Annotated in this window: 46 protein-coding genes; 23 read left to right on the forward strand and 23 right to left on the reverse strand. The window is 71.9% G+C overall.

The features are described from left to right. The coding region (locus ACFTZL_RS02300; protein ID WP_382577184.1) for an FtsX-like permease family protein at positions 1-491 on the reverse strand (491 nt) is incomplete at its 3' end. Between the two features lie 3 nt (positions 492-494). After that, positions 495-1,280, reverse strand: coding sequence for an ABC transporter ATP-binding protein (locus tag ACFTZL_RS02305; protein ID WP_382577280.1), 786 nt, complete (start codon positions 1,278-1,280; stop codon positions 495-497). Positions 1,281-1,437: 157 nt separating this feature from the next. Between ACFTZL_RS02305 and ACFTZL_RS02310 the strand changes: the two genes are divergently transcribed. Beyond that, positions 1,438-2,232, forward strand: a complete 795-nt coding sequence (locus tag ACFTZL_RS02310; protein WP_382577186.1) for an SDR family NAD(P)-dependent oxidoreductase — start codon at positions 1,438-1,440, stop codon at positions 2,230-2,232. On the opposite strand, the gene ACFTZL_RS02315 is transcribed toward ACFTZL_RS02310, so the two are convergent. The 6 genes from ACFTZL_RS02315 to rhaI all read right to left on the reverse strand — a co-directional run bounded on the left by ACFTZL_RS02315 (position 2,208) and on the right by rhaI (position 9,951). Continuing rightward, complete coding sequence (locus ACFTZL_RS02315) at positions 2,208-2,888, reverse strand: lactate utilization protein C (protein WP_382577188.1); 681 nt, start codon at positions 2,886-2,888, stop codon at positions 2,208-2,210. The two genes, ACFTZL_RS02310 and ACFTZL_RS02315, sit on opposite strands and share 25 nt — an antisense overlap. Further along, positions 2,885-4,372 carry a LutB/LldF family L-lactate oxidation iron-sulfur protein gene (locus tag ACFTZL_RS02320; RefSeq protein ID WP_382577190.1) on the reverse strand — a complete coding sequence of 496 codons (1,488 nt, stop codon included), beginning with the start codon at positions 4,370-4,372 and terminating at the stop codon, positions 2,885-2,887. Before ACFTZL_RS02320 ends, ACFTZL_RS02315 begins: the two co-directional genes overlap by 4 nt. After that, complete coding sequence (locus ACFTZL_RS02325) at positions 4,369-5,124, reverse strand: (Fe-S)-binding protein (RefSeq protein ID WP_382577192.1); 756 nt, start codon at positions 5,122-5,124, stop codon at positions 4,369-4,371. Before ACFTZL_RS02325 ends, ACFTZL_RS02320 begins: the two co-directional genes overlap by 4 nt. Positions 5,125-5,194: 70 nt before the next feature. After that, positions 5,195-6,643: a rhamnulokinase family protein gene (locus ACFTZL_RS02330; RefSeq protein ID WP_382577194.1), complete on the reverse strand. Its 1,449-nt coding sequence runs from the start codon at positions 6,641-6,643 to the stop codon at positions 5,195-5,197. Then, complete coding sequence (locus ACFTZL_RS02335) at positions 6,640-8,679, reverse strand: bifunctional aldolase/short-chain dehydrogenase (protein WP_382577197.1); 2,040 nt, start codon at positions 8,677-8,679, stop codon at positions 6,640-6,642. The genes ACFTZL_RS02330 and ACFTZL_RS02335 overlap by 4 nt, the downstream gene beginning before the upstream one ends. Positions 8,680-8,790: 111 nt before the next feature. Then, entirely contained in the window at positions 8,791-9,951 is a 1,161-nt protein-coding gene (rhaI, locus tag ACFTZL_RS02340; protein ID WP_382577200.1) for an L-rhamnose isomerase, read from the reverse strand. A 261-nt stretch (positions 9,952-10,212) separates the two neighbouring features. Here rhaI and ACFTZL_RS02345 point away from each other — a divergent pair, with 261 nt between their 5' ends. The 11 genes from ACFTZL_RS02345 to ACFTZL_RS02395 all read left to right on the forward strand — a co-directional run bounded on the left by ACFTZL_RS02345 (position 10,213) and on the right by ACFTZL_RS02395 (position 21,737). Then, the gene (locus tag ACFTZL_RS02345; RefSeq protein ID WP_382577203.1) at positions 10,213-11,730 is read left to right on the forward strand and encodes a sugar ABC transporter ATP-binding protein; all 1,518 of its coding nucleotides are present in this window, start codon (positions 10,213-10,215) and stop codon (positions 11,728-11,730) included. After that, positions 11,727-12,767 carry an ABC transporter permease gene (locus ACFTZL_RS02350; protein ID WP_382577205.1) on the forward strand — a complete coding sequence of 347 codons (1,041 nt, stop codon included), beginning with the start codon at positions 11,727-11,729 and terminating at the stop codon, positions 12,765-12,767. Before ACFTZL_RS02345 ends, ACFTZL_RS02350 begins: the two co-directional genes overlap by 4 nt. After that, positions 12,760-13,773 (forward strand): ABC transporter permease, encoded by a 1,014-nt coding sequence (locus ACFTZL_RS02355; protein ID WP_382577207.1) that lies wholly within the window; start codon positions 12,760-12,762, stop codon positions 13,771-13,773. Before ACFTZL_RS02350 ends, ACFTZL_RS02355 begins: the two co-directional genes overlap by 8 nt. 12 nt (positions 13,774-13,785) lie before the next feature. Further along, positions 13,786-14,868, forward strand: a complete 1,083-nt coding sequence (gene rhaS, locus ACFTZL_RS02360; protein ID WP_382577209.1) for a rhamnose ABC transporter substrate-binding protein — start codon at positions 13,786-13,788, stop codon at positions 14,866-14,868. 17 nt (positions 14,869-14,885) lie between these two features. Beyond that, positions 14,886-15,206, forward strand: coding sequence for an L-rhamnose mutarotase (locus ACFTZL_RS02365; protein ID WP_382577211.1), 321 nt, complete (start codon positions 14,886-14,888; stop codon positions 15,204-15,206). Positions 15,207-15,222: 16 nt separating this feature from the next. Then, entirely contained in the window at positions 15,223-16,647 is a 1,425-nt protein-coding gene (locus ACFTZL_RS02370; RefSeq protein WP_382577214.1) for a BNR repeat-containing protein, read from the forward strand. A gap of 87 nt (positions 16,648-16,734) precedes the next feature. After that, positions 16,735-17,760: a LacI family DNA-binding transcriptional regulator gene (locus ACFTZL_RS02375; RefSeq protein WP_382577216.1), complete on the forward strand. Its 1,026-nt coding sequence runs from the start codon at positions 16,735-16,737 to the stop codon at positions 17,758-17,760. Positions 17,761-17,879: 119 nt separating this feature from the next. After that, a complete protein-coding gene (locus ACFTZL_RS02380) occupies positions 17,880-19,181 on the forward strand; it encodes an alpha/beta fold hydrolase (protein WP_382577219.1) in 1,302 nt (433 codons plus the stop codon). A 28-nt stretch (positions 19,182-19,209) separates the two neighbouring features. Next, complete coding sequence (locus tag ACFTZL_RS02385) at positions 19,210-19,944, forward strand: PIG-L deacetylase family protein (protein ID WP_382577221.1); 735 nt, start codon at positions 19,210-19,212, stop codon at positions 19,942-19,944. Positions 19,945-19,981: 37 nt separating this feature from the next. Next, positions 19,982-20,875: an RNA polymerase sigma factor SigJ gene (gene sigJ / locus ACFTZL_RS02390; RefSeq protein WP_382577223.1), complete on the forward strand. Its 894-nt coding sequence runs from the start codon at positions 19,982-19,984 to the stop codon at positions 20,873-20,875. 19 nt (positions 20,876-20,894) lie between these two features. Continuing rightward, positions 20,895-21,737: a pentapeptide repeat-containing protein gene (locus ACFTZL_RS02395; protein ID WP_382577226.1), complete on the forward strand. Its 843-nt coding sequence runs from the start codon at positions 20,895-20,897 to the stop codon at positions 21,735-21,737. On the opposite strand, the gene ACFTZL_RS02400 is transcribed toward ACFTZL_RS02395, so the two are convergent. After that, positions 21,699-23,195, reverse strand: a complete 1,497-nt coding sequence (locus ACFTZL_RS02400) for a cytochrome P450 (RefSeq protein ID WP_382577229.1) — start codon at positions 23,193-23,195, stop codon at positions 21,699-21,701. The two genes, ACFTZL_RS02395 and ACFTZL_RS02400, sit on opposite strands and share 39 nt — an antisense overlap. Positions 23,196-23,303: 108 nt before the next feature. On the opposite strand from ACFTZL_RS02400, the gene ACFTZL_RS02405 reads away from it, so the two are divergent. Together ACFTZL_RS02405 and ACFTZL_RS02410 are read left to right on the forward strand one after the other, a co-directional pair. Beyond that, a complete protein-coding gene (locus tag ACFTZL_RS02405; protein ID WP_382577231.1) occupies positions 23,304-23,912 on the forward strand; it encodes a TetR/AcrR family transcriptional regulator in 609 nt (202 codons plus the stop codon). 85 nt (positions 23,913-23,997) lie between these two features. Then, entirely contained in the window at positions 23,998-24,726 is a 729-nt protein-coding gene (locus ACFTZL_RS02410) for a DUF2470 domain-containing protein (protein ID WP_382577234.1), read from the forward strand. On the opposite strand, the gene ACFTZL_RS02415 is transcribed toward ACFTZL_RS02410, so the two are convergent. The 5 genes from ACFTZL_RS02415 to ACFTZL_RS02435 form a co-directional block, all read right to left on the reverse strand. Next, the gene (locus ACFTZL_RS02415; RefSeq protein WP_382577235.1) at positions 24,694-25,929 is read right to left on the reverse strand and encodes a lactonase family protein; all 1,236 of its coding nucleotides are present in this window, start codon (positions 25,927-25,929) and stop codon (positions 24,694-24,696) included. The genes ACFTZL_RS02410 and ACFTZL_RS02415 overlap by 33 nt on opposite strands. 69 nt (positions 25,930-25,998) lie before the next feature. Beyond that, complete coding sequence (locus ACFTZL_RS02420) at positions 25,999-27,141, reverse strand: hypothetical protein (RefSeq protein ID WP_382577238.1); 1,143 nt, start codon at positions 27,139-27,141, stop codon at positions 25,999-26,001. A 46-nt stretch (positions 27,142-27,187) separates the two neighbouring features. Further along, complete coding sequence (locus ACFTZL_RS02425) at positions 27,188-28,447, reverse strand: FUSC family protein (protein WP_382577240.1); 1,260 nt, start codon at positions 28,445-28,447, stop codon at positions 27,188-27,190. A gap of 87 nt (positions 28,448-28,534) precedes the next feature. Beyond that, the gene (locus ACFTZL_RS02430) at positions 28,535-29,029 is read right to left on the reverse strand and encodes an FBP domain-containing protein (RefSeq protein ID WP_382577242.1); all 495 of its coding nucleotides are present in this window, start codon (positions 29,027-29,029) and stop codon (positions 28,535-28,537) included. Positions 29,030-29,139: 110 nt separating this feature from the next. Continuing rightward, positions 29,140-29,790, reverse strand: coding sequence for a PAS domain S-box protein (locus ACFTZL_RS02435; protein WP_382577283.1), 651 nt, complete (start codon positions 29,788-29,790; stop codon positions 29,140-29,142). 146 nt (positions 29,791-29,936) lie between these two features. Here ACFTZL_RS02435 and ACFTZL_RS02440 point away from each other — a divergent pair, with 146 nt between their 5' ends. The 4 genes from ACFTZL_RS02440 (at position 29,937) to ACFTZL_RS02455 (ending at position 35,845) form a co-directional block, all read left to right on the forward strand. Next, positions 29,937-33,119 (forward strand): cytochrome P450, encoded by a 3,183-nt coding sequence (locus ACFTZL_RS02440; RefSeq protein ID WP_382577243.1) that lies wholly within the window; start codon positions 29,937-29,939, stop codon positions 33,117-33,119. A 30-nt stretch (positions 33,120-33,149) separates the two neighbouring features. Further along, complete coding sequence (locus ACFTZL_RS02445; RefSeq protein WP_382577246.1) at positions 33,150-34,118, forward strand: phosphotransferase family protein; 969 nt, start codon at positions 33,150-33,152, stop codon at positions 34,116-34,118. A 92-nt stretch (positions 34,119-34,210) separates the two neighbouring features. Beyond that, a complete protein-coding gene (locus tag ACFTZL_RS02450) occupies positions 34,211-35,500 on the forward strand; it encodes an ROK family protein (protein WP_382577248.1) in 1,290 nt (429 codons plus the stop codon). 60 nt (positions 35,501-35,560) lie between these two features. Further along, positions 35,561-35,845, forward strand: a complete 285-nt coding sequence (locus ACFTZL_RS02455) for a hypothetical protein (RefSeq protein WP_382577249.1) — start codon at positions 35,561-35,563, stop codon at positions 35,843-35,845. A gap of 110 nt (positions 35,846-35,955) precedes the next feature. Here the strand turns inward: ACFTZL_RS02455 and ACFTZL_RS02460 are convergent, their stop codons facing one another. The 4 genes from ACFTZL_RS02460 to ACFTZL_RS02475 form a co-directional block, all read right to left on the reverse strand. Next, on the reverse strand, positions 35,956-36,984 hold the full coding sequence (locus ACFTZL_RS02460; RefSeq protein WP_382577251.1) for an SDR family oxidoreductase: 1,029 nt from the start codon (positions 36,982-36,984) through the stop codon (positions 35,956-35,958). A 226-nt stretch (positions 36,985-37,210) separates the two neighbouring features. After that, positions 37,211-38,386 (reverse strand): aromatic acid exporter family protein, encoded by a 1,176-nt coding sequence (locus tag ACFTZL_RS02465; protein WP_382577252.1) that lies wholly within the window; start codon positions 38,384-38,386, stop codon positions 37,211-37,213. Positions 38,387-38,536: 150 nt separating this feature from the next. Further along, positions 38,537-39,202, reverse strand: a complete 666-nt coding sequence (locus ACFTZL_RS02470; protein ID WP_382577254.1) for an HAD family hydrolase — start codon at positions 39,200-39,202, stop codon at positions 38,537-38,539. Positions 39,203-39,242: 40 nt separating this feature from the next. Further along, positions 39,243-40,283 carry a PHP domain-containing protein gene (locus ACFTZL_RS02475; protein ID WP_382577257.1) on the reverse strand — a complete coding sequence of 347 codons (1,041 nt, stop codon included), beginning with the start codon at positions 40,281-40,283 and terminating at the stop codon, positions 39,243-39,245. 93 nt (positions 40,284-40,376) lie between these two features. Here ACFTZL_RS02475 and ACFTZL_RS02480 point away from each other — a divergent pair, with 93 nt between their 5' ends. Further along, positions 40,377-40,613 (forward strand): hypothetical protein, encoded by a 237-nt coding sequence (locus ACFTZL_RS02480; protein ID WP_193481290.1) that lies wholly within the window; start codon positions 40,377-40,379, stop codon positions 40,611-40,613. Here ACFTZL_RS02480 and ACFTZL_RS02485 read toward each other — a convergent pair. From ACFTZL_RS02485 to ACFTZL_RS02500, 4 genes are all read right to left on the reverse strand, one after another. Next, positions 40,610-41,155 (reverse strand): VanZ family protein, encoded by a 546-nt coding sequence (locus ACFTZL_RS02485; RefSeq protein ID WP_382577260.1) that lies wholly within the window; start codon positions 41,153-41,155, stop codon positions 40,610-40,612. The two genes, ACFTZL_RS02480 and ACFTZL_RS02485, sit on opposite strands and share 4 nt — an antisense overlap. A 144-nt stretch (positions 41,156-41,299) precedes the next feature. Continuing rightward, positions 41,300-41,962, reverse strand: coding sequence for a DUF4230 domain-containing protein (locus tag ACFTZL_RS02490; protein ID WP_382577262.1), 663 nt, complete (start codon positions 41,960-41,962; stop codon positions 41,300-41,302). 159 nt (positions 41,963-42,121) lie between these two features. Further along, positions 42,122-42,502 carry an anti-sigma factor antagonist gene (locus ACFTZL_RS02495; RefSeq protein WP_382577264.1) on the reverse strand — a complete coding sequence of 127 codons (381 nt, stop codon included), beginning with the start codon at positions 42,500-42,502 and terminating at the stop codon, positions 42,122-42,124. A 206-nt stretch (positions 42,503-42,708) separates the two neighbouring features. After that, entirely contained in the window at positions 42,709-43,146 is a 438-nt protein-coding gene (locus ACFTZL_RS02500) for a MarR family winged helix-turn-helix transcriptional regulator (RefSeq protein WP_382577267.1), read from the reverse strand. 103 nt (positions 43,147-43,249) lie between these two features. Between ACFTZL_RS02500 and ACFTZL_RS02505 the strand changes: the two genes are divergently transcribed. Further along, positions 43,250-44,704 carry an aldehyde dehydrogenase family protein gene (locus ACFTZL_RS02505; RefSeq protein WP_382577270.1) on the forward strand — a complete coding sequence of 485 codons (1,455 nt, stop codon included), beginning with the start codon at positions 43,250-43,252 and terminating at the stop codon, positions 44,702-44,704. 23 nt (positions 44,705-44,727) lie between these two features. After that, on the forward strand, positions 44,728-45,834 hold the full coding sequence (locus ACFTZL_RS02510) for an NAD(P)-dependent alcohol dehydrogenase (protein WP_382577272.1): 1,107 nt from the start codon (positions 44,728-44,730) through the stop codon (positions 45,832-45,834). Positions 45,835-45,879: 45 nt separating this feature from the next. On the opposite strand, the gene ACFTZL_RS02515 is transcribed toward ACFTZL_RS02510, so the two are convergent. Continuing rightward, a complete protein-coding gene (locus tag ACFTZL_RS02515; RefSeq protein WP_382577274.1) occupies positions 45,880-46,830 on the reverse strand; it encodes an NADP-dependent oxidoreductase in 951 nt (316 codons plus the stop codon). A gap of 71 nt (positions 46,831-46,901) precedes the next feature. Between ACFTZL_RS02515 and ACFTZL_RS02520 the strand changes: the two genes are divergently transcribed. Next, positions 46,902-47,846, forward strand: coding sequence for a GlxA family transcriptional regulator (locus ACFTZL_RS02520; protein ID WP_382577276.1), 945 nt, complete (start codon positions 46,902-46,904; stop codon positions 47,844-47,846). Positions 47,847-48,106: 260 nt separating this feature from the next. Continuing rightward, positions 48,107-49,834 carry an ATP-binding protein gene (locus ACFTZL_RS02525; RefSeq protein ID WP_382577278.1) on the forward strand — a complete coding sequence of 576 codons (1,728 nt, stop codon included), beginning with the start codon at positions 48,107-48,109 and terminating at the stop codon, positions 49,832-49,834.

Below are 49,834 nucleotides of genomic sequence, written 5' to 3' on the forward strand. Positions count from 1 at the left end.
GCCGCGAGCAGCGTGACGCCGATACCGGACGCCGACGCCACCGGACCGAAGGAGTACTCGACGGACCGGGCGACCTGACCGCTGTCCTGGAACACCTCCAGCAGCGCCCGGCCGCCGAGCAGCGCCGGGCCGATCGCCAGCCCCGCGCCCACCAGGGCCACGGCCAGCGCCTCACCCACGACCATCCGCTTGAGCTGCGCCGGAGTCGCCCCCGAGCAGCGCAACAGCTCCATCTCGGCGGCCCGCTGACGCACGTTCACCGTCAGCGTCGAGGCGATCGCGAAGAACACCAGCAGGCTGCCGTAGCCACCGACCACGCCCGCCGCGGTGGACAGGGTCTCCTTGCTCACCGGGTCCACGCCCGGCTGCCCGGCCGTGTCGTGCATCGAGTTGAACGTCATGACGATCGCCGCGCCGAGGAACGCGGACAGCAGGGTCGCCAGGAACCGCCCGGGCCGCTGCCGTATCGACCGCATCGCGAGGACGAACACGGCTCACACCCCCACCCGCACGTCGTCGCCCAGGTGCGCCAGCCGCTCGGCGACCGCGTCGGCCGTCGGCGCGTCCATCCGGCCCGCGAGCCGGCCGTCCGCCAGGAACAGCACGGTGTCGGCGTACGAGGCGGCGACCGGGTCGTGCGTCACCATCACCACCGTCCGGCCGTGCACCCGCACCGCCTGCCGGAGCAGTCGCAGCACGTCCCGCGCGCTGCGCGTGTCCAGTGCGCCCGTCGGCTCGTCCGCGAAGATCACCCGCGGTTCGGTGACGAGCGCCCGGGCGATCGCGACCCGCTGGCGCTGACCGCCCGACAACTGATCGGGCCGGTGTCCGAGCCGGTCACCCAGTCCCACCGCGGTCAGCACCTCGCGGACCCGCTGCCGGTTCACCCGCCGCCCGGCCAGCTTCAGTGGCAGCACCGTGTTCTGAGCGACGGTCAGCGTCTCCAGCAGGTTGTACTGCTGGAACACGAACCCGATCCGGCCGCGCCGGAACCTCGTCAGTTCGGCCTCGCCGCCGCCCGTCAGTTCCGTGCCGTCGACCTGCACGATCCCGCTGTCGGGCCGGTCGAGCCCGGCCGCGCACTGCAGCAGTGTCGACTTGCCGGAACCGGACGGCCCCATCACCGCGGTGAACGTGCCACGCCCCAGACCGAGCGTCACACCGTCCAGGGCGGTCACGGCGCTGTCGGCGCTCCCGTACGTCTTGGTGACCTTGACCAGCCGCAGCGCCTCGGCCGCGGGTCCCGGGTCCTGGTCCTTTCGTGGGCCGTTGCGCACCATCGTCGTCCCCCCTTCGTCCGACACGCCCTGTGTCTCGTCCTCGACGCTACGGAGAAGGTGACGTGACCACACTGGCCGCAGAACCCGTATCGGGGGGTGTACTCAGCGACACCCCGGGGGTACCCGATCACACCAGCACCGAAAGGGTTGACCCGGCATGCAGATCGATCTGAAGGGCCGCACCGCTCTGGTGACCGGCTCCACGCAGGGCATCGGCGCCGCGATCGCCTCGGGTCTGGCCCGGGCGGGCGCCAGGGTGGGTGTCAACGGCCGTTCGCCCGGACGGGTGCGGGAGGCCGTGGACCGGATGCGGGGCGAGGTCCCCGGCGCCGACCTGGTGCCCGTGGCCGCCGACGTGACGAAAGAAGAGGGCGCGCGGCAGGCGGTGGACGCCCTGGGGCAGGTGGACATCCTCGTCAACAACCTCGGTGTCTTCGAGTCCGCAGACCCCCTGGAGATCAGCGACGACGAGTGGCGGCGCTACTTCGAGGTGAACGTCCTGGCGGCCGTACGCCTCACCCGTCTCGTCCTGCCCGGCATGACCGAACGCGGCTGGGGCCGGGTGCAGTACATCGCCAGCGACTCGGCGGTCGTCGTCCCCGCCGAGATGATCCACTACGGCATGTCGAAGACCGCCCTGCTCGCGGTGAGCCGGGGCTTCGCCAAGCAGGCGGCCGGCACGGGCGTCACGGTGAACTCCGTCATCGCGGGGCCGACCCACACCGGCGGCGTCGAGGACTTCGTCTACCAGCTCGTCGACCGCGACCTGCCCTGGGACGAGGCCCAGCGCGCGTTCATGCGGCAGCACCGGCCGCAGTCCCTGCTCCAGCGGCTGATCGAGCCGGAGGAGATCGCGAACATGGTCGTCTACCTGGGCTCCGACCAGGCCTCGGCGACCACGGGCGGCGCCCTGCGCGTCGACGGCGGCTACGTCGACTCGATCCTGCCCTGAGCCCCGGGCCGGTCCTCGCTCACCAGGATCACCTCCAGCGTGCGCGGACCGTGCACCCCCTCGACCCGGTCCAGCTCGATGTCACTGGTCGCCGACGGCCCGGAGATCCAGGTCAACGGCCGTACCGGGTCGAGCCGTTCGAGGCCCTGCGGCACCGACGACACGACCTGCCCGGGCACGCGCACGACGCAGATGTGGTGGTCCGGGACGAGGGTGATCCGGCGCCGTCCCTGGTCGGGCGAGCCGTCCAGCACGATCGTGCCGGTCTCCGCGATCGCGACCGCACAGGCCGTCACGACACTGTCCACCCGGTCGAGTTCGCCCGGAGTGCTCTCCGCCCGGTCCGGCACCCGCGTCACCCCGGTCCGCTCCAGCCACGCGGAGTCCAGCCCGGGCGGCACCAGCAGCGAAGCCGACCCGCGCTTGTCGAGCAGCCCCGCGATCAGCGCGGCCAGCCCCTCGGCGTCCGTGCGGTGCACGACGGCCCGGTAGTCCGCCAGGTTCTCGGCCAGCAGCTCGACGGTCTGCTCGGTACTCCGGTCCCCGTGCTCACGCACATAGTCACGCGGAACCGCCTGCTCGTACGGACTGTCGTCCCCAGGCACGTCCGCCAGCGCGCGCCGCACCCGGCCCAGGATGCGCTCCCTGCTGTTCACTTGGCCTCGTCCTTCCCGCCGCGCGTGCGCTGCCACCAGTCCCGGAACGGTTCGGCGGGCACCGGCGGCAGATCCCGGGTCCCGCTCCAGGCCCGGCCGGGCCCCGGCAGCGTACGGGGATGGAAACGGCGGGTCCGGGAGGCGGCGCGCTGGCCGGTGCGCAGCGCGCCCGGGTGCGTGAACGCCCAGCGGGCCGCCCGCATCGCCGCACGCTCGGCGGCATGCCCCTTCGCCGGACGCAGCACCACCTTGTTGCCCTCCCGGGTGACCTCACCGCCCTCCACGACCCGTTCCCGCAGATGCACCAGCACCTCGGGAATGTCGATGGCGACCGGGCACACCTCGTAGCACGCCCCGCACAGCGAGGACGCGTACGGCAGCGAGGCGTCGATCTCGCTGGCCGTGCCCCGCAGTTGAGGGCTGAGGATCGCGCCGATCGGACCCGGGTACACGGAGCCGTATGCGTGGCCGCCGGCCCGCTCGTACACCGGGCAGACGTTGAGACACGCCGAGCAGCGGATACAGCGCAGCGCTTGCCGGCCGACCTCGTCGGCGAGGGTGTCGGTGCGGCCGTTGTCCAGCAGCACCAGATGGAACGTGCTCGGCCCGTCCGCCGTCCCGGAGTCCGTCGTGCCGGTCCACATCGAGGTGTACGGGTTCATGCGCTCGGCCGTGGAGGAGCGGGGGAGGGTCTGCAGGAACACCTCCAGGTCCCGCCACGTGGGCACGATCTTCTCGATGCCGACGACCGAGATGAGTGTCTCGGGCAGGGTCAGGCACATCCGGCCGTTGCCCTCCGACTCCACGACCACCAGGGTGCCCGTCTCGGCGACCATGAAGTTGGCGCCGGAGATGCCGACCTTGGCGCGCAGGAACTTCTCCCGCAGATGCAGCCGGGCCGCCTCGGCGAGTTCGGCGGGCGTGTCGGTGAGGCCCTCGGGGGCCGGGCGGCCCCACTCGCTCATCTCGGAGCGGAAGATGTCCCGGATCTCGCCCCGGTTGCGGTGGATGGCCGGGACGAGGATGTGCGAGGGCCGGTCCTTGCCCAACTGCACGATCAGCTCGGCGAGATCGGTCTCGTAGGCGTGGATGCCCTCGGCCTCCAGCGCCTCGTTGAGCCCGATCTCCTGCGTGGCCATCGACTTGACCTTGACGACCTCCGACTCGCCGGTCATCTTCACGAGCTGGGTCACGATCTCGTTGGCCTCGTCCGCGTCGGCGGCCCAGTGGACGATGCCGCCCGCCGCCGTGACCGACTCCTCCAACTGCTCGAGGTACCGGTCGAGATGGCGCAGCGTGTGGTCCTTGATGCGCTTGCCCGCCTCGCGCAGCTCGGCCCAGTCGGACACCTCTGCGACGGCCTTCGCCCGCTTGGCGCGGATGGTGTGCGTGGCGTGCCGCAGATTGCCGCGCAGGGTCTCGTTGCCCACGGCCTCCCGCGCGGCCTCCGGAAACGCCGGCATGCCGAGATACGTCCCGCTCATACGGCCGGTTCCTCCTCCGTGCTCGCCAGGATCTCCGCCAGGTGCACCGGCCGCATGCCGGTCCGCAGCCGGGTCATCGTCCCGCCGATGTGCATCAGACAGGAGTTGTCGGCCGCGCACAGCACCTCGGCGCCCGTCGACTCGGCGTTGCGCACCTTGTCGGTGCCCATCGCCGCCGAGACATCGGAGTTCTTCAGGGCGAAGGTGCCGCCGAACCCGCAGCACTCGTCGGCCCCCGGCAGCTCGGCGAGCTCCAGCCCCCGCACGGCCTGGAGCAGCCGCCGCGGCCGGTCGCCGAGCCCGAGTCCGCGCAGCCCGTGACAGGTCGGGTGGTACGTCACCCTGTGCGGGTAGTACGCCCCGACGTCCGTCACGCCCAGCACGTCCACCAGGAACTCCGTGAGCTCGTACGTCTTCGGCACCACCGGCGCCAGCGTGGCCGCGAGGGTGTCCCCACGCCCCTCGGCCCGGGCCCGCTCGCCCATCCGCGGATACAGCTCCCGCACCATCGCCCCGCACGACCCGGACGGCGTCACGATCGCCTCGTACTCACCGAAGACATCGGAGAAATGCCGGGCGAGCGGCTCGGCCTCGTGACGGTATCCGGTGTTGTAGTGCGCCTGTCCGCAGCAGGTCTGCGCCATCGGGAAGTCGACGTCGACGCCCAGTCTGGTCAGCAGTTTCACCACGGCGCGCCCGGTGTCCGGATACAGCGTGTCGTTGACGCAGGTCAGGAACAGGGCGACACGCATCGCGGCTCCTTGTGGTCGATCATCGGATGAGTGAAGCGTAGTGCGGGGACAAGACCCGGGGGAGACCCCGTCAGTCCCCGGCGAGCCGGTCCTGCGCGGCGCGCCACCGCTCGGTCCCGCCGCGCGGCTCGTACCTGGTGAGCGGCTGCGTACGGACGAGCAGCCGCCGCATCCCCGCCAGGTCACCGACCAGACCGTGCGCCCGCGCCTGCACCAGCACATTGCCCAGTGCGGCGGCCTCCGTCGGCCCGGCGACCACCGGCAGCCCGCAGGCGTCGGCGGTGAGCTGGCACAGCAGCGCGTTGCGCGTACCCCCGCCCACGACATGCACCACGTCGACCGGATGCCCGGCCAACCGCTGGGCATCCCGCACGGCCTTGCGGTGCGCGAGGGCGAGGGAGTCGAGGATGCAGCGCGTCACCTCGGCCGGCGACTCGGGCACGGGCTGCCCCGAGGCCCGGCACGCCTCGGCGATCCGCTCGGGCATCCGCCCCGGCGCGAGAAAGGCCGCGTCACCGGCATCGACGACCGACCGCAGCGCCGGCACCTTGGAGGCCTCCAGCAGCAGCGCGCCCAGATCCGTCTCACCCCAGGCCCGCTCGCACTCCTGGAGCAGCCACAGCCCCATGATGTTGCGCAGATACCGGACCGTGCCGTCCAGGCCCAGCTCGTTGGTGAAGTTGGCCGCCCGGCTCTCCTCGGTCAGCACCGGCGAGGCCAGCTCCAGACCGGCCAGCGACCAGGTGCCGGTGCAGATGTACGCGAACCGCTCGCCCGACGCCGGTACGGCGGCGACCGCCGACGCGGTGTCGTGGGACCCGACGGCCGTCACCGGCACGGGACCGGTCAGCCCGGTCTCCTCCAGCACCTCCGGCCGCAGCACACCCGCCGGATCCCCGGGCCGCCGCAGCGGCGCGAACAGCCCGAGGTCGATGCCCAGCCGCTCCGCGACGTCGTACGCCCAGTCCCGCGTGCGCGGATCGATCAGCTGGGTCGTCGAGGCGTTGGTCAGCTCCGTGCCCTGCTCACCGGTCAGCCAGTACGTCAGCAGATCCGGCATCAGCAACAGCCGCCGGGCCCGGTCGAGCTGGGCCGTGGACCGGGCGGCGGTCAGTTGATACAGGGTGTTGAAGGGCGCGTACTGCAGACCCGTCGCCGCGTACAGCTCCTCGGCGGGCACGGTCGCCCACACCTTCTCGGCGACGCCCTCGGTACGGCTGTCGCGGTAGTGCACCGGGTTCCCGAGCAGCGCCCCGTCGGCGTCCAGCAGTCCGTAGTCCACGGCCCAGCTGTCGATCCCGACGGAGTCGACCCGCCCGGCGGCCTTCAGTCCGTCCAGCACACCCGCGTAGAGCCCGAGCACGTCCCAGCGCAGCCCCTCCGGCACGCGCACCGGCCGGTTCGGGAAGCGGTGGGCCTCGCTCAGCTCCAGCGAGTCCGAGCCGACACGGCCGACCATGACGCGCCCGCTGGACGCGCCGAGGTCGACCGCGGCGTACGACTTCACACCCGCGCTCATCGCAGGAAGGCGGCCGCGACGCCGGCGTCGACCGGGATGTGCAGCCCGGTGGTGTGGGTCAGGTCCCCGCCGGTCAGGGCGAAGACGGCGTTGGCCACATGCTCGGGCAGCACCTCGCGCTTGAGGATGGTCCGCTGCGCGTAGAACTCACCGAGCTTCTCCTCCTCGACCCCGTACACGGCGGCCCGCTTCGCCCCCCACCCCCCGGCGAAGATCCCGGAGCCGCGCACGACACCGTCCGGGTTGATCCCGTTGACCCGGACCCCGTGCTCGCCCAGCTCGGCGGCGAGCAGCCGCACCTGGTGGGCCTGGTCGGCCTTGGTGGCCGAATAGGCGATGTTGTTGGGTCCCGCGAACACGGCGTTCTTCGAGGCGATGTAGACGATGTCGCCCCCGAGCCCCTGCGCGATCATCACCCGCGCCGCTTCCCGCGACACCAGGAAGGACCCGCGCGCCATGATGTCGTGCTGCAGATCCCAGTCCTTGGCGGAGGTCTCCAGCAGCGGCTTGGAGATCGAGATCCCCGCGTTGTTGACGACGAGGTCGACTCCGCCGAAGGCCAGCACGGCCGCCCGGAACGCCTCGGCGATCTGCTCCTCGGACGTGACGTCCACCGTCACCGCTACGGCCTTGTCGGACCCGCCCAGCTCCTCGGCGACGGCCCGGGCGTTCTCGCCGTTGAGGTCCGCGACGACCACACACGCGCCCTCGGCCACGAGCCGCTGCGCGATGGCCTTCCCGATCCCACTGCCGGCACCGGTGACGAGCGCGACCCGCGTGGCCAGGGCCTTGGGCTTCGGCATCCGCTGAAGCTTGGCCTCCTCCAGCGCCCAGTACTCGATACGGAACTTCTCCGACTCCTCGATGGGCGCGTACGTGGAGACAGCCTCCGCCCCGCGCATCACATTGATGGCGTTGACGTAGAACTCCCCGGCCACCCGGGCGGTCTGCTTGTCCTTGCCGAAGCTGAACATGCCCACGCCCGGGACCAGCACGATCGCGGGGTCGGCGCCGCGCATGGCGGGGGAGTCGGGCAGGGCGTGCCGCTGGTAGTAGGCGGCGTACTCCTCGCGGTACTCGGCGTGCAGCTCCTTGAGCCGGGCGACGGCCTCGTCGAGCGGAGCGGCCGGCGGCAGGTCGAGGACGAGCGGCCGGACCTTGGTCCGCAGGAAGTGGTCCGGGCAGGAGGTGCCCAGCGCGGCCAGCCGCGGATGCTCGGCGCTCGCGAGGAAGTCGAGAACGACCTCGGAGTCGTTGAAGTGCCCGACCTGGGGCCGGTCCTGGGAGGCGAGGGCGCGGACATGCGGCGCGAGCGCGGCGGCCCGCTCCCGGCGCTCACCGGCACTCAGCGCGGCATACCCCTCGATCACCGGCCCGAAGGGCTCGTCCTTCCCCCGCTCGGCGAGGAACGTCTCGGCGGTCCGGATGATGTGCAGCGAGTTCCGCTCGCACTCCTCGGAGGTGTCGCCCCAGGCGGTGATCCCGTGCCCGCCGAGCACACACCCGATGGCCCCCGGATTGGCCTCCTTCACGGCGGCGATGTCCAGCCCGAGCTGGAACCCGGGCCGCCGCCAGGGCACCCACACCACACTGTCCCCGAAACACTCGGCGGTCAGCTTCTCCCCGTCGGCGGCACAGGCGAGCGCGATCCCGGAATCCGGATGCAGATGATCGACATGAGCGGCCTCGACCAGCCCGTGCATGGCGGTGTCGATGGAAGGAGCCGCCCCGCCCTTCCCATGCAGGCAATAGTCGAACGCGGCGACCATCTCGTCCTCGCGCTCCACCCCCGGATACACATCGACCAGCGCCCGCATCCGATCCAGCCGCAACACGGCCAGCCCCGCCTCGGTCAACGTCCCGAGATCCCCACCGGACCCCTTGACCCACATCAACTCCACATCACCCCCGGTGACGGGATCGGTCTCCCTGCCCTTGGCGGAGGCATTGCCCCCGGCGTAGTTGGTGTTCCGGGGATCGGCCCCGAGCCGGTGCGACCGAGCGAGCAGAGCGGCGGCCTCAGGATGGAGTGCCATGAATGCCAGTTCCTTTCAAGAAGGGAGAGTGGAGGTTCCTAGGGGCGCGGGGAACTGCGCGACCAGCCACATACGGCCCGCACCCCGCAGACAACAGATCTCGGCAGACGCTTACGCACCCCACCCCGCCTGCTGCCCACCCACCCGCTCAGCAACGATCTTCTCCCCCCACCCCGAACGCCGGTACGCCGAAACAGGGTCGGGATCCAACCCCAGTTCCTCCCGCACCTCCCGCAGCAACGGCCGCACATCCGTGTTGTATGCATCCATCACCACGGCATTGGCCTCAAGAACATCCCCGGCCGCCTGCGCCGCACCCAGCGCATCCCCGTCAACGAGCAACGCCTTCGCCGTAGCCTCCTGCACATTCATCACCGACCGGATGATCGCCGGAATCTTCGCCTCGATGTTGTGACACTGATCGAGCATGAAAGCGACCTCAGGCGCGAACCCCCCACCCCGAATCACCTCATACATGATCCGGAACAACTGGAACGGATCCGCCGCCCCCACCATCAGGTCGTCATCCGCGTAGAACCGCGAGTTGAAGTCGAACCCCCCGAGCTTCCCCTCACGCAACAGCGTCGCCACGATGAACTCGATATTGGTCCCCGGCGCGTGATGCCCCGTGTCGACCACGACCTGCGCCTTCGGCCCGAGCTTCAGACAGTGGGCGTACGCCGTCCCCCAGTCCGGAACATCCGTCGCGTAGAACGCCGGCTCGAAGAACTTGTACTCCAGCAGCATCCGCTGCCCCTCGCCCAGCCGCTCGTAGACCTCCGCGAGCCCCTCGGCCAGCCGTTCCTGCCGCCCCCGGATGTCGTCCTGCCCGGGATAGTTCGTCCCGTCGGCGAACCAGAGCTTCAGATCCGTCGACCCCGTCGCATCCATGATGTCGACGCACTCCAGCAGATGATCCACGGCCTTGCGCCGCACCGCCGCGTCCGGATGGCAGATGCTCCCGAGCTTGTAGTCGTCGTCCTGGAAGGTGTTGGAGTTGATCGCGCCGAGCCGCACACCACGCCGCTCCGCGTGCTTCGCCAGCGCCGCGTAGTCGTCGACCTTGTCCCACGGAATGTGCAGGGCGACCGTCGGGGCGGCCCCCGTGAACTCGTGCACCTTCCCGGCGTCGTCCAGCTTCTCGTACGGATCACGTGGCACGCCCGCCTGCGCGAACACCTTGAACCGGGTGCCCGAGTTCCCGTACGCCCACGACGGCGTCTCGACGGCCTGGGTCTTGAGAGCGGTCTTCGCCGCGGCGAGCTCGGTCACGTCAGGGCTCCTGTGGCATCGGGTCGTAACGACCACTGAATGAAACGATTCAGGACGCGAAGCTATGGGCCCCCCGAAGGGGTGTCAACCCCTCCGGCTCACACGGTTTCCCGTGACCGGTGCGTGACCTTCTGTCCTCGAAATATTTTCGACCGGTACCCATTGACGTGACATGCGCGGCCCGCCTAACGTCCCGGCAATCCAGTTGAAACCTTTCACGACGCCGAGAGGGCCTCCCGCCGGCGTCGTCGAGGAGCCCTCATGACCCACCCGTCCACCACGGGTCCGGCCCCGGTTCTGGCACTGAGGGACGTGTCCAAGTCCTTCGGCGCGGTCCGCGCACTGCGGGATGTCTCCCTGGAGCTGTTCCCCGGGGAGGTGCACGCCCTCGCCGGCGAGAACGGTGCCGGCAAGTCCACCCTCATCAAGGCGCTCGCCGGAGTGCATCGGCCGGACGCCGGCCAGGTGCTGCTCGACGGTGAGCCCGTCGTCTTCAACGGCCCCGGCGACGCCCGCGACGCCGGCATCGCCGTGATCTACCAGGAGCCCACGCTCTTCCCCGACCTGTCGATCGCCGAGAACATCTACATGGGCCGCCGGCCCAAGCGCGCCCTCGGCCGGATCGACCACAAGGCCACGCACAACGCGACCGCCGCCCTCATGGAGCGCCTCGGTGTCGAACTCGACCCCGACCGGCCCGCCCGCGGCCTGTCCATCGCCGACCAGCAGATCGTCGAGATCGCCAAGGCCCTCTCCTTCGACGCCCGCGTCCTGATCATGGACGAGCCGACCGCCGCCCTCACCGGCAGCGAGGTCGCCCGCCTCTTCGGCGTCGTACGCACCCTGCGCGACCAGGGCGCCGCCGTGCTGTTCATCTCCCACCGGCTGGAGGAGATCTTCGAGATCTCCCGGCGGGTCACCACCCTGCGCGACGGCGCCTGGATCGCCAGCGAGCCCCTGGACGGCATGACCGAGGACGACCTCGTGCGCCGCATGGTCGGCCGCGACCTCGACGAGCTGTACCCCAAGCAGGACGTGACACCGGGCGAAGTCGCCCTGAGCGTGCGCCGCCTGACCCGCGAGGGCGTGTTCACCGACGTCTCCTTCGAGGTGCGGCACGGCGAGATCGTCGGCCTCGCCGGGCTCGTCGGCGCGGGCCGTACGGAGGTCGCCCGGGCCGTGTTCGGCATCGACCGCTGGGACGCGGGCGAGGTCTCCGTCCAGGGCAAGGCCCTCGTCAACGGCGCCCCCTCCACGGCGATGTCCGCCGGACTCGCCCTGGTCCCCGAGGACCGGCGCGCCCAGGGCCTGGTGATGGACATGTCCATCGAGCGGAACATCGGCCTCACCGGGCTCCGTACGACCGTCAGGGCCGGGTTCATGGACCGCGCCGCCGAGCGCAGCCGCTCCCTCGACTGGGCCGTCAAGCTCCAGGTGAAGTACGCCCGGATCGCCGACACCGTCAACACCCTGTCCGGCGGCAACCAGCAGAAGGTCGTGCTCGCCAAGTGGCTGGCCACCGGGCCCAAGGTGCTGATCGTCGACGAGCCGACCCGGGGCATCGACGTCGGCACCAAGGCCGAGGTGCACCGGCTGCTGTCCCAGCTCGCCGCCGACGGTGTGGCCGTCCTGATGATCTCCTCCGACCTGCCCGAGATCCTCGGCATGGCCGACCGCGTGCTGGTGATGCACGAGGGCCGCCTCACCGCCGAGATCCCGCGCTCCGACGCCACCGAGGAAACCGTGATGGCCGCAGCCACCGGGAGGGCCGCCGCATGACGGTCGTCACTCCCCGAGAGGCCCCCGTGGCCGACGTGCCCAAGTCGAGCGGCACGCGGCTGGTCGACCGGGTCTTCAAGATGCGCGAACTCGCCATCCTGGTCGTGTTCCTGGTGATGATCGCCGTCACCCAGGCCGGCAACAGCGAGTTCCTGTCCGAGCAGGGCATCAAGGACCTGCTGCTGAACGCGACGATCCTCGTGCTGGTCGCCACGGGCCAGTCCCTGGTGGTCATCACGAGGAACGTCGACCTGTCCGTCGGATCCACGCTCGGTATCAGCGCGTTCGCCGCCGGAACGTATCTCCAGGGCGGGGGCAACCCGGTCGTCGCGATCGCGCTGGCCGTCCTGCTCGGCATCGGCTTCGGACTGCTCAACGGGCTGCTGGTCAGCCTGGGCCAGGTGCCCGCGCTCGTCGTCACCCTCGGCACGCTCTACATCATCCGCGGCATCGACTCCATCTGGGTCGGCTCCCGCCAGATCACCGCGGCCGATCTGCCCGGCGGGTTCGTCGACTTCGGCTCCGGCGGCATCTGGGCGGTGCCGTACCTGGCGCTGATCGCCCTGGCGGTACTGGTGGCGACGGCGTACTACCTCAAGCACTACGGCAGCGGCCGCGAGCTGTACGCCCTCGGCTCCAACCCGGAGGCCGCCCGGCTCGCCGGCATCCCCGTCCGCAAGCGCATCCTCGCCGCCTACACCTTCTGCGGCGCCCTCGCCGGACTCGCCGGCGCGATGTACCTCGCCCGGTTCGGCAACGTCGACTCCGGCACCGGCAACGGCTATGAACTGACCGTCGTCAGCGCGGTCGTCGTCGGCGGCGTCGTCTTCACCGGCGGCTCCGGCAGCGTCTACGGCGCGGCCCTCGGTGCGCTGCTGCTGACCTCCATCAACAGTGTGCTGCCCGCCCTCGGCGTCAGCTCGGTCTGGGTGCTCGCCATCAACGGCATCCTGCTCATCCTCGCGATCGCGGTCGACCGGGTCGTCGCGCTGCGCGTGGCCTCCGCCCTGAAGAAGAGGAACGCCCGCCATGGCTGACATCTCCCTGAGCCGAGCGGTCCGCTGGGACACGGTGGTCGGCGCCCTGCTCATCGTGGTCCTGCTGTTCTCCTTCGGGTTCGTCGACGGATTCGGCAACGCGCTCAACCTGTCCTTCCTGATCGGCAACACCCTTCCGATCGCGCTGATCGCCCTGCCGATGACCCTTCTGGTGGTGTCCGGGGAGATCGACCTGTCGGTCGCCTCCACGGCGGGCCTGTCGGGTGCCGTGATGGGTGCCCTGTGGAACCAGGGCATGGCCATCGAGACGATCATCCCGATCTGCCTGCTCCTCGGTGTGGTGTGCGGGCTGATCAACGGTCTGCTGGTGACCAGGCTCGGCCTGCCGTCCCTCGCCGTCACCATCGGCACGCTCGCCGCCTACCGGGGTATCGCGCAGATCGTGCTCGGGTCCGACGCGGTGACCGACTTCCCCACGCAGTACCTGGACTTCGCGGCCGGGCGCCTCGGCGACACGTTCATCCCGTACGCCTTCCTGCCGTTCCTGGTCCTGCTCGCCATCGCTGTGGTCGCGCTGCACGCGACCCCGTTCGGGCGGTCGTTGTTCGCGATCGGGGCGAGTGAGGAGGCCGCGCGGTTCGCCGGTATCCGCGTCAAGCGGCAGAAGCTGCTCCTGTTCACGCTGACCGGGTTGATGGCCTCCCTGACCGGCATCTTCTGGGCTCTTCACTACGCCAGCGCCCGCTACGACAACGCGACCGGGCTCGAACTGTCGGTCGTGGCCGCGGTGCTGCTCGGCGGGATCGACTTCGACGGCGGCAAGGGCACGTTGGGCGGTGCGATCGCCGGGGTGTTCCTGCTCGGGGCGCTGCAGAACGTGATGAGCCTCCAGGACGTGTCCGCTCAGTCGCAGATCGTCGTCACCGGCGTGCTGCTCGTCCTCTCCGTGCTCGGCCCCCGGGTCGCACGTCAGATCTCCGTAGCGAGGGCGGGCCGCAGAGCCGCCGCCTCGACTCCGACCTCATCACCCAGCCCTTCCTCGTAAAGGACCATCGACATGCGCAAGTCCACCGTCCGCCGCAGCTGTGCGGCGCTCGCCACCGCCACCTCGCTCGCCCTGGCCCTCACCGCCTGTGGCGGGACGACCAAGAAGGACGTGGCGAACGAAGGGGCATCCGCCGCCACCGCCGGCAAGGCCGATCCGAACGCCGCCACCAAGAAGGGCCTGACCGTCGGCTTCCTGCCCAAGCAGGTCAACAACCCGTACTTCACCTCCGCCGACAAGGGCGGCGAGAAGGCGCTGAAGGAACTCGGCTCCAGCTACAAGGAGGTCGGTCCGTCCAGCGCCACCGACACCTCCGGGCAGGTCAGTTACGTCAACACGCTCACCCAGCAGCAGGTCGACGCGATGGCTGTCTCCGCGCAGGACCCGGGCGCCCTGTGCACCGCGCTCAAGCAGGCCATGAAGAACGGCATCAAGGTCGTCACCTACGACTCCGACACCACGGCCGACTGCCGCAACGCCTTCGTCTCGCAGGCGTCCGCCGAGGACCTGGGCCGCACCGAGGTGCAGCTGCTCGCCAAGCAGCTCGACTACAAGGGCGAGATAGCGATCCTGTCCGCCGCGCAGACCGCGACGAACCAGAACACCTGGATCGACTTCATGAAGGACGAGCTGAAGAAGCCCGAGTACAAGAACATGAAGCTGGTGAAGACCGCGTACGGCAACGACGACGCCCAGCAGTCCTTCCAGCAGACCCAGGGCCTGCTCCAGGAGTACCCGAACCTGAAGGGGATCATCTCCCCGACCACCGTCGGCATCAAGGCCGCCGCCCAGTACCTGTCGGGCTCCAAGTACAAGGGCAAGGTCAAGCTGACCGGTCTCGGCACCCCGAACGACATGCGCAAGTACGTCAAGAACGGCACCGTCGAGGCGTTCGAGCTGTGGGACCCGGCCAAGCTCGGCGAGCTGGCCGCCCGTACCGCCGTCGCCCTGTCCTCCGGGCAGATCACCGGCAAGGAGGGCGAGACCTTCAAGGCCGGCTCCATGGGCGAGTACACCATCGGCAAGGACGGCGTGATCAGCCTCGGCAAGCCGACCGTGTTCGACGCCAAGAACATCGACCAGTTCAACTTCTAGTCCCTGGAGGGTTGTTGATGCAGCGCGTGTGCTTCCTGCTGAAGGTCAGGGCGGACCGCCTCGACGAGTACCGCGAGCGGCACGCCACCGTGTGGCCCGAGATGCGCCGGGCGCTCTCGGACACCGGCTGGCACAACTACTCGCTCTTCCTGCGCGAGGACGGACTGCTCGTCGGCTACCTGGAGACCGAGGACTTCGCAGCCGCCCTGGCCGGGATGGAAGCCACCGACGTCAACGCCCGCTGGCAGGCGGAGATGGCGCCGTTCTTCGAGTCGCTGGACGGCGCCCGGCCCGACGAGGCCATGAAACCGCTCACGGAAGTGTTCCACCTCGTATGACGATGGAGTCCATGAGATGCACAGACGTACGCTGCTGGCCGCCGCCCTCGCCGGAGCCGTGGTGAGCCCCGCCCTCGCCTCCGGCACCGCCCGGGCCGCCGGCCCCGGCCCCTCGGTCACCCGGACCGGCACCACCACGCTCGACGGCCAGGCCGTCTTCTTCGTGTCCTACGACGGACTGGTCAACAACAACGCGTTCCAGAAGAACGGCCTGCTGACCTACAAGGGCTACCAGTACGCCGTCTGGTACACCGCCGACCGCAACGCCGTCGTCGGCCGCCGCGCCCTCGGTTCGAGCACCTGGTCGACCGTGAAGGTCGGGCACACCCTGCGGTACAACGACTCCCACAACGTCATCTCCATGGGCGTCTCCAAGGTCGACGGCCGGCTGCACCTCAACATGGACTCCCACAGCGACGGTTTCACCTACGTCAAGTCGGTCGCCGGGCTCCTGGACAATCCCGGTGGACTGAGCTGGACCGCCGCCCGTTTCGGGGCGCCGCAGTCCACCCTCGAAGGGCTGGCGCTGACCTCGCAGTTCACCTACCCGCAGTTCGTCTCCACGCCCGACGGCAAGCTCCAGCTCAGCTACCGCGTCGCCGTCTCCGGCAACGGCCGCAACGCGCTCGCCGAGTACGACGGCACGAAGTGGACCGACCTCGGCGAGTGGTCGAGCTCGACGGGCACATACACCAGCGAGCACGGCTCCTCGACCGCCCGGAACATGTACCTGCACGGCATCGACTACGACCGGAACGGGCGGCTGCACTCCTTCTTCACCTGGCGCGAGCAGAACGGCGCCGTGATGTGCGACGGCGGCGGCATCAGCAACCACGACACCGGCTACGTCTACTCCGACGACCGGGGCCGTACCTGGCGCAACAACGCCGGCGGCGTCGTCGGCACCACCGGCGGCTCCGACAAGGTGTCCGTGAACGACACCGGTCTGGTCGTCGACCCGCTGAACCCGGACCACTCCCTGATGAACCAGGAGAGCCAGTTCACCGACTCCGCGGGCCGGCCGCACGCGATCATCTCCTACGTCCCCGGCCGCTTCGGGCAGTGCACCACGAACTACGTCGCGAACCGGACCGCCGACGGCCGCGCCTTCCACGTCCGCAGGAACGCCTCCGGCACCTGGCAGAAGACCGAGATCCCGGTCCCGCTGAACTCCAGCCAGCGCACCAAGCTGCTCCTGGACAAGTACGACAACGCGTACGCGGTCTTCCCCTTCGGCCGGATCGCCGGTGCCTCCGCGGCCTCCGGATACACCGACTGGAAGATCCTGTTCGACGGCAGTGGCCTCAACGCCTTCGGCGAGGTCGTCATCGACGAGACACGCGTCGGGCAGGACGGGGTGCTGTCCTTCATGTACCAGGAGAAATCCAGCGGTACGACGCCCTCGGCGCTGCACGTCGTCGACTTCCGTCTGCCCGCCTGACCGGACCCGGTCGCCGGGGCGGCATGCCGGTAATGTGAAGCCGCTCCGGCCGCCGTCCCCTCGTCTCCCCCTGGAGGTCCCTGTCCGATGTCCCAGTCGGTGGGTATCAAGGACGTCGCCCGTGTCGCCGGAGTCTCCGTCGGCACGGTGTCGAACGTGATCAACCGCCCGGACACGGTCGCGACCGAGACCCGGGCCCGCGTGCAGTCCGCGATAGACCGGCTCGGCTACGTCCGCAGCGAGTCCGCGCGGCAGCTTCGCGCGGGCCGCAGCCGGATCATGGGGCTGCTCGTCCTCGACATGGGCAACCCCTTCTTCGTCGACGTGGCGCGCGGCGCCGAGCGTGCCGCCCGCCAGGCCGGACTCGGCGTGATGGTCTGCAACAGCGCCCAGAACCCGGGCGAGGAGGCCGACTACCTGTCGCTCTTCGCCGAGCAGCGCGTACGCGGCGTGCTGCTCACCCCCGCCGACGCGACGGGGCGCAACATCGAGGCCTTCCGCCGGCACGGCATCCCGTTCGTCCTGGTCGACCGCGTCGCCGAGGGCACCACGGAGTGCTCGGTCTCCGTCGACGACGTCGCGGGCGGCGCCCTGGCGGTACGCCACCTCGTCGACGCCGGGCACCGCTCGATCGCGTATGTCAGCGGCCCGCCCGGCCTCAACCAGGTCCGCGACCGGCGTACGGGCGCCCTGGAAGCGCTCGCCGAGGCCGGGCTCGGCCCCGACGCGCTGCGCGAGCTGCCCACCGAACGGCTGGACGTCGCCGCGGGCCGGGACGCCGGCGCCCGGCTGCTCGGCCTCGCCGACCGGCCGACCGCCGTGTTCTGCGCCAACGACCTGCTCGCACTCGGCGTTCTGCAGGCCATGTACGCGGCGGGCGTGGGCGTCCCCGACGACCTCGCCATCGTCGGCTACGACGACATCGAGTTCGCGGCCGCGGCGGCCGTCCCGCTCACCTCGGTACGGCAGCCCGCCGTCACCATGGGCGCCATGGCGGCCGATCTGCTTCTGGAGGAGACGGAGGCGGAGGGCGCGGTGAAGCCGCACGAGCACCGACGGGTCGTCCTCCAGCCGGAGCTGGTGGTCCGCCGCTCCAGTCTGTCCGCCCGCTAGGGCGCCCCAGGCCTGAACGGCCGTTCAGCAAGGTTTCATGATCCGAAGGGCCCACTCGCGGACGTTCCCTGTGATGAACTGGGACGCGGTCCGAAAATCCGCCCGTCCCGGGAGCCCTGTTGACCGTCAGCTACCGCCAGCCCGGAGTCGTCCTCACCGACCGCCGCTTCTCCGTCCCCCTCGACCACGACCGTCCCGAGGGCGACACGATCGAGCTGTACGCCCGCGAGGTCGTCGCGAGCGACAAGGCCCACCAGGACCTGCCCTGGCTGCTCTATCTGCAGGGCGGTCCCGGCTTCGGCGCGGACCGCTCCGTCGGCAGGCCCGGCTGGCTGGGCAGGGCCCTGAAGGAGTTCCGCGTCCTGCTCCTCGACCAGCGCGGCACCGGCCACTCCACGCCCGCGAACCGGCAGACGCTCCCGTTGCGCGGCGGCCCCGCCGAGCAGGCCGACTACCTCACCCGCTTCCGCGCCGACTCGATCGTCCGCGACTGCGAGGCCATCCGCCCGCTGGTCACGGGCGGCGCGCCCTGGACCGTCCTCGGTCAGAGCTTCGGCGGCTTCTGCGTGACCAGCTACCTGTCCCTCGCCCCCGAGGGGCTGGCCACCGCCGTGCTCACCGGCGGGCTGCCCGCCCTGGACGCCCACGCCGACGACGTCTACCGGGCCGCCTTCCCGCGCATCGAACGCAAGGTCGCCGCCCACTACGCCCGCTACCCGCAGGACGCCGAGCGCGCCCGCCGGATCGCCGACCACCTGCTGACACACGACGTGGTCCTGCCGAACGGCTACCGGCTCACCGTCGAGGCTTTCCAGTCCCTCGGCATCCTCCTCGGCACCGGCGACGGCACCCACCGCCTCCACTACCTCCTGGAGGACGCCTTCGTCCGCACCCCGCAGGGCTCCACACTGTCCGACGCCTTCCAGGAGCAGGTGCAGGGCATGCTGTCCTACGCCCGTCACCCGCTGTACGCCCTCGTCCACGAGGCGATCTACGGCCAGGACGGCCGGCCCACCGCCTGGTCGGCCGAGCGGGTCCGCGCCGAGTTCCCGCAGTTCGACGCCGCCAAGGCACTCGCGGGTGACGAGCCGCTGCTGTTCACCGGCGAGTCGATCCACCCCTGGATGTTCGACTGCGACCCGGCCCTGCGCCCCCTGCGCGACACCGCCGACCTGCTCGCCGCCCGCACCGATTGGACACCCCTGTACGACGCGGCCCGCCTGGCCGCCAACAAGGTGCCGGTCGTCGCGGCCGTCTACCACGACGACATGTACGTCGACACGGCCCACTCCCTGCGGACCGCCCGCACGATCCGCGGCCTGCGCACCTGGATCACGGACGAGTTCGAGCACGACGGAGTACGCACCGGCGGCACCCGCGTCCTGGACCGGCTGCTGGCCATGGCGCGTGACGAGGCCTGAGGCCGGTGGCCCGGACTAGTCTGCGGACATGACGACCACTCAACTCCAGCCCATGCCCGACGACTGGCGGCGTGCCCTCGCGGTCGTGGCCCACCCGGACGACCTCGAGTACGGCTGCTCGGCGGCGATCGCGGCCTGGACCGACGGGGGCCGCGAGGTCGCCTATGTGCTGGCGACCCGGGGCGAGGCGGGCATCGACACGCTGGAGCCGGGCAAGTGCGGCCCGCTACGGGAGCGCGAGCAGCGGGCGAGCGCGGAGGTCGTCGGCGTCTCGGCCGTGGAGTTCCTCGACCACAAGGACGGCGTCATCGAGTACGGCACCGCCCTGCGCCGTGACATCGCCGCCGCGATCCGCCGGCACCGGCCCGAGCTGGTCATCACGCTCAACCACCGGGACACCTGGGGCGGCGTCGCCTGGAACACCCCGGACCATGTCGCCGTCGGCCGCGCCACGCTCGACGCGGCCGGCGACGCCGGCAACCGGTGGATCTTCACGGAACTCGTCGAGCAGGGACTCGAGCCGTGGGACGGGGTGCGCTGGGTCGCCGTCGCCGGTTCCAGCACACCCACACACGCCGTCGACGCGACGTCCGGCCTGGAACGGGCGGTGCTCTCGCTGCTCGAACACCGCAGCTACATCGAGGCGCTGACCGACCAGGACCCGGAGACGTACGTCCGCGGCTTCCTGACCAAGCACGCCGAGGCCACGGGCGAGCGGTTCGGGGGCAGGCCCGCGGTGGCGTTCGAACTGTTCAGCAGATGACTCGACGGACGACGGACGAGGGACGACGGGGGAGACCATGACGGGCAGCGAGGAACTGGCCGACCGGTTCGAGGAGAACCGCGGGCACCTCAGAGCGGTCGCCTACCGCATGCTGGGTTCGCTGACCGAGGCGGAGGACGCCGTCCAGGAAGCCTGGCTGCGGCTGAGCCGCACCGACCCGGCCGACATCCAGAACCTCGGCGGCTGGCTCACCACGGTGACCGGCCGCATCTGCCTCGATCTCCTGCGCTCGCGCACCGCACGCCGCGAGGAGCCGATGGCCGACGTCTTCGTCCCTGACCCGGTGCTCAGGCCTCTGTCACAGGTCGACCCGGCGGAGGAGGTGCTCCAGGCCGACTCGGTCGGCCTGGCCCTGCTGGTCGTCCTGGAGAACCTGGAGCCCGCCGAGCGGCTCGCGTTCGTGCTGCACGACATGTTCGCCGTGCCGTTCGACGACATCGCGCCGATCGTGGAGCGCAGCCCGGCCGCGACCCGGCAGCTCGCGAGCCGTGCCCGGCGCCGGGTGCGCGGCGCCACGCCCTCGGCCGAGCCCGACCTCGGCCGGCAGAAGGAGGTGCTCGACGCCTTCCTGGCCGCCTCGCGCGGCGGCGACTTCGAGGCGCTGCTCGCGCTGCTGCACCCGGACGTGGTGCTGCGGGCCGACTCGGGCGCCCTCGTACGGGGTGCGGCCGCGTCCAAGGTCGTCCAGGGCGCGAAGACGGTGGCGGAGCAGGCGCTCATGTTCGCCCGGTACGCGACGTCCGCGCGGCTGATGCTGGTCAACGGCTCGGTCGGCCTCGTCCACGCGCCCGAGGGACGCGTGCAGTCGGTGATGGGAGCCACGATCGCCGACGGCCGGATCACCGGCATGTACATCCTGGCCGACCCGGAGCGGCTGGAGCGGCTGGAGGCACCCGGACTCACGGGCTGACCGGCGTTCCTCGTTTCGTATGCTGAACGTCATGCGAGATCACAAAGCCGCGCGAGCGGAACTGCGCGGCGACTGCGAGCGGTGTTTCGGGCTGTGCTGTGTCGCCCTGCCCTTCGCGCGATCGGCCGACTTCGCGGTCGACAAGGACGCCGGTACGCCCTGCCGCAACCTCCAGGACGACCACCGCTGCGGCATCCACGCCAGACTGCGGCAGAAAGGATTCACCGGCTGCACCGTCTACGACTGCTTCGGTGCCGGACAGCAGGTCTCGCAGATCACCTTCGGCGGGCAGGACTGGAGGTCCGGGCCTCCGGAGAACGCCCGCCGCATGTTCGACGTGTTCCCGGTCGTCCGGCAGTTGCACGAGCTGCTGTGGTACCTGACCGAGGCGCTCGCCCTGCCCGCGGCCCGGCCGGTCCACGCCGAACTGCGCAAGGCCCTGAAGAAGACCGAGGAGCTCACCGACGGGACCCCCGAGGAGCTCGCCGACCTGGATGTGGCGGCGCACCGCCAGGAGATCAACGTCCTGCTGCTGAGGACGAGCGAACTGGCCAGGGCCGGCACCCAGGGCCGTAAGAAGAACCGCCGGGGCGCGGACCTCATGGGCGCCCGCCTGAAGGGCGCCGACCTGCGCGGTGCCAACCTGCGCGGCGCCTACCTCATCGCCGCCGACCTCACCGGCGCGGACCTGCGGGGCGCGGACCTGATCGGCGCCGACCTGCGCGACGCGGATCTCACCGACGCCGACCTGACCGGGGCCTTCTTCCTCACCCAGCCGCAGCTCAACGCGGCCCGGGGGAGCGCCGGGACCCGGTTGCCGGAGTCAGTCGCCCGCCCCGGGCACTGGACAGCGCAGGTCTGAGGCGGGCTCCCGCACCGGGGTCCGTCGCTCCGGGTGCAGCCGCAGGTCCTCCGGCATCAGCGTCAGCCGTTCCGTGACGCGCAGCCGGTAGGCCGGGTCGGACCGCAGCTCGTAGCGGCGCAGCAGCAGACCGAGGACCAACGTCGCCTCGTGCAGCGCGAACTGGCGTCCGATGCACGCCCGCGCCCCGGTCCCGAACGGCTTGAAGGTGTGCGGGGCGCGGGACCGCACGGCCTGCGCGTCGAAGCGGTCCGGGTCGAACCGCTCGGCGTCCGCGCCCCACACCTCGGGGTCCCGGTGCAGCATCGGCGTCAGCACCAGCGCCCACGCCCCGGGCCGCATGGGGTGCTCCCCGGCCAGCACGGTGTCCTCCCGTGCCTCCCGGGCGAAGGCGGGCGCGGTGGGCCACAGCCGCAGCGACTCGTCCAGCACCCGCCGGAGGTAGCGCAGCCTGGCCACTTGCTCGTAGGCCGGCTCCGCCGTGTCGCCCCAGACCCGGTCCACCTCGGCGCGGGCCCGGGCCGCGACCTCGGGGTGCCGGGAGAGGTAGTGCAGGGCGAAGGAGAGCGCGCCCGATGTCGTCTCGTGGCCCGCGACGAGGAAGGTGATCACCTGACGGCGGACGTTCTCCGGCGAGAGCCGCTCCCCGGTCTCCGGGTGGGCCGTCTCCAGCATCCTGTCCAGCAGGTCGCCCTCGCCGCCGCCGGTCGCGCGCCGGGCCCGGACCAGCTCGTCGACCGTGCGGTTGAGGTGGGCGATGTCGGCCGCGTTGCGGCGGCTCGCGCTCCGCAGCAGCAGCGGGGCCAGTGGGAAGGGCACGGTGTTGAGCCGCTGCGCATACGTCAGCGTCCCGACCATCGCGGTCACGAAGGGATGCGGCCGGGAGCGCTCGAACGACCCGAAGTCGTGCCCGAAGCCGGTCCGGGCGATCGTCTCCAGCGTCAGCTTGGTCATGTCACCTGGCACGTCCACCGACCGGCCCGTCGCCGCGGCCCGGTCCCAGTGGTCCGTCAGCCGCCGCGCGACATCCAGCATCATCGGGTGGTAGCCGGCCATGGCCTCGCGGCTGAACCCCGGGGCCAGCACGTCGTGCGCCAACTGCCAGTTCGGCTCGTGGTTGTACGCCGTGAACAGGCCGTCCCCGGCTACCGGCCGCAGATTGGCGATGCCGAGCCCCACGTGCTTGGCGAACCGCGACTCGTCCGCGAGATCGGCCGCGTGCCGGGCGCCCCACACGAACACGAACTCCTTGCCGAAGGCCTTCCGCCGGAAGACCGGACCCAGCCGGCGGGCGTACCGCAGCGAGTCCTGCAGGGGAGTGCGCCGGTTCACGCCCACCACGTCACCGAGCAGCGGGATCCGGCGCGGCGGATGCGGAATGCGGTCCAGCTCGGGCCAGCCCAGCTCGGCACTCCGGAACCCCTTGGGCCCTGAAGCCCGTATCGGCGCCTCCGACATGACGCGATCTCCCTCGATCCGGCGGCGGGTTCGCACGTGTTGTACGTGAGTTCAATAGCGCGGTCAGTCTGGTCCCGTTGTTGAACCGGCGTCAAGTAAAGTGCTGGCATGGCCGCGAACCAGGGCGGGCGCACACGCCGTCGGCTCAGCACCGAGGAGCGCCGGGAGCAGCTCCTGTCGGTCGGTGCGCGGCTCTTCTCGGAGAGCCCCTACGACGACGTGTGGATCGAGCAGGTCGCCGAGATCGCCGGGGTGTCGCGAGGGCTGCTGTACCACTACTTCCCGACCAAGCGTGACTTCTTCGCGGCGGTCGTGGAGCGCGAGAGCGAGCGGATGCTGCGCATGACGGCGGCGGTTCCGGGCGTCCCGGTGCGTGAGCAACTCGCGGCCGGTCTCGACACGTTCCTGGAGTACGTCCGGGCCCACGCGCACGGCTACCGCGCCTTCCATCGCGCCGACGCGGCCGGGGACCAGGCGGTGCGGCGGGTCTACCAGCGCGCCCTGGCCGCGCAGGAGCGGCAGATCCTCGCGGCGCTCGCCGCGGACCCCGAGTTCGGCCCGGCCTTCGAGGAGCGGCCGGAGGTGCGGCTCGCCGTGCGCGGCTGGCTGGCGTTCACCACGGCCGTCTGCCTGGAGTGGCTGCGCGACGCGGAGTTGGGCCGGGAGCAGGTGCGCGAGCTGTGCGCACGCGCCCTGCTGGGTGTGCTCACTCCCTGAAAGGCCTCGTAAAGATCACGTGACGCGGTTGGCTCACACCCCGATCTTCGGTAGGTTAGGCAAGGCTTACCTAAGGAGGTCTGGGATGGGTGACGACAGCCAAAGCTGGACGGCGGCCCCTGCCGCGGCGGAGCGGGCGCGCTCGGTGCTCGCCGCCGCTTGGTCATGCTCGGTGACCGCGGAGGGCACGCGGGAGGAGCTGGTCGGCGCGCACACGGTGACCGAGGACGGCAGGGTGCTCGTGAACGTGCCGGAGGACAGCGCCCTGCTCGCGGCCGCGATCTGCGCGCCCCGCGGCGAGCCGTCCGCGGTGCTGGAGTTCGCCGATGTCGCGCCCGTCCCCGTGCGCAACCGGATCCGCGCCCGGCTGTGGCTCGCGGGCTGGTTCGCCATGGAGGAGGGGCAACTGGCCTTCCGGCCCACGCGTGTGGTGCTGCGGCAGCCGTCCGGTGCCGTGGTCGTGGACCTCGACGAGTTCGCCGCCGCCGTGCCCGACCCGCTCACCACGGCCGAGGCCCGGCTGCTAACGCACCTCGCCGACTGCCACGCCGACGCGGTCGAGCGGCTCACCCGGCTCCTGGAGCGCGACAGCCTGCACGGCGCGGTCCGCGTCCGGCCACTCGCCGTGGACCGGCACGGACTGACGCTGCGCATCGAACGGGCCCGCGCCCACGGCGACGTACGCCTGGCGTTCCACGCGCCCGCCGACGACGTCGCGCAGCTCACCGAGCGCATGCACGTCCTGCTCACCCAGGCGAGCGCCGCGTCCTGCCCCAGGGCCCTACAGCGGCAGCGCACAGACGGCGACCGGTGAGGGAAACGGTTCACCGGCGCGCCGCAGCGTGCCGCTCTTCCCGTCCACGTGGAAGACGGTGACGGTGCCGGACTTCTGGTTCGCCGCGAACAGCAGCGTGCCCTCCGGTGAGAAGGCGATCTGGCGGGGGAAGTCCCCGTCCACCGGCACGGTGTCCAGCAGTCTGAGCCGGGCACCGTCCGCCTCGATCGCATAGCGCGTAAGGCTGTTGGCGCCGCGGTTGGCGAGATATGCGAACCGGCCGTTCGCCGTCACCAGGATCTGCGCCGGATAGTTCGTGCCCGGACCCGTGCCCGTGGACTGCGCCGCACCGACGGTCACACGGCCGGAGTCCGGATCGTACGAGCAGACGGCCACGGTGTTGTCGACCTCGTCGGCGAGGTAGGCGTACCGGCCGCCGGGGTGGAACGTGAGGTGACGCGGTCCCGCGCCCGGCCGGGTCCGCGCCTGCGACACCTCGGTGAGCGTGCCGGCCTTCTCGTCGAGCCGGTACGTGTAGACGGTGTCCGTACCGAGGTCGACGGCGAGCACGTACCGCCTGTCGGGGCTGGTGAAGATCTGGTGGGCATGCGGCCCGTCCTGGCCCGGACCGGGCGGCGGAGTGGAGTGCCGGACGAGGTCGGTGCGCTCGCCGAGGGCTCCCGAGGAGTCGATCGGATGCACGGCCACGCTGCCCGAGCCGTAGTTCGCGCTGAGCAGCCAGCGCCCGCCCGGATGCACCGACAGATGGCAAGGGGCCGCGCCCCCGGTGCTCCGGCTGCCCAGGACCTTCCGGTCGGCCAGCCGGACGGCGGTCACGGCGCCGTCCTCGCGTTCGTTCACCGCGTACAGCGTGCGGCGGTCCGGGTGGATCGCGAGATATGACGGGTCGCCGACGCCGGAGAGTGTGCCGGTACCGGTGATCCGGCCCGTCGCCGCGTCGTAGGTGGCCAGGCCGATGCCCTTGCCGCCGCCCTCGACTGAGGTGTAGGTGCCGAGGTAGAGGGGGCGGGGCCCGGACGGCCGCCGGGCCTCTCGGGACGGGCTCGACTCGGGGGCCGACGGGGTCGTCGAGGCCGTGGGCGCGGACGCGTTGTCACAGGCCGGGAGCGCCGCCGCGGCGGATCCTCCTGCCAGCGCGCCGACGAACCGGCGCCTGCTCCAGCCACCACTGCCCATGTCGCCCCTCAGGTCGTCACTCGTCCCCGTCGCGACAGCCACCATGGCGTGGATCACCCACCGGGTGCAACAACAGCACCACGCGTCGCGCCAGACGCAACACGCCTCGGCCGCCTACCAGCCCCCGTCCTCGACCGGCCGGCCCGGCGCGTCCTTGAGCTGCCGCACCTGCCCGGGCGCGGGCTCCTGCCAGGGCTCGTGGTCGTCCCCGAGCCAGTCGCCGGCCGGCTTGACGGCCCGGAGCGTGTCCGTGGGGGCGAGGTCCTCCGCGTCCTGGTCGTAGTAGTCGAACCAGGGCAGGCCCGCCCGGGTGTACGCGGCCCGGTCCACCGGAGAGGGCGGCGGCGCCTCGCCGGTGATACGGCGCCACTCCGGCGGCGTCACGAGGTGCACGAAGACCCGCCCCGCCGGCCGCCGCGCCCAGTCCGACAGCGGCCGGTCGTCCTGGAAGACCTCCTGCCGCATGGATCCGCCGACCCCGAGCCCCATCGCCGCGGGCGCACGGGAGGGAGCCGAGGGAGCGGCTCCGGCGGCGGGCGCGGGGGTCGCGCCGAACGCGGGAGGCGCCGGGACGGATCCGGGCGCGGCCGGTGCCGGGGGAGCACCGGTCGCGGACGGTGCCGCCATCGGCATCGCGGCACCGTAACCGCCCGGCACGGCCGCACCGTAACCGCCCGACGGGGCCGTCCCCCGGGTTCGCTCCGCCCTCAGGCGCTCCTCCGCACGCCAGCGCGCCAGCTCCCGGTCGGTCAGCGGGAAGGACTGGAGCTGTACGCCGCCCCAGACCTCCTCGCCCGTGACCTGGCCCTCGACCGTGGCGCCCAGACCGAGCGGGACGGCCACGAACTGACGGACCGTGCCCGTGCCGGAGTTGATGCCGTCCAGCCACGGCTGCCGGGGGAGCACCACATAGTTCTGCGGGCCGCGTGCCGGGCGGTCGCTCCAGGGCCGGCCCGAGACCGCGCACACCTTGCCGACGCCGACCTGCAGCGCGGCCGGCTCCGACGTCCCCGCGAAGCTCAGCCACATCGCCTCGCGCAGATACACCGGCAGCATCACACCGCCGCGCGCCCGCCACGCCTCGGGCACCCGGTCCCCGTAGTCCGCGACCCGCCGCACCGGGAACTCGCCCAGACCGGGCGGCAGTGGATGAGTGCCCGTCTCGGGCAGCCGCAGGGTGCGGATGAACCGCACGGTCACACCGCCCGGCAGCCGCAGCGTGTTCCCGTCGATCCGTACCGCCGTCGTGTCGGCCATCGGCCCGCTCCCTCGCATCAGGTGCCGGCCCCCTGCCGGCGTCCCCTCAGCGAGAACGCCCGTCGAACCCGGCGCGGTTCCGCCACAGCTCTTCCGTGACGCCCAGCCGCTCACGCAGCCGCGTCAGCCGGGGCATCCGCGCGCGCTGCTCGCGCGAGACGCGGTCCAGTTCCTCGAACAGGCGCCGGGAGCGGTGCTCGGTGTCGAGCTCGTCGAGGATGCGGTTGACCTCCGTCAGGACGGCGCCCGGAAGCTGCCAGTGCCCGGGGTCGCGCTCGGCCTCCTCGCGCAGCAGCAGGGCCAGCTTGTCGCGGGTGCCCGCCGCGGTGCGCAGTTCCGCGGCGAGACGTTCCTCGGCCGACTCGGCGCTCGCGCTGAGGTGGGTGGTGACCAGCACCGCGAAGCTCACCACGGCGTCGGCGATCTCGGACAGCAACTGCTCCAGGGCCGCCCCCGTCTCGGCCTCGAACAGCGGCTTGGGTTCGCGCTCCTTCGCGAGGTCGGTGAGGGAGCGCGCGAGCACGCGCAGGACGACGGTGCAGATCTCCAGCGTGTCCAGGCCGGTGCGCATCACCACCCGGTGCAGCACGCTGTCCTGCACGCGCGGGTTGAGCCGCAGACTGTCCTCGGCCTGTCTGAGGGCGGCATCCACGTCGACGATGTCGTGGTCCAGGCGCCGCGCCTCGTGGAGCTGCTCCGCCGCGCGTTTCACGGGCGTGCCGCTTGCGGCCTCCTCGCCCATGCGCAGCATGAGCTGCCGCAGCCGGCGCGCCAGACCCTCGATCGACTCGCCCGCCTCCTCCACCCACACCGGCGGCGCCAGCAGCAGATTGCAGGCGAGCCCGACCGACGCGCCGATCAGTGTCTCCACCACCCGGGCCCAGGCGGTGTTCCCGACGGTGGTGACCCCGAGGACCAGCATCGCGCTGATCGCCACCTCGGGGACGTACTCCTCCACCTTGACCAGCCGCCCCACGGCCAGCGCGGCCAGGAGGAGCAGTGCCAGGCTCCACCAGGTCAGGCCCACCAGCAGGCTGAACGCGATGGCGACGAGGACTCCCGTGACCACGGCGTTCACCCTGCGGAAGCCGTTGGTGAGCGTGGTATACAGCGTCACCTGGGTGACCAGCAGCGCGGTCAGGGGAGCGGTGAGAGGTGCGGCCGTCGGCTCGGGGCTCAGCCGGAGCGCGATGACGTACGCGATCGTCGCCGCGGTCGCGGACCGGAACGTCTGGACGACCACGGGATCCCGGCGCTTGTGCATGATCCGAGTGGCGTGCGCCGTCCACTCACGTACCTCTCGCATCCTCGGGCTGTTCCCCTTCCCCTGGCGCATCGAACGCATCCATGAAGGACGTTAGCGCCGAGGGAAAACAGGGGCGACCGTGGACGCTCAGGCGTACACCTTGTCGAGGAAGGCGGCCAGCCCGTCCGTGGTCCGGTCGATCTGCTCCGCCAGGGTGAGGCTCTCCTCCAGGCGGGAGCCGCTCTCCGGCACCTTCTTCCCGCGTACGTAGAGGGAACAGGCGAGGTCGGTGCACATGTACACACCGACGGAGTTCCCCTCACGCCCGGCCGCCCCGGCCTTCCGCGCGGTCATCAGCGAGACCCCGCCCCGCGGGTGCGTCGTCAGGCACAGCGAACACATGCTGCGCTGCAGAGGCCCCCGCTGTGCGGGCTGGAACCGCATCGTCACCCCGATGAGCCGGCCTTCCCGCTCGGTCACGAGATAGCTCCGATCGGGCGCCCCCGGATCCCGCCACCCGAGAAAGTCGAGATCGTCCCAGGGCCGTTCCCCGAGATCCCGGGGGACGGCCAGACGCTTGGCCTCTCCCTTCGAGCAGTTGATGAACGAGGTGCGGATGTCCTGCTCGGTGAGCGGCTTCATGGGAGGGCTCCTGCTTCTCTTCGGCCAAACCTAGGGGTCCTAGGTTTTGGGGGCCAGGTCAGGTTAGACAGCCGCGACGAACGGGGCGAGTGGATTTCCGGAAGGCCGTCTCACCCCGGCTCCGCCGCCGAGACCTCCGGCGGCCACACCCCAGGGGCCAGTACCCCCAGCGCGTAGGCGCGGGCCACCAGTTCCGTGCGGTTGGCGGCGTGCCAGCGGGAGGACAGGCGGCGGAGGTGGTACGTCACGCCGTCGGTGGTGAGGCCGGTTTCGCGGGCGGCCCGGGCCGTGGTGGCGCCCGCGGCCAAAAGGGCCAGGATGCGGGCCTCCGCCGGGGTGACCCGTTCGGCGGGCGGGGTGCTTCGGGCCTCGTGCTCGCCGTCCACCCGCAGCATCACCAGCAGGGCGGGCGTCTCCTCCACCGTGTCGCTCACCGGGTCCGCCGTCAGCTCCCCGTACCGCTCCGCTCCGCCGGGCGCCCGCCAGCGCACGGACACCTGGTACCGCGAGCGGTGCCGCAGCCGCAGCGCCTCCGCGATCCGCTCCACCTGCGTCGCCTCCCGCGGGCTGAACAGCTCCAGCACATCACGGCCGCGCAGCCGCCCCGGCGTCGTACCGCACTCCGCGGCCATCGCCGGGTTGGCGAGCAGCACCGCGCCGTACACGTCGCACACCGCGACCGGCATCGCGACCCGGTCGAAGAGGAGCAGGGCGCGGTTGCGCCACGTCACGGCCTCCTGCCGGGCCAGGTCCACGAGCATCTCCTGCCACGCCGGGCCGCTCTCGCGCAAGAGCGACGCATCTGCTTGCACTACACAATCATGTAGGGGTGCGGCGTTGCCCGCCGGGCCCCGTGGATCACGCTGGATCGCAGTACTTCCGTACCGCGAAAGGCAGTTGCCGCGTCATGCCCCCCACCGGACAGACCTCCCGCACCGCAGACACCCCCGCCGACATCCCCGTCGCCGACATCACCGCCACCGGACCCGGCCCCGCGCCCATCCAGCAGGCCATGGACCTGATGCGCGAGCACGGGCCCGCTTTCGTCCGGCGGCTGTACGGGCGGGACACCCTGTTCGTGGGCGACCTGGACATGGTCGCCGACCTCGCGGACGAGCGGCGGTTCGCCAAGCACATCGGGCCCGGTCTGGAGAACGTCCGCGAATTCGCCGCCGACGGCCTGTTCACCGCCTACAACGACGAGCCCAACTGGGCCAAGGCGCACGACATCCTCATGCCCGCCTTCGCGCTCGGCTCGATGCGGACGTACCACCCCGTGATGCTGCGGGTCGCCCAGCGGCTCATCGCGTCCTGGGACCGCGACGCCGGTGCCGGCAAGCCCGTCGACGTGCCCGGCGACATGACCCGCATGACGCTCGACACCATCGGACTCGCCGGCTTCGGCTACGACTTCGGCTCCTTCGAGCGGGCCGAGCCGCACCCCTTCGTCGAGTCGATGGTCCGCTGCCTGGAATGGAGCATGACCCGCCTCGCCCGCGTCCCCGGCCAGGACTACTCGGCGCAGGACGCGGCCTTCCGCGACGACTCCGCCTACCTCGCCCAGGTCGTCGACGAGGTCATCGCCGCCCGCACCGGCACCGACCAGAGCCAGGCCGACGACCTCCTCGGCCTGATGCTCACCGCCGAGCACCCGGCCGACGGCACCACGCTCGACACGGCCAACATCCGCAATCAGGTCATCACCTTCCTCATCGCCGGGCACGAGACCACCTCCGGCGCCATGTCCTTCGCGCTGTACTACCTCGCCAAGCACCCGACCGCGCTCCAGATGGTGCAGCGCGAGGTCGACGAGCTGTGGGGCGACGCGGCGGACGTCGAGCCGGCGTACGACGAGATCGGCCGGCTGACCTACACCCGCCAGGTCCTCAACGAGGCGCTCCGGCTCTGGCCCACGGCCGCCGTGTTCGCCCGGCAGGCCCGCGAGGACACGCTGCTCGGCGGCCGGATCCCGATGCGCGCCGGAGACTCCGCCCTGGTGCTCACGCCGATGCTGCACCGGCAGCCCGTCTGGGGCGACAACCCCGAGCTGTTCGACCCCTCGCGCTTCACGGCCGAGTCGGAGGCGGAGCGCCCGGTGCACGCCTTCAAGCCGTTCGGCACCGGTGAGCGCGCCTGCATCGGACGCCAGTTCGCGCTGCACGAGGCGACCATGCTGCTGGCCATGCTCGTGCACCGCTACCGGCTGGGCGACCACGCCGACTACCGGCTCGACATCAAGGAGACCCTCACCCTCAAGCCCGAGGGCTTCACCCTCGCGCTCACCCCGCGCACCTCCGCCGACCGCGTCCACACGCCGCTGCCCGGCGCCGCCCCGCTCCAGGACACGGACTCGGCCGAACCGCAGGACCTGCCCGCGCGGGTCCGCCCCGGCACCGCCGCCCTCTTCCTGCACGGCAGCAACTACGGCACCTGCCGCGACTTCGCCGCCCAGCTCGCCGACGAGGCCGCCGCCGTCGGCTGCGAGACCCAGGTGGCCTCCCTGGACGCCTACGCCGGCGGTCTGCCCACCGACCGGCCCGTCGTCATCGCGGCCGCCTCCTACAACGGCCGCCCCACCGACGACGCCACCGCCTTCGCCGCCCGGCTGGAGGAGACCCACGACCTGTCCGGGGTGACGTACGCGGTCCTCGGTGTCGGCGACCGCAACTGGGCCGCCACCTACCAGCACGTCCCCACCCGGATCGACGAGCGGCTCGCGGAGTCCGGCGCCACCCGGCTGCTCGACCGCGCCGCCGCCGACGCCTCCGGCGACCTCACCGGAACCGTCCGGGAGTTCACGGCGGCCCTGCGCACCGCCCTCCTGCGGCAGTACGGCGACCCGGACGCCACGACCCCGGACCCCGAGCCCACGGCCGCCTACGAGGTCCGTACCCTGACCGGCGGCCCGCTGGACGCCCTCGCCGAACGGCACGAACTCGTCCCCATGCGGGTCACCGAGGCCTACGACCTCACCGCGCCCGGCTACCCGCGCCGCAAGCGGTTCCTCCGCGTCGCCCTGCCGGAGGGCGTCACCTACCGCACGGCCGACCACCTCACCGTGCTGCCCGCCAACGACCCGGACCTCGTCACCCGCACCGCCACCGCGCTCGGCCTCGACCTCGACACGGTCCTGGACATCCGCGCCACCCGCCCGCGCCGCGACGGCATCGCCGTCGACCGGCCCGTGACGGTACGGCAGCTCCTCACCCACCACGTGGAGCTGCAGGAGCGCCCGAGCGCCGGGCAGCTCGCCGCGCTCGCCGCCGCCAACCCGTGCCCGCCGGAGCGCATGGCCCTGGCCGCCCTCACCGACGACCCGCGCACCCTGGTGGAGATCCTCGAGGACCACCCGGCCCTGCGGGGCGCCCTGGACTGGCCGCGGCTCCTCGACCTCCTCACCCCGCTGCGCCCCCGCCACTACTCCGTCTCCTCCTCGCCCGCCGTCGACCCCGGCCACGTGGACCTGATGGTGTCGCTGCTGCAGGCGCCCGCCCGCTCCGGCAAGGGCGTCTACCGGGGCACCGGATCCGGCCACCTCAACGCGGTGGAGCCCGGCGACACGGTCTACGCGCGCGTGCAGCCGTGCCGGGAGGCCTTCCGTATCGACGCCACCGGCGGAGCCGCCCCCGTCGTCATGGTCGCGGCGGGCACCGGCCTCGCCCCGTTCCGCGGCGCCATCGCCGACCGTACGGCAGCCCTCGCGGCGGGCGCCGAACTCGCCCCGGCCGTCTGCTACTTCGGCTGTGACGCGCCCGACGCCGACTTCATGCACGCCGACGAACTGGGCGCCGCCGACACCGCCGGGGCCGTCTCGCTGCGCCCCGCCTTCAGCGAGACCCCCGAGGGCGAGGTGCGGTTCGTGCAGCACCGCATCGCCGCCGAGGCCGAGGAGGTCTGGGTCCTGCTGGACGCCGGAGCGCGGGTGTACGTCTGCGGCGACGGTTCGCGGATGGCGCCCGGGGTGCGGGAAGCGTTCCGTACCCTGTACCGCAAGCACAGGCCGGGTACGGACGAGACGGCCGCCGAGCAGTGGCTCGACGGGCTGGTCGCGGACGGGCGTTACGTCGAGGACGTGTACGCGGCCGGCTGACCGAAGCCGTAGGGGAGGGGTGGGCGCACGGTGGTGGACTCCTGGGAACGGGCCCGGCGCATCCTGGAGGCGGCGGGCCTCGACCCCGGCCGCCTCGCCCACCTCCGCCCGCTGACCGGCGGCACGTACAACACCGTCGAGGAGCTCCGCCTCACCGACGGCACCCGCTACGTGCTCAAGGTCCCGCCCTCGGCCGCGACCTCCGGCCTGCGGCACGAGCGCCGACTCCTCGTCTCGGAGGCCGAGTTCTACCACTCGGCCGCCGGCGTCGGCGTTCCCGCGCCGCGGCTGGTGTCCCTGGGCGAGGACTTCCTGCTGATGACGGCCTGCCCGGGCGACTCCTGGGACGACTCCCTCACGGCTGCGGAACAGACCGCACTGCGTACGGACCTGGGACGCCTGACGGCCCGTCTGCACCGCGTGACGGGCCCCGGCTTCGGCTATCCCTCCGGCGCCCTCGGCCCGCTCGCCCCCGACTGGAGGACCGCGTTCACGACGATGTTCGACGCCGTCCTCGACGACGCCCGGCGCTACGGGGCCCGGCTGCCCCGCCTGGCCGACGCGGTGGCCCGTACCGCCCGCTCCGCGTACGGCGCCCTCGACGAGGTCACCGTCCCGTGCCTCGTGCACTTCGACCTGTGGCGGGGCAACATCCTCGTCGACCGGTCGGACACGGGCGCCCGTATCGGTGGCCTCATCGACGGGGAGCGCATGTTCTGGGGCGACCCCCTCGCCGAATTCGTCTCCCTGGCGCTGCTGGGGGACATCAAGGAGGACGAGGCGCTCCTGTCGGGCTATCGGGAGGCCGGCGGCCGGGCCGGCTTCGACGCCCCGGCCCGCCTCCGTCTCGCCCTGTACCGCGCCTATCTGTACCTGATCATGCTCACCGAGACGGTTCCGCGTGCGGTCGGCGAGGAACAGGAGCGGTGGGTGCGGGAGACGGTCGCCCCGGAACTCGTCGCGGCCCTGGACGAGATCGAGGAACTCCCCGGCCCGTAATCTCACAGCGTGAAATAAGGGGTGGAGGAAGGTCGCGCCGAGCTTGCCCCCGGGGGTATGTTGCAGGTCGGGCAAGGGCTGGAAGGAGCCACATGGCGGGGCGGAACGGGCGCACGGTACGCGATCTCAGGCGGGCCAATCGCACGGTCGTGCTGCAACGGCTCTACTTCGACGGCCCGCTCAGCCGCTTCGCACTCGGCCCGGCGACCGGACTGAGTTCCGGCTCCGTCAGCAACGTCGTCGCCGATCTCGTCGCGGCCGGGCTGGTCGAGGAGGCCGGCAGCGTCGACTCCGACGGCGGCCGCCCCCGCACCCTGCTGCGCGTCGCGCCCGGCAGCGGCCACATGATCGGCGTCGACGTCGGCGAGACCCGGGTGCGTGTCGAACTGTTCGACCTCACCCTCACCGAGCTGGCCCGCGTCGAGCGCCCGCTCGCCGGCCGGCGGTACGAGGTCGAGGTCATCGTCGACCACATCCGCCAGGGCATCGCCGAGGTGCTCGACACCGCCGGCCTCGCGCCCGAACGGCTCCTCGGCGTCGGCATCGGTGTCCCCGGCATCGTCGAGCACACCCCCGACCGCGGCGCGCTCGTGCACGGGCAGACCATCGGCTGGGACGCCGTCCCGCTGGAGGCCCTGCTCCGCACCGGAACCCCGCTGCCGGACACCGTCCCGTACTTCATCGACAACGGCGCCAAGACGCTGGGCCAGGCCGAGATGTGGTTCGGCGCCGGACGCGGCGCGCACAACGCCGTGGTGGTCCTCTTCGGCTCCGGTGTGGGCGCGAGCCTCGTCACCCCCGAGGTGGAGCAGGGCCGGGCCGTCGAATGGGGGCACCTGACCGTCCGGGTCCGGGGCCGCCGCTGCCGCTGCGGGGCGCTCGGCTGCCTGGAGGCCTACGCGGGCGCCGAGTCGCTGCTCGCCCGCTGGCGGGAGGAGGGCGGCCGGGGCCAGGACGGCACCGACGAGGAGTCCGCGCTCACCGCGATGCTCGCCGCGGCGTACCCGCCCGGGGACGGCGAGGCCGACCCGGTCGCGCTGGCCGTCCTGGAGGAGACCGCCGAGTATCTGGGCGCCGGTCTCTCCGACCTGATCAACCTCTTCCAGCCCGAGCGCATCCTCATCGGCGGCTGGGCGGGCCTGGCCCTCGGCGCCCGCTTCCTGCCCGCCGTACGCCGCCACGCCCTGTCGTACGCGCTGCGCCACCCGGCCGGGAAGGTGACCGTCGAGCTGGGCCGGCTCGGGCCCGACGCGGTCACGGTCGGCGCCGCGATCCTGCCGCTCGCCGACTTCTTCGCACGCGGCGGACGGCGTCCCGATCCGGCGCCGGAGAGTCCGCTCCCGGCGTGGCACGCGGCACTTCAGGAGCGGGCACCGCGCTGAGGTTTCGCTGGTCACGCCGGAGGTACTCGCTCGGCGCCCGGACCACGAAGGGAGGACGCCGTGACCGACCACCGCCTCGAAGGACCCGGCGAGAACGGTCAGCCGGTCCCGCGGGACATGCCGGACCAGCAGGCCGCCACCGGCGAGGACCCATGGGAGGCCGCCTCGCGCTTCACGGGCACCAGCGAGGCCGAGAACGACGAGAAGAACGGGAAGGACCATGCCGACGAGCCCGCCGACGACGTCCCCGCCACGGACGAGGCGGGGACCGGCCGGCAGGGGGAGGCGCCGCAGCGGGGAACGGTGCACCCCGAGCATCCGGTGCCGGACGAGCCCGCCGACTGAGCACCCCTTGAGCGCCGATGGCCGCAGCCGACCGTGGGGGCCGGCTGCGGCATCGGTTGTGTGCGCGGTACGGGGTAACGGTGTGCGGAGTGGTCTGGGGTGGCCCGGGGTCAGCCCACCTTGTGTCCCCGCATCGGTTCCGTCGGCGCGCCCGCACCCTGCTGGAGTCCCTGCAGGAACTGCTCCAGCACCTCCGGCGCCGTGTGCTCCGGCCGCCAGCCGAGTTCCGTACGCGCGCGTGCGCAGTCCATCAGAGGCAGCCGCAGCACCGCGTCGAACAGGTGCGGTGAGGCGGGCAGCAGGCGCAGGCCCCAGGCGGCGGCGATCGCCGAACGGGCCGCCGTGCGCGGCAGCCGCACCGGGCGGGCATCGAACATCTTGCCCAGGAGCTCCGCGTCGACCGTCGGCTCGGCCGCCAGGTTGAACGCGCCGCGGGCGTCGGAGTGCACCGCCAGCCGGTACGCGTGTGCCGCGTCGTCCGTGTGCAGCGCCTGCACCCGCAGCCCCGCGATGTCGGGCAGGAAGGGCAGCAGCTCCGGACGGGCCGAGGGGCCCGGAAGGAAACGCCCGCCGAAGATACGGCGTTGCTCACTCGCGGACTCCCGCCGGAAGAGGAAGGCGGGCCGCATCCGCACCACCCGCGTCTCGGGATGATCGCGCTCGAACGTGTCCAGCGCACGCTCCAGGTAGGCCTTCTCCCGGCAGTACGCGGCGTCCGGCCAGCCGTGCGTCGGCCATGACTCGTCCACCGTCCGGTCCTTGGGACCCGGCGAGTACGCGCCGACCGACGAGGCGTGCACCAGCGTCGGCACCCCCGCGGCGACCACCGCCTCGAACACTCGCATGCTGCCGAGCACGTTCGTGCGCCAGGTCTTCGCCGGGTCGTGCGTCGGCTGGAACGCCCAGGCCAGATGGACGACCGCGTCGGCGTCCGTGAACCGCTCGACGAGGTCGGACTCCGCGAAGGCCAGATCGACCGCGGACCAGTCCGTCTTCGGCGGCGACCAGTCGGGGATCCGCCGGGCCAGGCCCAGCACGGAGGCGACCTCCGGATCCTCGGAGAGGAGGCGCACCAGGCTGGTGCCCACATTGCCGGTGGCGCCCGTGACGACGATCCGCTTGCCCGTTCCGCTGCTCACCTTCCGCTCCTCTCGGCCGCGTGGTTCCGCGAGCGGTGACCGAGTACCCGGGGGGCGCGCGGATTGCACGTGGGCGGGGCCACGGGCGTCGGCAGAGGGAAGCCCCGGCCGGACGGGGGAATCACGGCCGGGGCGGCTCAGGAGTGTGGGCGCGGACCCACACCTTGTTCAACGGGCAACCATCTCTGGGTGTTCCACGCCCGGACGCCCTGTCCGGTGAGGTGTGTCACTGCCCCCGGTCGTCCGGAACGGTCTCGGCCCACAGGTTCTCCGCCTGGAGCACCAGCGTGCCCAGGACCGCCGTGTGCGCGGCCCCCTCCCCTGCGTGCCGGCGCAGCTTCTCCTGCAGTTCCTGGTGCAGCGCCCGCATCGCCTCCTCGGTCTCCTTGTCCGGACGGGGCCGCACGCTGCCGTCGAGCAGACTGTCGGCCTCGGTGTGGCAGGCTTCCCCGATCAGCTCCAGCAGACGCGCGTACGCGTCCAGGGCCGGGCCCTCGGGCGGGGCGGGCGTCCGGTTGTCGTCCACGGACACCGCCAGGGCCCGGGTCAGCGCGGCCACGTGCCCGGTGACCCGGCCGAACCGCTCGTCCTCGTCCACCGGCGGCAAAGCGCCCCCGTGCGGCACACGGTGCAGGCGCCGCAAGGGGCCGTAGGTCAGGCGCAGGCTCTCCATGCTCCACCGGCGCGCCGAGCGCAGCGCCTCCAGGCGGTGGTCCAGCCGGGACGACGCGCTGAGCCAGCCGGCGGCGGTCTGCGCGTCCCACTCGCCCTCGCGCAGATCGGCGGCGACGGTGCGCAGGACGTCGCCCGCCTCCCGGGCGAGGGCCGCCAGGTTCTCCCGTACGTCCCGCAGATGGACTGGCGGCAGGACGAGCGCGTTGACCGTGACGCCGATGACGGCGCCCAGTGCCGCCTGCCCCACACGGTGCCCGACTCCGGCCATGCTCACGGAGCCCGCCGTGAGGGTGAACAGGGCGGTGGTCGCCGCGTAGATGCCCTGGTCGCCGAAGCGCGACCAGTTCGCGAGCAGCATCAGCACCGGGACGGACAGGGCGAGCGCGCCCGTCGTGTCGCCGGTGAGCGCCTGTGCTGCCGAGGCCAGCACGGTGCCGACGCAGATCGCCCCGAACTGCCGCGCGCCCTGCACCAGCGAGCTGTAGACGGTGGCCTGCACCAGCACCAGCGCCACCCACGGCGCCATCAGCGCGAGCGGGTCTCCCATCCAGACGCCGCCCACCACCCAGGCGAGCACCGCCGCCGCGGCGGCCTTGAGCGACTGGACGACCAGATCGCGTTCCCGCCCGGGCCCCTTCCAGGCGGCTCGCAGGGCGTCCCAGGCGGCCCGCGTCTCCCGCCGCACGGAGTCCACCGGCCGTGATCCGCGCACGTCCTGCTCCAGCACGCGGATCCTTCCCAGCCCCTCATCGGCCGACGTGCCTCTGTCCGTCCCCGGGCGGAAGGCCCGAGCCGTCCGCCGTACCGCACCCCTCAGTCGCGTCATGCGCTGCGAGTATCCGCGTGACCGGGGGTTTCACGCCGCCTCATGCCGGTCTCATGCCAGCGGGCTGCCGCGGAGGGAGGACAGCAGGTGCGCGGGGTCGGCGTAGACCGCGTCCGCGCCGGACTTCTCCAGGTCGGTGCGCGGGATGCCGCCGCACAGCACGCCCACGCAGCGCACCCCGGCGCGGCTGCCCGCGAGCATGTCCCACACGGTGTCGCCGACGAAGACCGCCCGCTCCGCCGGCACCCCGGCCAGCTCCAGGGCGTGCTCGACCGGCTCGGGGGCCGGCTTGCCCGCGTCGACGTCGTCGGCGCTCGCCGTGGCGGTGATGGCGTCGTCCGCGTCGAGGGCCCGGCGCAGCGCGCTCAGCTCGGCGCCGCCCGCCGAGGTGGCCAGCACCACCGCCCAGCCCTCACGGTGCAGCCGTCGCAGCAGCGGCCCGGCACCCGGCAGCGCGGCCAGCCGGTCGACGTACTGCCCGTACAGCGCCTTGTGGGCGGCGCTGATGCCGGCGTCCTGGTCCTTGTCGCGGCTGTCTCCCAGCAGATGGGCGACGAGGTCGGTGGAGGGCAGGCCCACGGCCCGGTGAACGGCGTGCGTCGGCACCTGGTGGCCCGCCTGCCGCAAGGCCTCCCACCACGCCACGACGTGCAGGTGGTTGGTGTCGACCAGCGTGCCGTCGACGTCGAACACGGCCGCCCGTTCCGCGCTTCCCATAGGTGCGGTCCCTTTCTCTCCGGCACGCCCGGGTACCACGTCAGCCGCCCGCCACGCCGGACGGCACCCGCCGTTCGCGGGTCCAGGCCAGCAGCTCCTCAAGGGACCACGTCGTCACCACACGCTCCGGCGGCACCCCGCACTCCTCCGCCCGCGCACACCCGTTGATCTGCCAGTCGAGCTGCCCCGGCGCATGCGCGTCGGTGTCGACGGAGAACAGCACCCCCGCGTCCACCGCCCGGCGCAGCAGCCGCCGCGGCGGGTCGAGCCGCTCCGGCCTGCTGTTGATCTCCAGGGCCGTGCCGGTCTCCGTGCAGGCCGCGAACACCTCGTCCGCGTCGAACTCCGACTCGGGCCGCCCCCGCCCGGTCACCAGCCGCCCCGTGCAGTGCCCGAGCACGTCGGAGTGCGGATCACGTACGGCGGCCACCATCCGCCGGGTCATCGACCGGGCGTCCATACGCAGTTTGGAGTGCACCGACACCACCACGACGTCGAGCCGGTCCAGCAGCTCGGGTTCCTGGTCGAGCGTGCCGTCCTCGAGGATGTCGCACTCGATGCCGGTCAGCAGCCGGAACGGCGCCCAGGTCCCGTTCAGCTCCGCCACCACGTCCAACTGCTCCCGCAGCCGTCCGGCCGTGAGGCCACGCGCCACCGTCAGGCGCGGCGAGTGGTCGGTCAGCGCCGCCCACTCGTGGCCCAGCGCCGCCGCGGCCCGGCCCATCTCCTCGATCGGGCTGCCGCCGTCCGACCAGTCGGAGTGCAGATGGCAGTCCCCGCGCAGCAGCTCCCGCAGCCGCTCGCCGCCCTCCACGGCGGGCCGCTCCGTCGCCTCGCCCTCCAGTGTGCGCAGATAGCCGGGCTCCTCCCCGGCCAGCGCCTCCCGCACCACCTGCGCGGTCTTCGGACCGACGCCCTTGAGCGACTCCAGCGAACCGTCCGCCGCCCGCCGGCGCACCTCGTCGTCGCCCAGCTCCTTCAGCACCCGGGCCGCCGTGCGGAAGGCGCGCACGCGGTACGTCGGTGCCAGGGACCGCTCCAGCAGGAAGGCGATCCGGTCCAGTGCCTCGACAGGATCCATGGCCACCTCCACCTCAAGGGTTCCCCAGCGCCCGGCGGGCCGCACGACGGGCTGAACCCCGCGCTGCCGCCGGTTGCGCTCTACCCTCGAGGCATGACCGAAAGTGCGAGTCCGTACATATCCCACCCGCGGATCATGGTGCTCGGGGTGCAGCCGGGCACACCGCCGTTCCGGATCGTGGAGATCGACGGCCAGGTGGTCGGGGAGGCCAAGGCCGCCACCGACGTACTGACGGCCGCGGCCGCGTTCGGTATCACGGTCCACGACATGGACGATCCGGACGTGGTCCGCTGGGTGGGCGGCGACAAGTACACCTGGACCTTGCACTAAGCCTTCTCGGTCGACGGCTTCCTGCCCGCCCGGCCACGCCGGGGCTTGCGCGCGTGGACCGCCCGGCTCAGACGCCGGCCCAGGAGCAGATAGCCGATCAGCGCGCCCGTCGTGTTGAGGATGACGTCGTCGATGTCGAAGGCGCGGCCGGTGACCAGGGCACCCTGGGCGAACTCCACCAGCAGCATCACGATCGCGGTCATCAGCAGGACACGCAGAATGCCGCGCGTGCGCGGCGCCACGACGGGCACGAGGATGCCGAAGGGGACGCCGAGCAGGATGTTGCCGCCGATCTGCCGGAAGGCGTCCCGCAGTTCCGGCTGGTCGAGATAGGCCTTCAGGGAATCGCCCGGCTGCAGGTTGGTGTGGGTCAGCGCCTCCGAGGCGGGCGAGGGCTGCAGGGTCAGCCGCGCCAGCACCACGGCGAAGGCGACCATGAACGTGAAGGCGCACAGCATCGCCAGCAGCCGGACGGGCAGCGGCAGCGGATGTCGCTCGCTCCCGGACCCGGCGGAACGGGGACGTGAGGCTGCACTGGCCATACGCTCCTCCAGTCTTCAACTTCCCTGTGTGACAGGGCGGTTACCCACGGGCGTGGCGACGATGCCGCCGGGGATCGTTCCCAGCCACTGTTGCCCGCGTTCCGCCGGGGCACTCCGCCCTGCCCACAGGTACTCGGCGGCTGATCAGTTCCCGTACGACACGCGCACCTCCTTGAAGCCCAGGGACCGCAGCAGGCCTTCGAGCATGCCGGTGGCGTTCTTCTCGGCGCGTGCGGTCAGTTCGCTCTCCTTCGCCGCGTCGCCGATGTGCCGTACCGCGAGTTTCTGTACGGCCTGTTCGCCGTTGGGGTTGTCCGAGAAGAGGTCGCCGAGGCGGTCGAAGAGACCGCGCTGCTTGGAGACGGCGTAGGAGCGGTCGGGGTCGAGGGCGGGCTTGCCCAGTTGCGCATGGGGCAGCCGGAGCGTGGCGGACGTGCGGTCGCCGTTGACCCGCACGTCGTTCTCGCCGACCTTGCCCAGATCGACGTAGGCGTCGACGGTCCCCGCCCCGACGTACAGGGTGCGGGTGCCGCGGATCGCGTCGGGCAGGAACCGGGCGTCCTTCTCCAGGTCCACGACGACCTGGAAGTTGCCGGAGGCGGCGTCATAACGGCTGATGTCCTGGATGGACTTCAGCAGCGCGGGGCCGGACCGGTCGTGGGTGTCGGTGCCGAACAGGTCCTTCAGGCCAGGGATCACGCTGAGCCGGATCCCGGCGAAGAACACGACGAGCACCAGGACGAGCGCGGCCACCACCTTGGCCCAGCCGGGCATGCGCCTGGGGAGGCGCTTGACGGGAGTCGTCATGCGACGGCCCTCCTTCCTACTGTCCGGATGCCCGCCACATCCCCTGCCAGACCGGCCGGTTGAGGATGGGACGACTTCGGCGGAAGCACGAAAGGGCGCACACGGACAGGAAAGGACGTACGGAAGGACGGAAGTAACGACGGACGGTGTGCCCGGGCGTCACACCGAGCCGGACGTGGCCTCCGGCTGTTCCAGGGCCGCTTCCAGCGTCGGCTGCGGCGGCAGCAGCCGGGACAGGCCGGTGATGCGCAGGACCCGCAGGGTCAGGGGGTGGGCGCAGACGAGGAGCACATGACCGTCCCGGTCGAGGACCCGGCTCCTGGCCCGGTACAGCAGCCGCAAACCCGAGCAGTCGAAGAACTCGATCCGGCTGAGGTCGATCACGACCCGGGCGGCGCGGCGGTTCGTCTCCCGGTCCAGGTGCGGGGCGATCTCCGTGGCCGCGGCGAGGTCGATCTCGCCGCGGAACTCCAGCACGGTGTGTCCCCGTTCCTGTCGGACGCGCAGATGCCGGGTGAGCGGTGCAGGTTCCTGCCGCACGACGAGATCGCCTCCAGCCTGCTCCGTGCGTGGGGAGGGGCCACGGTCCTCAAAACCGTTCCCCGCCCCGCAAGTTACCCTCCAACGAGTGAATTTGAGCATGTTCGATTGACATATGTCTCTGAATTGCAGGCGAGTTGGCCGAGGTTCGCGCGGGGGAGTGCGCGGGCGTGAGCGCGGGCGCGATTCCAGGCGTGCGCTCCGGGCTATGACAGGGCATGCCAGGCCTTGATGAGGGCCTGGCGGAACTGCTCGGTCTGGTGTGCCGTGAGGTCGCGCACCATCCGCTCCTCCAGCTCCCGGACGGGCCCGGCGTGCCGGGCGAGCAGCTCCCGGGCATCGCCGGTGAGCAGGATCAGCAGCTCGCGTCGGTTGCGGGGGTTGCGCTCCCGGCGTACCAATCCGCGGCCCTCCAGGGAGCGGACGAGATCGGCGATGGACTGCGCGGTGACGAAGGAGTCGCGCGCGAGCTGGGCCGCCGACAGTCCGTCGTGTCGCTCCAGGACGGTGAGCGCGGTGTACTGAAGAGCGGTGATCCCGGAGGGCCTGACCAGCTCGTCCAGGTGGGAGCGCACGACGAGCTCCACCTGTTTGACCATGTAGAGCAGGGAAGGGGGCGCCTTGGTCACCTGTGTGTCGAGCATGGACGCAGGCTAGAGCATTGACAGGAAACCTGTCTGTAAAGAGACTGCGAACCAACAGGAATCCTGTTTGTTGAAAACTTGGCGACAACGCTGGGGAGCGGCGATGACCACCTTCGAGAGGGAACCCGGACAGCTGTTCATCGGGGGCCGGTGGCGCGAGGCCGCCGACGGGGCGCGTACCGAGGTGGTCGACCCGTCCCGGGGCACGGTCCTCACCACCGTCGCGGAGGCGGGCCCCGCCGATGTCGACGCGGCCGTACGCGCCGCCCGCGAGGCCTTCGACGACGGTGCCTGGTCCGGACTGAGCGGCCGCGAACGGGGCCGGGTGCTGCACCGCGTCGCCCGGCTGATCCGCGAGAACGCCGACGAGCTGGCCGCCCTGGAGAGCCTCGACGTCGGCAAGCCGATCACGCTGTGCGGCGCCGTCGACGTGACGAACGCGGCCAACGACTACGAGTACTTCGCGAACCTCGCACAGAGCCAGGACGGCGCCCTGCGCGACACCCCCATGAACGCCCTCGCCTACACCAGGCGCGAGCCGCTCGGCGTGGTCGCCGCGATCACCCCGTTCAACTTCCCGCTGATCCTCGCCGGCTCCAAGCTCGGCCCCGCGCTCGCGGCCGGCAACACCGTCGTCCACAAGCCCGCCGACGAGACCCCGCTCAGCGCCCTGTACATGGCCCGCCTCTTCCAGGAGGCGGGCGTACCGGACGGCGTGGTCAACGTCGTGACCGGCAGCGGCCCCGTGGCCGGCGAAGCACTGCTGCGCCACCGCGGCGTCGACAAGGTCGCCTTCACCGGCTCCACCGCGATCGGTCGGCACGTGGCGAGCGTCGCCGGCGAGGCGCTCAAGCCCGTCACGATGGAGCTCGGCGGGAACGCCGCCCACATCGTCTTCGAGGACGCCGACCTGGAGAAGGCGGTCGGCGCGGTCATCAAGGGCTTCGTCTTCAACACCGGCCAGTTCTGCATGGGCGGCCCGCGCCTGCTGGTGGCACGCTCGGTGTACACGACGCTGCTCGGCATCCTCGCCGAGGCCGTGCCCGGCGTGCCCATCGGCGACCCGCGCGACCCGGCCACGGTCATCGGCCCGATGGCGGCCGAGAAGCACCTGAAGAAGGTCGAGGAGTACGTCGCCCTGGCCCGCAAGGAGGGCGCCAACATCGTCTGCGGCGGCGAGCGGCTCGACCTGGACGGCGGCTACTACTACAAGCCCACCGTCATCGCCGACCTGTCGAACGACTCCCGTGTGATCCAGGAGGAGATCTTCGGCCCGGTCCTCACCGTGCAGCCCTTCGACGACGAGGACGAGGCCGTCGCCCTCGCCAACTCCACGCCCTACGGCCTGGCCTCGGGCGTCCAGACCAGTCATCTCGCCCGCGCCCACCGGGTCGCCGACCGGCTCCAGGCCGGCATCGTCTGGATCAACGACTGGGCGATGCTCGACCCCGCCGTGCCCTTCGGCGGTGTGAAGGACTCCGGCTACGGCCGCGAGTACGGGCCCGAGGCCCTCGCCGGTTACACCAAGGTCAAGTCCGTCGTCGTCTCGCTCGGCTGAGACACCGTCAAGGAGCCATTGCGATGCCCACCACCACCCGTGCCGCGGTCGTCGAGTCCGGCGGCGCGCCCTTCACCCTCTCCGACGTCGTCCTCGACGAACCCGGCCCGCGCGAAGCGCTGGTCCGCATGGTCGCCACCGGCCTGTGCCACACCGACCTCGGGGTGGCGAGCGGCGGACTGCCCTTCCCGCTGCCCGGGGTCCTCGGCCACGAGGGCGCGGGCGTCGTCGAGGCCGTCGGCCCCGCCGTCACCGGCGTCGCGCCCGGCGACCACGTCCTGCTCTCCTTCACCTCCTGCGGCGACTGCCGCAACTGCCGCGGCGGGCACCCCGCGTACTGCGCGACCTGGCTGCCGCTGAACCTGCTCGGCGGCAGCCGCGCCGACGGGTCGAACACCATCAGCCGGGACGGCGAGGCCCTGGGCGGCCACTTCTTCGGCCAGTCCTCCTTCGCCGAGCGGGCACTGGCCGACGAGCGCAGCCTGGTCAAGGTCGACCCGGACGTGCCGCTGGAGTCGATCGCCCCGCTGGGCTGCGGCGTACAGACCGGTGTGGGCGCCGTCTGGAACGTGCTGAAGCCCGACACGGGCGGCACGGTCGTCGTCCTGGGCGCCGGAGCGGTCGGCCTGTCGGCCGTGATGGCGGCGGCGCTCACCCCGGCCACGAGGATCGTCGCCGTCGACCGGGTCGCCGAACGCCTGTCGCTGGCCACGGAGCTGGGCGCCACGCACACCGTCGACACGAGCCGGGAGGACCTGGCCGAGGCCCTCGCCGGCATCACGGGCGGCCAGGGCGCGGACGGTGTCGTGGAGACCACGGGCAACGTCGGCGTCCTGCGCCAGGGCGTCGACGCGCTCGCCGCCCGCGGCACCCTGGTCGTCGTCGGCGCCCCGCCCTTCGGCACCGAGGTCGCCCTGGACGTCAACGGCCTGCTCGGCGGCAAACGGATCGTCGGCCTCACCCTCGGCGACAGCGAGACCCAGACGATGATCCCCGCCCTGGTCCGCCTGGTGAAGGAGGGCCGCCTGCCGCTGCACCGCCTGATCAGCACGTACCCCTTCGGGGACATCGACCGGGCGGTCCAGGACATGAAGTCGGGCAAGACCATCAAGCCGGTGCTGACGTTCTGACGCCGACTGCTGGGCCGGGCGGGTGATCCTGCCCGGCCGCCCCGCTCAGTCGTTCACCAGCACCAGCTTCCCCGTCGTACGGCCCGTGTCGCCCGAGGCGTGGGCCTGCGCGGCGGCGGACAGCGGGAAGGTGCCGGCGATCGTGGCGCGGAGCCGGCCCGTCTCGGCGAGCTCCGCGATCGCCCGCATGTCGCCGCGGTCGGCGTCCACGAGCATGCGGAGCCCCCGTACGCCGAGCCGCTCGGCCTCCTCGTAGAACTCGTTCGAGCCGCCCGGGAGGATCGAGACCACGACACCCCCGGGGCGCAGGACACGCAGTGAGCGCAGGGCGTTGTCGCCGCCGATCGTGTCCAGGCCGACGTCGACGTCCTTCACGGCCTCGGTGAAGTCCGTCTCCCGGTAGTCCACCGTCTCGTCCACGCCGAGCCCGCGCAGGAACTCGTGCTTGCCCGCGCTCGCGGTGCCGATCACATACGCGCCCCGCGCCTTGGCGATCTGCACCGCCACATGCCCGACCCCGCCCGCGGCGGCGTGGATCAGCACCCGCTGCCCGGGCCGCACGTCCGCGTGCTCGACCAGCGCCTGCCACGCGGTGAGCGAGACCAGCGGCAGCGCGCCCGCCTGGACGTGGTCGATGCCGGCCGGCTTGCGGGTGAGGGCGCGGACCGGAGCGATGACGTACTCCGCGTGCGAGCCGTGCCCGTACGGATACGGCAGCATGCCGAAGACCTCGTCACCGGGCGCGAAGGCCACGACGCCGATGCCGACCGCCTCCACCTCCCCGGAGACGTCCCAGCCGAGGACGAAGGGCGCGTCGCCCAGGAAGCCGCCGGTCGCGCGGTGCTTCCAGTCGGTCGGGTTGACCCCGGCGGCCCGCACCCGGACCAGCACCTGGTTCGGCCCCGGTGCCGGGCGCTCGACTTCCACTTCCTTGAGGACCTCGGGACCGCCGAGGACGTCCTGGCTGATGGCTCGCATCGTGTTCTGTGTGCTCATGGTGATCAAGCGTGCCGGTTCGCGCCCCACGCGCCAATGGCAAGATTGCCAACCTTCGATAGGATCGTGCCATGCGACGCGAACGAGTGGTGGTCCTGGCCCTGGACGGCGTGTACCCCTTCGAGCTGGGCATCCCCAGCCGGATCCTCGGCGCCGCCGACGGCCGGTACGAGGTGCTGACCTGCTCGGTCGACGGCGGTCCGGTGCGCACCAACGCGGACTTCGGCGTCACCGTGGAGCACGGCCCCGAGGTCCTGGCCACGGCCGGCACGGTGGTGATCGCGCCCGTCGCGCCGGCCCACCTGACCGACGAGGTGCCCGACGACGTCCTCGCCGCCCTCGCGCTCATCCGGCCGGGGACGCGCATCGTCTCCATCTGCACCGGCGCCTTCGTCCTCGCCGCCGCCGGGCTCCTCGACGGGCGCAGGGCGACCACCCACTGGCAGGTCGCCGACCGGTTCCGGCGCATGTTCCCGCTCGTCGACCTCGACCCGGACGTGCTGTTCGTCGACGACCACCCCTTCCTCACCTCCGCCGGAGCCGCCTCCGGCGTGGACATCTGCCTGCACCTGGTCCGCAAGGACCACGGCAGCCACCTGGCCAACACCGTCGCGCGCCGCTGCGTGGTCCCGCCGTTCCGGGACGGCGGCCAGGCCCAGTACATCGAACAGCCCGTCCCCGAACAGGGCGCCGCGAGCACCGCGGCCACCCGCGCCTGGATCCTGGAACGCCTCGGCGAACCGCTCACCCTGGCCGACCTCGCCGGTCACGCCCGGATGAGCCAGCGCACCTTCGCCCGCCGTTTCCACGACGAGGTGGGCCTCAGCCCCGGCCGCTGGCTCATCCAGCAGCGCGTGGTCCGGGCCCGGCACCTGCTGGAGTCCAGCGACCTCTCGGTGGACCAGATCGCCGGCCGGGTCGGCTTCGCGACGGGCGCGTCCCTGCGCCAGCATCTCCACGCGGCGATCGGGGTGTCCCCGCAGGCGTACCGCCGCACCTTCCAGACCGCCCGCTGACCGTTTGCCGACCGCGTGTGGCCATTCCCCGGTCAACTCCGCAGGCTGGTATGGACATTTGTCGACGTGTTTCCTTCTGTCGGAGCGTGACGGAACCCTCACGTCCGCAGGGCGACGAGTTGATCCTTTCGGGTCTAAACCCGATAAGGTTCCGAACGGCGCTGCGAGTTGACGCGATCGCGTCCGGTCGACTCGCGGTGCGTACTCATGAGTGCGATCCACACCCCCCCTGTTCGATCGTGTTTGTTCGAAGGATGCAGATGGAACTCGCCACTCCGCCACCGGCGGCGCGGGCCCCTGTCGCCTGGTACAGCTGGTGGTTGATGCCGCTGAGCTTGGGAGGCGGGACCGTTGCCGCCACCTTCATGAGCTCGGAGCGAATAACCGCGGCCGTCGCCGGTCTCGCGGCGACGGCGGCCAGTGCCGTGTGCGTACGCCTGCTGCTGCGCACCCGGGCACAACTGCACCGGACGGAGAACTCCTTCCGGACCACGCAGGCCGAGCACAACCAGCAGTGGCAGCAGCATGTGGCGGGCCTGGAACGGAAGTTCTCCGCCGAACGCGCCACCCTGGAGTCCCAGCTCACCGAGCAGAACGCGACCTACGAGCGGCGCCTGGCCGACCAGAGCGCCACGTACGAGACGCAGCTCTCCGACACCTCCCGGGCCTACGAGGAACGGCTGACCGAGCAGGCCACGTCCTACGAGGCCCAACTCGCCGACCAGGCCGAGGTCTGGCAGGAGCAGCTCTCCCACCAGCTCGCCGCGGTCGCCCGGCTCGCCGACGAGCAACTGCCCTCCGCGATGGAGGCGCTGCGCTCCGGTGACGCCATCGACGACGTCCTGCCGACCGTCAACCAGTGCGCCAAGGTCAGTTCCGACCTCCAGGCCGAGCTGCGCAAGGTGCTGCGCACCGCCCTGATCGGCCTCGAGTCGGAGTTCGACCGCTCCACCTCCGCCGAGCAGGCCGTCATCAGCATCGGCAACCGCATCCACGTGCTGACCAGCAAGCTCCGCGGCCGCCTGCACGAGATGCAGGGCGAGCACGGCAGGCTGCCGGCCGTCGCCCGGGGCCTGATGGAGCTCGACCAGGAGATCGGCCCCGCCGACTGTCTCGCCGCCAGCATCGGTGTGCTCGGCGGCTCCGACCGGCCCGGCCGGCAGTGGCAGGAGCCGCAGCGACTGCTCAGCGTGGCGCGCGGCGGCATCGGCCGGATCAAGGACTTCCACCGGATCCAGGTCCGCCACCTGCCCGAACTCGGCGTCGACGGCGGTCTCGTGGACCACCTCACGCTGATCTTCGCCCACCTTCTCGACAACGCGGCCCGTTACTCGCCGCCCACCGAGCCGGTGCTCATATCCGGCAAGGAGGTGCCCAACGGCGTCGGCATCGAGATCCAGGACTCCGGCAAGGGCCTGAGCGAGGAGAAGAAGCGCGAGGCCGAGCACGCCCTCGCGGGCACCGCTCCCGGAGCGGGTCTCGGCGGCATCACCGAGGACGCGAACATCGGTCTGCGCGTCGTCGGTGCCCTCGCACGTCGCTACGGCATCCGCGTCACCTTCGCGGACTCCCCGTGGCTCGGCACCTCCGTGGTGGTCGTGGTTCCGCACAAGTACTTCAGCCCGCTGCCCGCTGCCGCCGCACCGGCCGCGCCCGCCGCCCCCGAGGTCCGTACCGCCATGGCGGCCCCGGTCCGCGAGACGGTCACCGCACCGGCACCGGACGCCCCGGCCGAGGCCGGGGGGGAGACCACACCCGGCGGACTGCCCCGGCGCCGCAGTAAGCGGAGCGAAGCGGCCGAGCCCAGGGAGGCCGAGCGGACGGACCGGAGCACCGTCTCCGCCACCCCACCGGACGCGTCGTTCTCCGGTCTCGCCGCCTTCGCCACCGCCGGACGCGACGCCGAAGAGGCGCCCCGTGCGCCCGGCGACCGCGACAGCGACGCCGGACGCGAGTCCACCGAGCACCGCACCGAAGAGAGCGACTAG

Origin of the sequence: Streptomyces sp. NPDC056948, from assembly GCF_042674225.1 — a bacterium.
GTDB lineage: Bacteria > Actinomycetota > Actinomycetes > Streptomycetales > Streptomycetaceae > Streptomyces > Streptomyces purpurascens.

What these genes read in the sequence shown, in the direction of transcription:
- ACFTZL_RS02320 (WP_382577190.1), bottom strand. Translation starts at nt 4,372, where the DNA reads ATGAGCGGGACGTATCTCGGCATGCCGGCGTTTCCGGAGGCCGCGCGG.
- ACFTZL_RS02425 (WP_382577240.1), bottom strand. Translation starts at nt 28,447, where the DNA reads ATGCGAGAGGTACGTGAGTGGACGGCGCACGCCACTCGGATCATGCAC.
- ACFTZL_RS02405 (WP_382577231.1), top strand. Translation starts at nt 23,304, where the DNA reads ATGGCCGCGAACCAGGGCGGGCGCACACGCCGTCGGCTCAGCACCGAG.
- ACFTZL_RS02435 (WP_382577283.1), bottom strand. Translation starts at nt 29,790, where the DNA reads ATGCTCGTGGACCTGGCCCGGCAGGAGGCCGTGACGTGGCGCAACCGC.
- ACFTZL_RS02420 (WP_382577238.1), bottom strand. Translation starts at nt 27,141, where the DNA reads ATGGCCGACACGACGGCGGTACGGATCGACGGGAACACGCTGCGGCTG.
- ACFTZL_RS02440 (WP_382577243.1), top strand. Translation starts at nt 29,937, where the DNA reads ATGCCCCCCACCGGACAGACCTCCCGCACCGCAGACACCCCCGCCGAC.
- ACFTZL_RS02470 (WP_382577254.1), bottom strand. Translation starts at nt 39,202, where the DNA reads ATGGGAAGCGCGGAACGGGCGGCCGTGTTCGACGTCGACGGCACGCTG.
- ACFTZL_RS02515 (WP_382577274.1), bottom strand. Translation starts at nt 46,830, where the DNA reads ATGAGCACACAGAACACGATGCGAGCCATCAGCCAGGACGTCCTCGGC.
- ACFTZL_RS02310 (WP_382577186.1), top strand. Translation starts at nt 1,438, where the DNA reads ATGCAGATCGATCTGAAGGGCCGCACCGCTCTGGTGACCGGCTCCACG.
- ACFTZL_RS02385 (WP_382577221.1), top strand. Translation starts at nt 19,210, where the DNA reads ATGACGACCACTCAACTCCAGCCCATGCCCGACGACTGGCGGCGTGCC.
- ACFTZL_RS02520 (WP_382577276.1), top strand. Translation starts at nt 46,902, where the DNA reads ATGCGACGCGAACGAGTGGTGGTCCTGGCCCTGGACGGCGTGTACCCC.
- ACFTZL_RS02330 (WP_382577194.1), bottom strand. Translation starts at nt 6,643, where the DNA reads ATGAGCGCGGGTGTGAAGTCGTACGCCGCGGTCGACCTCGGCGCGTCC.
- ACFTZL_RS02365 (WP_382577211.1), top strand. Translation starts at nt 14,886, where the DNA reads ATGCAGCGCGTGTGCTTCCTGCTGAAGGTCAGGGCGGACCGCCTCGAC.
- ACFTZL_RS02395 (WP_382577226.1), top strand. Translation starts at nt 20,895, where the DNA reads ATGCTGAACGTCATGCGAGATCACAAAGCCGCGCGAGCGGAACTGCGC.
- ACFTZL_RS02335 (WP_382577197.1), bottom strand. Translation starts at nt 8,679, where the DNA reads ATGGCACTCCATCCTGAGGCCGCCGCTCTGCTCGCTCGGTCGCACCGG.
- ACFTZL_RS02430 (WP_382577242.1), bottom strand. Translation starts at nt 29,029, where the DNA reads ATGAAGCCGCTCACCGAGCAGGACATCCGCACCTCGTTCATCAACTGC.
- ACFTZL_RS02415 (WP_382577235.1), bottom strand. Translation starts at nt 25,929, where the DNA reads ATGGTGGCTGTCGCGACGGGGACGAGTGACGACCTGAGGGGCGACATG.
- ACFTZL_RS02400 (WP_382577229.1), bottom strand. Translation starts at nt 23,195, where the DNA reads ATGTCGGAGGCGCCGATACGGGCTTCAGGGCCCAAGGGGTTCCGGAGT.
- ACFTZL_RS02325 (WP_382577192.1), bottom strand. Translation starts at nt 5,124, where the DNA reads ATGCGTGTCGCCCTGTTCCTGACCTGCGTCAACGACACGCTGTATCCG.
- ACFTZL_RS02375 (WP_382577216.1), top strand. Translation starts at nt 16,735, where the DNA reads ATGTCCCAGTCGGTGGGTATCAAGGACGTCGCCCGTGTCGCCGGAGTC.
- ACFTZL_RS02475 (WP_382577257.1), bottom strand. Translation starts at nt 40,283, where the DNA reads ATGGATCCTGTCGAGGCACTGGACCGGATCGCCTTCCTGCTGGAGCGG.
- ACFTZL_RS02485 (WP_382577260.1), bottom strand. Translation starts at nt 41,155, where the DNA reads ATGGCCAGTGCAGCCTCACGTCCCCGTTCCGCCGGGTCCGGGAGCGAG.
- ACFTZL_RS02525 (WP_382577278.1), top strand. Translation starts at nt 48,107, where the DNA reads ATGGAACTCGCCACTCCGCCACCGGCGGCGCGGGCCCCTGTCGCCTGG.
- ACFTZL_RS02355 (WP_382577207.1), top strand. Translation starts at nt 12,760, where the DNA reads ATGGCTGACATCTCCCTGAGCCGAGCGGTCCGCTGGGACACGGTGGTC.
- ACFTZL_RS02450 (WP_382577248.1), top strand. Translation starts at nt 34,211, where the DNA reads ATGGCGGGGCGGAACGGGCGCACGGTACGCGATCTCAGGCGGGCCAAT.
- ACFTZL_RS02350 (WP_382577205.1), top strand. Translation starts at nt 11,727, where the DNA reads ATGACGGTCGTCACTCCCCGAGAGGCCCCCGTGGCCGACGTGCCCAAG.
- ACFTZL_RS02510 (WP_382577272.1), top strand. Translation starts at nt 44,728, where the DNA reads ATGCCCACCACCACCCGTGCCGCGGTCGTCGAGTCCGGCGGCGCGCCC.
- rhaS (WP_382577209.1), top strand. Translation starts at nt 13,786, where the DNA reads ATGCGCAAGTCCACCGTCCGCCGCAGCTGTGCGGCGCTCGCCACCGCC.
- ACFTZL_RS02505 (WP_382577270.1), top strand. Translation starts at nt 43,250, where the DNA reads ATGACCACCTTCGAGAGGGAACCCGGACAGCTGTTCATCGGGGGCCGG.
- ACFTZL_RS02410 (WP_382577234.1), top strand. Translation starts at nt 23,998, where the DNA reads ATGGGTGACGACAGCCAAAGCTGGACGGCGGCCCCTGCCGCGGCGGAG.
- ACFTZL_RS02480 (WP_193481290.1), top strand. Translation starts at nt 40,377, where the DNA reads ATGACCGAAAGTGCGAGTCCGTACATATCCCACCCGCGGATCATGGTG.
- sigJ (WP_382577223.1), top strand. Translation starts at nt 19,982, where the DNA reads ATGACGGGCAGCGAGGAACTGGCCGACCGGTTCGAGGAGAACCGCGGG.
- ACFTZL_RS02305 (WP_382577280.1), bottom strand. Translation starts at nt 1,280, where the DNA reads ATGGTGCGCAACGGCCCACGAAAGGACCAGGACCCGGGACCCGCGGCC.
- ACFTZL_RS02370 (WP_382577214.1), top strand. Translation starts at nt 15,223, where the DNA reads ATGCACAGACGTACGCTGCTGGCCGCCGCCCTCGCCGGAGCCGTGGTG.
- ACFTZL_RS02490 (WP_382577262.1), bottom strand. Translation starts at nt 41,962, where the DNA reads ATGACGACTCCCGTCAAGCGCCTCCCCAGGCGCATGCCCGGCTGGGCC.
- ACFTZL_RS02345 (WP_382577203.1), top strand. Translation starts at nt 10,213, where the DNA reads ATGACCCACCCGTCCACCACGGGTCCGGCCCCGGTTCTGGCACTGAGG.
- ACFTZL_RS02500 (WP_382577267.1), bottom strand. Translation starts at nt 43,146, where the DNA reads ATGCTCGACACACAGGTGACCAAGGCGCCCCCTTCCCTGCTCTACATG.